57 protein-coding genes, 1 tRNA gene and 1 pseudogene (2 of these 59 only partly in view) are annotated in these 55,343 nt (G+C 69.4%); 37 read left to right on the forward strand and 22 right to left on the reverse strand.

Going from position 1 to position 55,343, the window contains the following annotated elements:
- Nucleotides 1-1,266, reverse strand: the 5' portion of a protein-coding gene (locus tag ACFVDO_RS18550) for an acetyl/propionyl/methylcrotonyl-CoA carboxylase subunit alpha (protein WP_378857418.1). Its footprint begins 501 nt before the window's first position; only the first 1,266 of its 1,767 coding nucleotides appear in the window; it begins with the start codon at nt 1,264-1,266; the stop codon falls past the left edge of the window.
- Between the two features lie 80 nt (nt 1,267-1,346).
- Nucleotides 1,347-2,003, reverse strand: coding sequence for a Maf family protein (locus ACFVDO_RS18555; protein ID WP_378857420.1), 657 nt, complete (start codon nt 2,001-2,003; stop codon nt 1,347-1,349).
- Nucleotides 2,004-2,032: 29 nt separating this feature from the next.
- On the opposite strand from ACFVDO_RS18555, the gene ACFVDO_RS18560 reads away from it, so the two are divergent.
- The 4 genes from ACFVDO_RS18560 to ACFVDO_RS18575 are packed head-to-tail and all read left to right on the forward strand — an operon-like array spanning nt 2,033 to nt 6,202.
- The gene (locus tag ACFVDO_RS18560) at nt 2,033-3,280 is read left to right on the forward strand and encodes a class I SAM-dependent RNA methyltransferase (protein WP_378857422.1); all 1,248 of its coding nucleotides are present in this window, start codon (nt 2,033-2,035) and stop codon (nt 3,278-3,280) included.
- A 30-nt stretch (nt 3,281-3,310) separates the two neighbouring features.
- Nucleotides 3,311-3,973, forward strand: coding sequence for a response regulator (locus ACFVDO_RS18565; protein WP_378857424.1), 663 nt, complete (start codon nt 3,311-3,313; stop codon nt 3,971-3,973).
- Nucleotides 3,963-5,195, forward strand: coding sequence for a sensor histidine kinase (locus ACFVDO_RS18570; protein ID WP_378857426.1), 1,233 nt, complete (start codon nt 3,963-3,965; stop codon nt 5,193-5,195). The genes ACFVDO_RS18565 and ACFVDO_RS18570 overlap by 11 nt, the downstream gene beginning before the upstream one ends.
- Complete coding sequence (locus ACFVDO_RS18575; RefSeq protein WP_378857428.1) at nt 5,192-6,202, forward strand: hypothetical protein; 1,011 nt, start codon at nt 5,192-5,194, stop codon at nt 6,200-6,202. The genes ACFVDO_RS18570 and ACFVDO_RS18575 overlap by 4 nt, the downstream gene beginning before the upstream one ends.
- Before the next feature lie 320 nt (nt 6,203-6,522).
- Here the strand turns inward: ACFVDO_RS18575 and ACFVDO_RS18580 are convergent, their stop codons facing one another.
- From ACFVDO_RS18580 to ACFVDO_RS18605, 6 genes are all read right to left on the reverse strand, one after another.
- A complete protein-coding gene (locus ACFVDO_RS18580) occupies nt 6,523-6,750 on the reverse strand; it encodes an acyl-CoA carboxylase subunit epsilon (protein WP_378857430.1) in 228 nt (75 codons plus the stop codon).
- The gene (locus tag ACFVDO_RS18585) at nt 6,747-8,336 is read right to left on the reverse strand and encodes an acyl-CoA carboxylase subunit beta (protein WP_378857432.1); all 1,590 of its coding nucleotides are present in this window, start codon (nt 8,334-8,336) and stop codon (nt 6,747-6,749) included. The genes ACFVDO_RS18580 and ACFVDO_RS18585 overlap by 4 nt, the downstream gene beginning before the upstream one ends.
- Before the next feature lie 91 nt (nt 8,337-8,427).
- On the reverse strand, nt 8,428-9,816 hold the full coding sequence (locus ACFVDO_RS18590) for a sugar porter family MFS transporter (protein WP_378857434.1): 1,389 nt from the start codon (nt 9,814-9,816) through the stop codon (nt 8,428-8,430).
- 95 nt (nt 9,817-9,911) lie between these two features.
- Complete coding sequence (locus tag ACFVDO_RS18595; RefSeq protein ID WP_378857436.1) at nt 9,912-10,214, reverse strand: hypothetical protein; 303 nt, start codon at nt 10,212-10,214, stop codon at nt 9,912-9,914.
- 78 nt (nt 10,215-10,292) lie between these two features.
- On the reverse strand, nt 10,293-11,225 hold the full coding sequence (locus tag ACFVDO_RS18600) for a hypothetical protein (RefSeq protein ID WP_378857438.1): 933 nt from the start codon (nt 11,223-11,225) through the stop codon (nt 10,293-10,295).
- Between the two features lie 97 nt (nt 11,226-11,322).
- Complete coding sequence (locus ACFVDO_RS18605) at nt 11,323-12,015, reverse strand: NTP transferase domain-containing protein (RefSeq protein WP_378857440.1); 693 nt, start codon at nt 12,013-12,015, stop codon at nt 11,323-11,325.
- Between the two features lie 223 nt (nt 12,016-12,238).
- Here ACFVDO_RS18605 and ACFVDO_RS18610 point away from each other — a divergent pair, with 223 nt between their 5' ends.
- Genes ACFVDO_RS18610 through ACFVDO_RS18620 form a run of 3 tightly spaced genes read left to right on the forward strand, consistent with a single transcriptional unit; the run spans nt 12,239 to nt 15,898 of the window.
- A complete protein-coding gene (locus ACFVDO_RS18610) occupies nt 12,239-14,041 on the forward strand; it encodes an ABC transporter ATP-binding protein (protein WP_378857442.1) in 1,803 nt (600 codons plus the stop codon).
- Nucleotides 14,017-15,582: a hypothetical protein gene (locus ACFVDO_RS18615; RefSeq protein WP_378857444.1), complete on the forward strand. Its 1,566-nt coding sequence runs from the start codon at nt 14,017-14,019 to the stop codon at nt 15,580-15,582. The genes ACFVDO_RS18610 and ACFVDO_RS18615 overlap by 25 nt, the downstream gene beginning before the upstream one ends.
- Before the next feature lie 49 nt (nt 15,583-15,631).
- Nucleotides 15,632-15,898, forward strand: coding sequence for a DUF3039 domain-containing protein (locus ACFVDO_RS18620; protein WP_157310764.1), 267 nt, complete (start codon nt 15,632-15,634; stop codon nt 15,896-15,898).
- A 59-nt stretch (nt 15,899-15,957) separates the two neighbouring features.
- On the opposite strand, the gene ACFVDO_RS18625 is transcribed toward ACFVDO_RS18620, so the two are convergent.
- On the reverse strand, nt 15,958-17,283 hold the full coding sequence (locus ACFVDO_RS18625) for a nicotinate phosphoribosyltransferase (protein ID WP_378857446.1): 1,326 nt from the start codon (nt 17,281-17,283) through the stop codon (nt 15,958-15,960).
- Between the two features lie 137 nt (nt 17,284-17,420).
- On the opposite strand from ACFVDO_RS18625, the gene ACFVDO_RS18630 reads away from it, so the two are divergent.
- The 6 genes from ACFVDO_RS18630 to ACFVDO_RS18655 all read left to right on the forward strand — a co-directional run bounded on the left by ACFVDO_RS18630 (nt 17,421) and on the right by ACFVDO_RS18655 (nt 22,992).
- The gene (locus tag ACFVDO_RS18630; RefSeq protein ID WP_378857448.1) at nt 17,421-18,887 is read left to right on the forward strand and encodes a glycoside hydrolase family 3 protein; all 1,467 of its coding nucleotides are present in this window, start codon (nt 17,421-17,423) and stop codon (nt 18,885-18,887) included.
- A gap of 14 nt (nt 18,888-18,901) precedes the next feature.
- Nucleotides 18,902-19,831 carry an N-acetylmuramic acid 6-phosphate etherase gene (gene murQ / locus ACFVDO_RS18635; protein WP_378857450.1) on the forward strand — a complete coding sequence of 310 codons (930 nt, stop codon included), beginning with the start codon at nt 18,902-18,904 and terminating at the stop codon, nt 19,829-19,831.
- 11 nt (nt 19,832-19,842) lie between these two features.
- A complete protein-coding gene (murI, locus tag ACFVDO_RS18640) occupies nt 19,843-20,685 on the forward strand; it encodes a glutamate racemase (RefSeq protein WP_378857452.1) in 843 nt (280 codons plus the stop codon).
- Entirely contained in the window at nt 20,678-21,409 is a 732-nt protein-coding gene (gene rph, locus ACFVDO_RS18645) for a ribonuclease PH (RefSeq protein ID WP_378857454.1), read from the forward strand. The genes murI and rph overlap by 8 nt, the downstream gene beginning before the upstream one ends.
- Nucleotides 21,406-21,999, forward strand: a complete 594-nt coding sequence (rdgB, locus tag ACFVDO_RS18650; RefSeq protein WP_378857456.1) for an RdgB/HAM1 family non-canonical purine NTP pyrophosphatase — start codon at nt 21,406-21,408, stop codon at nt 21,997-21,999. The genes rph and rdgB overlap by 4 nt, the downstream gene beginning before the upstream one ends.
- 78 nt (nt 22,000-22,077) lie before the next feature.
- On the forward strand, nt 22,078-22,992 hold the full coding sequence (locus ACFVDO_RS18655) for a cation diffusion facilitator family transporter (RefSeq protein WP_378857458.1): 915 nt from the start codon (nt 22,078-22,080) through the stop codon (nt 22,990-22,992).
- Here ACFVDO_RS18655 and ACFVDO_RS18660 read toward each other — a convergent pair.
- On the reverse strand, nt 22,989-24,020 hold the full coding sequence (locus tag ACFVDO_RS18660; protein ID WP_378857460.1) for an NADPH:quinone oxidoreductase family protein: 1,032 nt from the start codon (nt 24,018-24,020) through the stop codon (nt 22,989-22,991). The genes ACFVDO_RS18655 and ACFVDO_RS18660 overlap by 4 nt on opposite strands.
- Before the next feature lie 111 nt (nt 24,021-24,131).
- Here ACFVDO_RS18660 and ACFVDO_RS18665 point away from each other — a divergent pair, with 111 nt between their 5' ends.
- On the forward strand, nt 24,132-24,773 hold the full coding sequence (locus tag ACFVDO_RS18665; protein WP_378857462.1) for a TetR/AcrR family transcriptional regulator: 642 nt from the start codon (nt 24,132-24,134) through the stop codon (nt 24,771-24,773).
- Here the strand turns inward: ACFVDO_RS18665 and ACFVDO_RS18670 are convergent.
- A complete protein-coding gene (locus tag ACFVDO_RS18670; RefSeq protein WP_378857464.1) occupies nt 24,770-27,202 on the reverse strand; it encodes an ATP-dependent DNA ligase in 2,433 nt (810 codons plus the stop codon). The two genes, ACFVDO_RS18665 and ACFVDO_RS18670, sit on opposite strands and share 4 nt — an antisense overlap.
- A 46-nt stretch (nt 27,203-27,248) precedes the next feature.
- Here ACFVDO_RS18670 and ACFVDO_RS18675 point away from each other — a divergent pair, with 46 nt between their 5' ends.
- Nucleotides 27,249-28,058, forward strand: a complete 810-nt coding sequence (locus ACFVDO_RS18675; protein WP_378857466.1) for a Ku protein — start codon at nt 27,249-27,251, stop codon at nt 28,056-28,058.
- A gap of 27 nt (nt 28,059-28,085) precedes the next feature.
- Here the strand turns inward: ACFVDO_RS18675 and ACFVDO_RS18680 are convergent, their stop codons facing one another.
- Nucleotides 28,086-28,844: a DedA family protein gene (locus ACFVDO_RS18680; protein ID WP_378857468.1), complete on the reverse strand. Its 759-nt coding sequence runs from the start codon at nt 28,842-28,844 to the stop codon at nt 28,086-28,088.
- A gap of 292 nt (nt 28,845-29,136) precedes the next feature.
- Nucleotides 29,137-29,218, reverse strand: a tRNA-Leu gene (locus ACFVDO_RS18685).
- Nucleotides 29,219-29,297: 79 nt separating this feature from the next.
- Between ACFVDO_RS18685 and ACFVDO_RS18690 the strand changes: the two genes are divergently transcribed.
- From ACFVDO_RS18690 to ACFVDO_RS18720, 7 genes are read left to right on the forward strand one after another with little or no spacing between them, the layout of a single operon-like run.
- Nucleotides 29,298-30,440 carry a CpaF family protein gene (locus ACFVDO_RS18690; RefSeq protein ID WP_378857470.1) on the forward strand — a complete coding sequence of 381 codons (1,143 nt, stop codon included), beginning with the start codon at nt 29,298-29,300 and terminating at the stop codon, nt 30,438-30,440.
- Nucleotides 30,437-31,294 carry a type II secretion system F family protein gene (locus tag ACFVDO_RS18695; protein ID WP_378857472.1) on the forward strand — a complete coding sequence of 286 codons (858 nt, stop codon included), beginning with the start codon at nt 30,437-30,439 and terminating at the stop codon, nt 31,292-31,294. The genes ACFVDO_RS18690 and ACFVDO_RS18695 overlap by 4 nt, the downstream gene beginning before the upstream one ends.
- Complete coding sequence (locus ACFVDO_RS18700; RefSeq protein WP_378857474.1) at nt 31,291-32,229, forward strand: type II secretion system F family protein; 939 nt, start codon at nt 31,291-31,293, stop codon at nt 32,227-32,229. Before ACFVDO_RS18695 ends, ACFVDO_RS18700 begins: the two co-directional genes overlap by 4 nt.
- Nucleotides 32,230-32,249: 20 nt before the next feature.
- Complete coding sequence (locus ACFVDO_RS18705) at nt 32,250-32,438, forward strand: hypothetical protein (protein ID WP_157310751.1); 189 nt, start codon at nt 32,250-32,252, stop codon at nt 32,436-32,438.
- Between the two features lie 6 nt (nt 32,439-32,444).
- Complete coding sequence (locus ACFVDO_RS18710) at nt 32,445-32,849, forward strand: TadE/TadG family type IV pilus assembly protein (protein WP_378857476.1); 405 nt, start codon at nt 32,445-32,447, stop codon at nt 32,847-32,849.
- Entirely contained in the window at nt 32,818-33,267 is a 450-nt protein-coding gene (locus tag ACFVDO_RS18715; RefSeq protein ID WP_378857478.1) for a TadE family protein, read from the forward strand. Before ACFVDO_RS18710 ends, ACFVDO_RS18715 begins: the two co-directional genes overlap by 32 nt.
- On the forward strand, nt 33,264-33,701 hold the full coding sequence (locus ACFVDO_RS18720) for a hypothetical protein (protein WP_378857480.1): 438 nt from the start codon (nt 33,264-33,266) through the stop codon (nt 33,699-33,701). The genes ACFVDO_RS18715 and ACFVDO_RS18720 overlap by 4 nt, the downstream gene beginning before the upstream one ends.
- 67 nt (nt 33,702-33,768) lie before the next feature.
- On the opposite strand, the gene ACFVDO_RS18725 is transcribed toward ACFVDO_RS18720, so the two are convergent.
- Both ACFVDO_RS18725 and ACFVDO_RS18730 read right to left on the reverse strand, forming a co-directional pair.
- The gene (locus ACFVDO_RS18725; protein WP_378857564.1) at nt 33,769-34,959 is read right to left on the reverse strand and encodes an MFS transporter; all 1,191 of its coding nucleotides are present in this window, start codon (nt 34,957-34,959) and stop codon (nt 33,769-33,771) included.
- 82 nt (nt 34,960-35,041) lie between these two features.
- The gene (locus ACFVDO_RS18730; protein ID WP_378857482.1) at nt 35,042-35,845 is read right to left on the reverse strand and encodes an endo alpha-1,4 polygalactosaminidase; all 804 of its coding nucleotides are present in this window, start codon (nt 35,843-35,845) and stop codon (nt 35,042-35,044) included.
- 59 nt (nt 35,846-35,904) lie between these two features.
- Between ACFVDO_RS18730 and prfB the strand changes: the two genes are divergently transcribed.
- A complete protein-coding gene (gene prfB, locus ACFVDO_RS18735; protein ID WP_378857484.1) occupies nt 35,905-37,017 on the forward strand; it encodes a peptide chain release factor 2 in 1,113 nt (370 codons plus the stop codon).
- Nucleotides 37,018-37,023: 6 nt separating this feature from the next.
- On the opposite strand, the gene ACFVDO_RS18740 is transcribed toward prfB, so the two are convergent.
- Nucleotides 37,024-37,971, reverse strand: a complete 948-nt coding sequence (locus ACFVDO_RS18740; protein ID WP_378857486.1) for a DUF2510 domain-containing protein — start codon at nt 37,969-37,971, stop codon at nt 37,024-37,026.
- A gap of 92 nt (nt 37,972-38,063) precedes the next feature.
- On the reverse strand, nt 38,064-38,936 hold the full coding sequence (locus tag ACFVDO_RS18745; RefSeq protein ID WP_378857488.1) for a DUF2510 domain-containing protein: 873 nt from the start codon (nt 38,934-38,936) through the stop codon (nt 38,064-38,066).
- A 188-nt stretch (nt 38,937-39,124) separates the two neighbouring features.
- Between ACFVDO_RS18745 and ftsE the strand changes: the two genes are divergently transcribed.
- The 3 genes from ftsE to smpB are packed head-to-tail and all read left to right on the forward strand — an operon-like array spanning nt 39,125 to nt 41,584.
- The gene (gene ftsE, locus ACFVDO_RS18750; protein ID WP_378857490.1) at nt 39,125-40,156 is read left to right on the forward strand and encodes a cell division ATP-binding protein FtsE; all 1,032 of its coding nucleotides are present in this window, start codon (nt 39,125-39,127) and stop codon (nt 40,154-40,156) included.
- Complete coding sequence (gene ftsX, locus ACFVDO_RS18755) at nt 40,153-41,067, forward strand: permease-like cell division protein FtsX (protein ID WP_378857492.1); 915 nt, start codon at nt 40,153-40,155, stop codon at nt 41,065-41,067. The genes ftsE and ftsX overlap by 4 nt, the downstream gene beginning before the upstream one ends.
- A 40-nt stretch (nt 41,068-41,107) precedes the next feature.
- Complete coding sequence (gene smpB / locus ACFVDO_RS18760; RefSeq protein ID WP_378857494.1) at nt 41,108-41,584, forward strand: SsrA-binding protein SmpB; 477 nt, start codon at nt 41,108-41,110, stop codon at nt 41,582-41,584.
- Nucleotides 41,585-41,592: 8 nt separating this feature from the next.
- On the opposite strand, the gene ACFVDO_RS18765 is transcribed toward smpB, so the two are convergent.
- From ACFVDO_RS18765 to lexA, 3 genes are all read right to left on the reverse strand, one after another.
- Nucleotides 41,593-43,125, reverse strand: coding sequence for a fatty acyl-CoA synthetase (locus ACFVDO_RS18765; RefSeq protein WP_378857496.1), 1,533 nt, complete (start codon nt 43,123-43,125; stop codon nt 41,593-41,595).
- A 26-nt stretch (nt 43,126-43,151) separates the two neighbouring features.
- On the reverse strand, nt 43,152-45,008 hold the full coding sequence (locus ACFVDO_RS18770) for a prolyl oligopeptidase family serine peptidase (RefSeq protein ID WP_378857498.1): 1,857 nt from the start codon (nt 45,006-45,008) through the stop codon (nt 43,152-43,154).
- 104 nt (nt 45,009-45,112) lie between these two features.
- Nucleotides 45,113-45,799: a transcriptional repressor LexA gene (lexA, locus tag ACFVDO_RS18775; protein ID WP_378857500.1), complete on the reverse strand. Its 687-nt coding sequence runs from the start codon at nt 45,797-45,799 to the stop codon at nt 45,113-45,115.
- A gap of 274 nt (nt 45,800-46,073) precedes the next feature.
- On the opposite strand from lexA, the gene ACFVDO_RS18780 reads away from it, so the two are divergent.
- The 4 genes from ACFVDO_RS18780 to hisH are packed head-to-tail and all read left to right on the forward strand — an operon-like array spanning nt 46,074 to nt 48,769.
- The gene (locus tag ACFVDO_RS18780; RefSeq protein WP_378857502.1) at nt 46,074-46,424 is read left to right on the forward strand and encodes a LysM peptidoglycan-binding domain-containing protein; all 351 of its coding nucleotides are present in this window, start codon (nt 46,074-46,076) and stop codon (nt 46,422-46,424) included.
- Between the two features lie 31 nt (nt 46,425-46,455).
- Nucleotides 46,456-47,538, forward strand: coding sequence for a histidinol-phosphate transaminase (locus ACFVDO_RS18785; RefSeq protein ID WP_378857504.1), 1,083 nt, complete (start codon nt 46,456-46,458; stop codon nt 47,536-47,538).
- Complete coding sequence (gene hisB / locus ACFVDO_RS18790) at nt 47,535-48,137, forward strand: imidazoleglycerol-phosphate dehydratase HisB (RefSeq protein WP_378857506.1); 603 nt, start codon at nt 47,535-47,537, stop codon at nt 48,135-48,137. The genes ACFVDO_RS18785 and hisB overlap by 4 nt, the downstream gene beginning before the upstream one ends.
- Nucleotides 48,134-48,769 carry an imidazole glycerol phosphate synthase subunit HisH gene (hisH, locus tag ACFVDO_RS18795; protein ID WP_378857508.1) on the forward strand — a complete coding sequence of 212 codons (636 nt, stop codon included), beginning with the start codon at nt 48,134-48,136 and terminating at the stop codon, nt 48,767-48,769. The genes hisB and hisH overlap by 4 nt, the downstream gene beginning before the upstream one ends.
- Nucleotides 48,770-48,788: 19 nt before the next feature.
- Here hisH and ACFVDO_RS18800 read toward each other — a convergent pair whose 3' ends face one another.
- Complete coding sequence (locus ACFVDO_RS18800; protein WP_378857510.1) at nt 48,789-49,898, reverse strand: AAA family ATPase; 1,110 nt, start codon at nt 49,896-49,898, stop codon at nt 48,789-48,791.
- Between the two features lie 187 nt (nt 49,899-50,085).
- Between ACFVDO_RS18800 and priA the strand changes: the two genes are divergently transcribed.
- The 3 genes and pseudogenes from priA (at nt 50,086) to ACFVDO_RS18815 (ending at nt 52,397) form a co-directional block, all read left to right on the forward strand.
- The gene (gene priA / locus ACFVDO_RS18805; protein WP_378857566.1) at nt 50,086-50,832 is read left to right on the forward strand and encodes a bifunctional 1-(5-phosphoribosyl)-5-((5-phosphoribosylamino)methylideneamino)imidazole-4-carboxamide isomerase/phosphoribosylanthranilate isomerase PriA; all 747 of its coding nucleotides are present in this window, start codon (nt 50,086-50,088) and stop codon (nt 50,830-50,832) included.
- Nucleotides 50,816-51,610 (forward strand): SseB family protein, encoded by a 795-nt coding sequence (locus ACFVDO_RS18810; RefSeq protein ID WP_378857512.1) that lies wholly within the window; start codon nt 50,816-50,818, stop codon nt 51,608-51,610. Before priA ends, ACFVDO_RS18810 begins: the two co-directional genes overlap by 17 nt.
- Nucleotides 51,611-51,721: 111 nt before the next feature.
- Nucleotides 51,722-52,397: pseudogene (locus ACFVDO_RS18815) on the forward strand (DUF3626 domain-containing protein).
- A gap of 175 nt (nt 52,398-52,572) precedes the next feature.
- On the opposite strand, the gene ACFVDO_RS18820 reads toward ACFVDO_RS18815, so the two are convergent.
- Nucleotides 52,573-52,977, reverse strand: a complete 405-nt coding sequence (locus tag ACFVDO_RS18820; protein WP_378857514.1) for a DUF1844 domain-containing protein — start codon at nt 52,975-52,977, stop codon at nt 52,573-52,575.
- 277 nt (nt 52,978-53,254) lie between these two features.
- On the opposite strand from ACFVDO_RS18820, the gene infC reads away from it, so the two are divergent.
- The 4 genes from infC to ACFVDO_RS18840 all read left to right on the forward strand — a co-directional run.
- Nucleotides 53,255-53,842: a translation initiation factor IF-3 gene (infC, locus tag ACFVDO_RS18825; RefSeq protein ID WP_378857516.1), complete on the forward strand. Its 588-nt coding sequence runs from the start codon at nt 53,255-53,257 to the stop codon at nt 53,840-53,842.
- A gap of 79 nt (nt 53,843-53,921) precedes the next feature.
- Nucleotides 53,922-54,116, forward strand: a complete 195-nt coding sequence (rpmI, locus tag ACFVDO_RS18830) for a 50S ribosomal protein L35 (RefSeq protein WP_116243323.1) — start codon at nt 53,922-53,924, stop codon at nt 54,114-54,116.
- Nucleotides 54,117-54,146: 30 nt separating this feature from the next.
- Nucleotides 54,147-54,533: a 50S ribosomal protein L20 gene (gene rplT / locus ACFVDO_RS18835; protein WP_378857518.1), complete on the forward strand. Its 387-nt coding sequence runs from the start codon at nt 54,147-54,149 to the stop codon at nt 54,531-54,533.
- A gap of 81 nt (nt 54,534-54,614) precedes the next feature.
- On the forward strand, nt 54,615-55,343 hold the 5' portion of the coding sequence (locus ACFVDO_RS18840; RefSeq protein WP_378857520.1) for a TrmH family RNA methyltransferase. Its footprint extends 72 nt past the window's final position; 729 of the gene's 801 nt are visible here — the first part of the coding sequence; it begins with the start codon at nt 54,615-54,617; the stop codon falls past the right edge of the window.

A 55,343-nucleotide genomic window follows, 5' to 3' on the forward strand; every position in this document is an offset into this window, starting at 1 on the left:
GTGGAACGGCAGCACGGTGGGCATGCCGGACACCTCGAACTCGTCCAGGGCGCGACGGGCGCGCTCCAGGGCCTCGGCGCGGTCGCGGCCGGTGACGATGATCTTCGCCAGCAGCGAGTCGAAAGCGCCGGAGACCTGGTCGCCGGCGGTCACGCCGGAGTCGAGACGGATGCCGGGGCCGCCGAACGTCTTGAAGACGTGAATCGGGCCGGGCTGGGGGAGGAAGCCGCGACCGGGGTCCTCGCCGTTGATGCGGAACTCGAAGGAATGGCCCTGCGGCTCGGGGTCGGCGTAGTCGATGGTGCCGCCGGCGGCGATGCGGAACTGCTCGCGCACCAGGTCGATGCCGGTGACCTCTTCGGAGACAGGGTGCTCGACCTGCAGGCGGGTGTTCACCTCGAGGAACGAGACGGTGCCGTCCGCGCCGATCAGGAACTCGCAGGTGCCTGCGCCCACGTAGCCGACCTCCTTGAGGATGGCCTTGGAAGCGGAGTACAGAAGCTCGTTCTGCTCGTCGGTGAGGAACGGCGCGGGGGCCTCCTCGACGAGCTTCTGGTGCCGGCGCTGCAGCGAACAGTCGCGGGTGGAGATGACGACCACGTTGCCTGCGGCATCCGCCAGGCACTGCGTCTCGACGTGTCGCGGCTTGTCGAGGTACTTCTCGACGAAGCACTCGCCGCGGCCGAATGCGGCGACCGCCTCACGGGTGGCCGACTCGAACAGCTCGGCGACCTCATCCAGCTCGCGGGCGACCTTCAGGCCGCGACCGCCACCGCCGTAGGCGGCCTTGATGGCGATGGGCAGGCCGAACTCCTGCGCGAAGGCGATGACCTCGTCGGCGCCGTCGACCGGGCCGGGCGTGCCCGGCGCGAGCGGTGCGCCGACCTTCTCGGCGACGTGACGGGCGGTGACCTTATCGCCGAGCGCCTCGATCGCCTCAGGCGACGGGCCGATCCAGGTCATGCCTGCACCGATCACGGCGCGGGCGAAGTCTGCGTTCTCGGCGAGGAAGCCGTAGCCGGGGTGCACGGCGTCGGCACCGGCGCGGCGCGCGACCGAGAGGATCTTGTCGATCTGCAGGTAGGTGTCCGCGCTCGTGGCTCCGTCGAGGGCGTAGGCCTCGTCCGCGAGTCGCACGTGCATGGCGTCACGGTCCTGGTCTGCGTACACGGCGACAGAGGAGATCCCGGAGTCCCGGGCGGCGCGGATGATGCGTACGGCGATCTCGCCGCGGTTCGCGATGAGCACCTTGGCGATATCAGGCATGGGTTTCAGCCTAGCGAGTGTCAGGCCGATCTATTTGACGACTCTCCACAAGAAAATCACGGTTTCGTGTCGGGATGCCTTCAAAGCGCGGATTTCGCGTTCCACAGGTCGGTCCACACCACTCCGAGTTCGCCGGTCAGCCGGCGCAGCGTCGAAAGCGACATCCCGACCACGGTCGACGGGTCGCCCTCCACGCGGGTGATGAACGGCCCGCCCAGGCTGTCCACGGTGAACGCGCCTGCGACGTGCAGCGGTTCACCGGAGGCGATGTATGCGTCGATCTCGGCGTCCGTGACATCGGAGGCGAACGTGACTGCGGCCTCGGCGACGGCGTGCACCTCGACAGGCTCGGCGTCAGGGCGCACCCGGAAAACCGAGTGCCCGGAGTGCAGGATGCCGGTCTCGCCACGCATCCCGTGCCAGCGCCGTCGCGCCTCCTCGGGCGTGTAGGGCTTGCCGAGCACCTCGCCGCCGATCTCGAACATGGAGTCGCCGCCGATCACCAGGCCGTCGAAGTCCGGGGCATCCGTCTGCAGAGCCCGCACGACGTCGGCGGCCTTCGCGCGACCCAACAGCAGCACGAGCTCCGCAGGAGCGAGCGCGGTGCCGCGCTCGGCCTGGGCCGCCGCAGCCACGGCGTCCTCGTCGACGCCGGGCGAGCGGGTCTCGGGCTCGATCCCCGCCTGCCGCAGCAGCATGAGGCGGGCAGGGGAGGTGGAAGCCAGGCAGACGCGCATGCCTCCACGGTATCTGGGAAGATCGAGGGATGACCTCTTCCGCGGGCGAGCTGCTCGATCTCGACATCACCGGTTTCGCGCACGGCGGCACCGCCATCGCCCGTCATGAGGGCCGTGTCGTGTTCGTCGCCGACGCCATCCCGGGCGAGCGCGTACGCGCCCGCCTCGCCGATCCTTCGTCGGGCACAGGAACCGACAAGAAGCGATTCTGGCGCGCCGACGCAGTCGAGGTTCTCGAGGCCTCGCCGCACCGCGTGCCGCACATCTGGTCCGAGGCCGACATCTCGCGCGCCCCCGCCGACCGCGTCGGCGGCGCCGACCTCGGCCACATCGCCCTGGGCCACCAGAGGGCGCTCAAGCGGCAGGTGCTGCAGGAGGCGCTGGACAAGTTCGCCGGCGCCGGTCTGACCGCCCCCGAGGTCGTAGGCCTCGACGAGGGCGACGGCGAAGGCTGGCGCACCCGCATGACCCTGCACGTCGACGATGCCGGCCGTGTGGGGCCGTACGCCGCCCGCAGCCACCGCGTGATCGAGGTCGCCTCGCTCCCGCTGGCGCGCCCCGAGTTGGCCGAGGCCGCCGGCGCGCTGGTCGGCACGCCCTCCGCGGGCCGCATCCTCTTCGTCGAGCCGGCCGACGGACGCGCCCGCGTGCTGCCGCGTCCGGATCGCCCGACCCGATCCCGGCGAGGCGCACGCGCACACCGTCCCGAGCCCGAGGTCATCATCGAGAAGGTCGGGTCGCGCGAGTTCCGCCTCGACGTGGACGGCTTCTGGCAGGTGCATCCGCTGGCGGCGTCCACTCTCGACGGCGAGGTGCGCGCAGCTCTCGAGGGTCTCGTCGACCCGGATGCCACGCACTTCGACCTCTACGGCGGCGTCGGGCTGTTCGCCGCCGCGCTCGCCGACCTCGGCGCGACCGACGTCGTCACGGTGGAGTCGGATGCCCGAGCCACTGCGCATGCGGAGCAGAACCTCGCGCCGCTGGACGTGCAGGCGGTCACGGCCCGCGTCGACCGGTTCCTGTCATCCGTCCCCGCGGGAGGCCAGGCCGGCACGGTCGTGCTCGACCCGCCCCGTTCCGGGGCGGGGAAGGCCGTCGTCGAGGCCGTCCACGATCTCGCACCGGAGGCCGTGGTCTACGTCGCCTGCGACCCGGTCGCACTCGCCCGCGACCTCGGCACCTTCCGCGCTCTCGGATGGGAACCGGATCGCCTCCGCGCCTTCGACCTGTTCCCGCACTCGCACCACTTCGAGACCGTGGTTCGGCTGACGCGCTGATTCGCGCGATCGTCTGAGTATTCTGATTCCATGAGCACCGTCGCCCTCATCGACGATCACGAGTCGGTACGTCTGGGCCTCGAGGCCGCCTGTCAGCGCGACGGGGAGCAGCAGGTGGTGTTCTCCGGGGGCACGGTGAAGGCCTACCTGCTGTGGCGGGCATCGGCCGGCGTGCCGCCCGTCGATGTCGTCGTGCTCGATCTCACGCTCGGCGACGGCACCACCGTCACCGAGAACGTCGCCACGCTCGTCGCCGATGGCGCGAGCGTCGTGATCCACAGCGTCGCGGACCGGCCCGCCGCGGTGCGCGAGGCACTCGTCGCCGGAGCGGCGGGCGTGGTCAGCAAATCCTCGGCGCTGGACGACGTGCTCGACGCGATCCGCACCGTCGCCCGCGGCGATGCCCTGAACAACGTCGAGTGGGCCAGCGCGGTCGATGGTGACCGAGAGTTCGCCGACGCGCAGCTTTCCACCCGCGAGCGCGAGGTGCTGCGTCTCTACGCCGCCGGCCTTCCTCTCAAGGTCGTGGCGGAGCGCCTCGGAGTGGCCTACTCCACGGCCAAGGAGAACATCAGCCGCATCCGCGTGAAGTACGTCGAGGTCGGTCGGCCCGCGCCGACCAAGGTCGCGCTGCTGCGCCGCGCGATGGAGGACGGCATCGTCGCCCCGGACGGGGCCCCGCGTGGCGGTTGACGCCCGTGGCATCCGGGAGGCGTGGAACGAGATCCCGTCGCCGGGTGCGGCGGGGGCCGGTCTGGAGCGGTTCACCGGCAACCGCATGGAGCGCATCCTCCAGATCGTGATCGCTCTGGGCTCCGCGGCCCTGGGCGTGCAGGCCCTCCTCTCGGCGATCGGCACCATGTCGAAGGCCGATGCCGCGCACCTGGCGATCCTGAATCTGGTGTTCCTGCCCCTCGTGTGCATGATCGGCGCGTGCCTGACAGGACGGTTCGTCCGCGCGGCCTGTGGCGGGTTCGCGGTCGCCTACATGCTCGCGCTGGTGCTCTGGCCGGTCGTGGTGATCTCCTCGGGGCGGGGTGCCGCCGAGCAGCCCTGGATCTTCTTCCTGGTGAACATCGGCGTGCTCGCCGCCGTCGCCGCCTTCCCGTTCGCCCTGCAGTTCGTGTGGGCGGCGGCGCTGCCGCTCGCCTACGGCTGGGTGCGACTGCTGCAGGGCGGGTTCTCGCAGGAGTACTGGATCACCACCGCCTTCGATGTGACGTTCACCCTCATCCTCGGCATGGTCCTCGTGTCGCTGGCCTGGATGTTCCGCTCCGTCGCCGCAGGCGTCGACGAGGCGCGCGCCAAAGCCGTGGACACCTACGCCTCTGCAGCCGCGGCGACCGCCGCCGAGGAGGAGCGGGTCGCGCTCGCCGCGCTCATGCACGACAGTGTCCTTGCGGCCCTGATCGCCGCCGCACGGGCCGAGAGCGAGCGGGAGCAGGATCTGGCCGTCGGCATGGCTCGTGAGGCGCTCACGAGGCTCGCGAACACCGAGGCGTCGGTGGCGCAGGAGGGCAGCGACGAGCCGGTGAGCATCACCGGGATCGTGGCCGAGCTGCGGCGAACTCTGTCCGAGCAGGGCGCGGACGCCGTCGTGGAGGAGCGCGGCGAGCCGGGCGATGTTCCAGGCAAGGTCGCCCGCGCGCTGGTCCTCGCCGCCCGGCAGGCGATCGGCAATGCCCTCGCGCATGCCGCGGGGCGTGGACTGCACGTGATCGTGGAGGCCGCGGGAACGGGCATCAGGGTGATCGTCAGCGACACCGGGCCCGGGTTCGACCCGGAGCGCATCGGCGAGGATCGGCTCGGCATCCGTGCGTCGATCCTGGCGCGGATGGCCGCAGTGGCAGGCACGGCGCACATCGCATCCGGCGACCAGGGCACCGTCGTCACGCTCGGGTGGGAGGCCGCATGAGACTCACCGTGCGCAGCATGGCGACCGGGCTGGCACTGGGCTTCGCGGTCTACTTCGCGGCCCGCGGCGTCTGGTGGACGCCGGTGCAGCCCGAGGTGCCGCTGTTCATGGTGGCCGCCATCGGGCTTTACATCGCCACCATCCTCACAGCGGTCCTGGCCGGCACCGATCGGCAGGTGCGGATGCCGCTGTGGTGCGGGATCCTCGCGGTGGTCACCGCAGCAGCGGTGCCGCACCTGGTGTCGGTCTCGCTGACAGAAGCCGATCGGGTCGCGTCGTTCGCGACCTGGTACATCGGCGCGACCGGGCTGCTGGGCGTCGTGTGCATCGTCCGGCGCCGGTTCCTGATCGGCTGGCTGATCCTGCTGATCCTCGCGATCTCGTCCTGCGTGCACATGGGATTCGTGAACGCGTTCACGCTCGGTCTCGTCGGCTCGATCACCTGGGTGGCCGTGGCGCAGCTGCTGGTGCTGTTCTGGGATCGTGCGGTGCGCGACACCGAGCGCCTCGCGGACATCCAGCAGGCCGTCTCGGCCTGGCACGCCACGCAGCAGGTGCGCCAGCGCGAACGGCGGATGCGGGTGCAGCTGGCCCTCGCCGTCGCAGGACCGCTGCTGGCCAGGACGGTCGCCGCCCACGGTGCGCTGGACGCCGACGAGAAGACGCGCGCCCGTATCGCGGAGGGGCGCCTGCGTGACGAGCTGCGCGGGGCGAGCCTGCTCAACGACGCGGTACGCGAGGCCATCGCCGACGCGCGCGGCCGCGGCATCGCCGTGACGGTCTTCGACGAGGGCGGCCTGGACAACGTCGGCGAGCAGCGACGGAACGAGATCCGCGACGAGCTCGCCGGCGTGCTGGCGCAGGTCAACACCGATCGAGTGATCATCCGCGCGGGCAATGACGAGGTCATCGCGGTGACTGTCGTCGGCCGCGGCGGCGCCGGCGGATCGCGCGACGACGATGAGGTGGATCTCTGGCACGAGATCCCGCGGAGCCCGCAGGCGTAGACGTCGCTCTTGACAGGACTGTTCTCAGAGGAGGAGAGTCCTCAGAATGAGAAAGGGCGAGGGGCGGCGAAGCCGCCCGCCCCTCGCCAACGCGGACGAGTTACCCGAAAACTGTCCGCATGTGGACGGTTTCTCGCTTGCCTACCCTGGGACAAGGAGACCGTCTAACGCGAAGCGTTGCATCTAGTCTCGCGGGCGGAAAGATCATTGTCTGTAGGTATTTCGGGGGACAAATGCGGCTTTTTTCGGCTTTTTGCCTCCGAAACGGTCCCTGAGCCCGCCGCTTGTACTGAGCGAGCGCAGCGAGACGAAGCGAAGGGTCAGCCGGAGAATCGGCCCCAGGGGATGTCTCGCCGCAACGGCGTGCGCATCGGTCGCCGCGTGCTCATCCATGCGGAGACGCTCGCCTCATCGGCGACGGCCCCGGCGACCTCGGTCGTGTAGGCCTCGCTGACGATCGCGACGAGCGCCGCGAGCTCCTCGTCGGTCGGGTTGCCCCGCACGACCTCGACGACAGGGACGTCGGGCTGTTCGGACTGCTCGGTCACAGCGGGATGTTCCCGTGCTTCTTGGGCGGCAGCTCGGCCCGCTTGCTCTTGAGGGCGCGCAGGGACTTCGCGATGGCCACGCGGGTGTTCGCCGGCTCGATGATGCCGTCGATCTCGCCGCGCTCGGCGGCCAGGAACGGGCTGGTCACGCTGTAGGTGTACTCGTTCGCGAGACGGGTGCGCACGGCCGCGACGTCCTCGCCCGCCTCCTCGGCGCGCTTGATCTCGCCGCGGTAGAGGATGTTGACCGCGCCCTGACCGCCCATCACGGCGATCTCGGCGGTCGGCCAGGCGAGGTTGACGTCGGCGCCGAGCTGCTTGGAGCCCATCACGATGTATGCGCCGCCATAGGCCTTGCGCAGGATGACGGTGACCAGCGGCACAGTGGCCTCGGCATAGGCGTAGATGAGCTTCGCGCCGCGGCGGATGACCCCGGTCCACTCCTGGTCGGTGCCGGGCAGGTAGCCGGGCACGTCGACCAGGGTGACGATCGGGATCGAGAACGCGTCGCAGAAGCGCACGAATCGGCTGGCCTTCTCGCCGGCCTCGATGTTGAGCGTGCCGGCCATCTGGGAGGGCTGATTGGCGATGATGCCCACCGAGCGCCCCTCGACACGGCCGAAGCCGATCAGGATGTTCGGGGCGAACAGCGGCTGCACCTCGAGGAAGTCGCCGTCATCGACGATGTGCTCGATGACGGTGCGCATGTCGTAGGGCTGGTTGGGGGAGTCCGGGATGATCGTGTTCAGTGCGCGATCGGCATCTGTCGTCTCGAACTCGAAGGGGGTGTCGTAACCGGGGATCTCGGCCATGTTGTTGTCGGGCAGGAAACCGAGCAACGTGCGGGCGTAGTCGATCGCGTCGTCCTCGTCCTCGGCGAGGTAGTGCGCGACGCCGGAGCGGGTGTTGTGCGTGTAGGCACCGCCGAGCTCCTCCATGCCGACGTCCTCGCCGGTCACGGTCTTGATCACGTCGGGGCCGGTGACGAACATCTGGCTGGTCTTGTCGACCATGATCACGAAGTCGGTCAGAGCCGGGCCGTACACGGCGCCGCCGGCGGCAGGGCCCATGATGATCGAGATCTGCGGGATGACACCCGAGGACCGGGTGTTCATCTTGAAGATCTCGCCGTACTTCGACAGCGCGAGCACGCCCTCCTGGATGCGAGCACCGCCCGAGTCGAGGATGCCGATGACCGGCATCCCGCTGGTGAGGGCGAACTCCATGACCTTGATGATCTTGTCGCCGGAGACCTCGCCGAGCGAGCCGCCGAAGGTGGTGAAGTCCTGCGAGTAGACGGCGACGGTGCGGCCGTGGATGGTGCCGATGCCGGTGACGACCGAGTCGCCGTACGGACGGTTGCGGTCCATGCCGAACGCGGTCGAGCGGTGCCGGACGTACTCGTCGAACTCGACGAAGCTGCCGGGATCGACGAGAAGCTCGATGCGCTCGCGGGCGGTCATCTTGCCCTTGGCGTGTTGCTTCTCCTGGGCTTTCTTCTCAGGATCGACGACGGCCTCGGCGTAGCGGGCGCGGAGGTCCGCGATCTTGGATGCGGTCGTCGAGAGGTCAGGCGTGTCCGTCACCTTTCCAGACTAGTGCCGGGTGCACGAGCGCCGTTGGATGCTCGCCACAACGGATTCGCCGATCCTTTGGGTGTTCGGTTCTTCTCGCCGCTCAGTTCTTCGGCGTCCAGCTGCCGCCGTTCTGCCAGAACTGTCCGATGTCCTCCAGCGGACGGCCCTTGGTCTCGGGAGCCATCCAGGAGACGAAGCCGAAGGCGAGGACGGCCATGACGCCGAAGATCGCGAAGGTCCAGGCGCCGCCGGTGGCCTTGAGAAGACTCGGGAAGATCGCGCCCACGATGACGTTCGCGACCAGGTCGGAGGTGAGCATCACGGTGGCGCCGAGGGCGCGGAGGTGCGCGGGCATCGCCTCGCCTGCGTACACCCACACCAGGGAGCCGAAGCCGAAGGTGAAGCCGGCGGTGAACAGCATCAGGCCGATGAAGCCGAACACGGTGAGCGCCCCGGTGAACTCTCCGCCGCCGATCGCGAACACGGCGACCAGCAGTGCGTTGGCGACGATCATCACGCCGATGCCGATCAGCAGCACCGGTCGGCGCCCCATCCGGTCGATCACGGCGAGGGCGATGAACACGGCGACGAGGCCGGCGACCTGCACGAGGGCGGAGAGGCCGAGCTGCACGATGTGATCACTCGATCCCATCGCGTCGAAGATGCTGGGGCTGTAATAGACGATCGCGTTGATGCCGGTGATCTGCACGAAGAATCCGAGGCCGACCACGAACAGCGTCGCGCGCAGGAAAGGCTTCCGCAGCAGATCGGTCCAGCGGGAGGTGTGCGCGGTCGCGAAGCCCGCGGTGATCGTCTCGATCTCGGCCTCGATGTCGACTGCACCGCCCTCGATCAGCGAGAGCGTTCTGCGGGCCTCAGCCGTTCGGCCCTTCATGATGTACCAGCGCGCGGTGTCTGGCAGACGCAGCAGCAGGACGGTGATGATGACGCCGGGGACGGCGGCGAGGCCCAGCATCCATCGCCAGCTCTCGGTGGAGGCGAGGGCCATCGCGACGAGGTAGCCGAGGATGATGCCGGTGACGGTGGCGACCTGGTACAGCACCAGGAACGCGCCGCGGGAGCGGGTCGGCGCGGACTCCGCGACGAAGACGGGGACGACCACCACCGATACGCCGATCGTGAGGCCGAGCAGGAAGCGAGCGACGATGAGGAACTCGAGGCTCGGCGCGACGCCGCTGAGCAGCGAGAAGATCGTGAACGTCGCGGCGACGGCGACCATGGTGGGCTTGCGGCCGACGCGATTCGAGAGCGCGCCTCCGCAGAGGGCTCCGAGGATCTCGCCGACCACCACCGTCGTGGTGACCAGGCCTTGGCCGGCGGCATCGAGGTGGAAGTCCTGGGTCAGATAGATCAGGGCGCCGCCGATGTTCGACGAGTCGTAGCCGTAGATGATGCCCACGGTGGCCGCGGCCACACCGACCATGACGGCGAGTCTCGTGAGTCTCGGGTTCTCGGTCAGAGCGTGCATCTCGTCGCCTCCCGTCTACGGCCGCGACGTGTGCGCGGAGCGTATCCAGAAGGTACACCCCACAGCGGGCGTCGCGACGGCGATGAAGCCATCGCTCACACCACGAACCGCCACACGTACTCCAGCCCGTCGCTGGGACGGAACCAGGCCAGAGTCACCACCACGTCGTCGAGGTCGGCCGAGCACAGACACAGTTCGAGCCGCTCGGTGGGCAGCACCTGCCCCCAGAGGTCGGTGACGATGCCGGTGCCCGGAACATCGTGGAACACGCGCACGAAGTCGATCGGCTCCTCGCCTCCGTTGACGACGACCGGGTGCGCGCGCTCGGCCCGCTGGATGCGCCAGGGCACGCGGTAGGCCGGGACGGATGAGGGCAGCTGGGGGAGTCCGAGGGTCATGCCGCAAACGTAGGAACAGGCCCGGACAGCGCGACGCTCCTGTCGGCTTCCGCCGCCGGTCCTGTGCAGGACCGCGCGCTACTCCTCGGTTGGGGAGAGCATCTCGTGCGCCGGCTTCCGGCGCACGACACCCGTGACCTTCCGCCCCGCCCACCCGACACCCTTCACCGCGGTGCCCGCCGCGCTCGCGGCAGCGGCGCCCACGAGGCGCGCGCCGTTCAGCATCCGCAGCTCCACCTTCTGCGCACCCGGCACCGGCTCGAGCTCGGCGGGGAGATTCAGCGGCGCCTGTCCGAACGCCCTCCGAGACGAGGTCAGCACGCGGCGGCCGAGCACATGGTTGCCGGCACCGCCGATCGCGGCACCGATGCCGAACGGCAGCGCCTTGCCCAGGAACGACGCTCCACCGTTCACCGCGAACTGCCTGATGAACATGCTCTTCAGCCGATCGACCAGCGGCCCCACGGCCGCCCGCGGCAGCGACTTCGTCACCAGCTCTCCCCAGTACGCCGAACGTGTGTCGCCCTTGCCGACCGCCTGCTTGGCGAGCTGGCCGACCAGGTCGACGCCCTCCTTGCCGAGCATGAGCGTCATCACCAGCGCGCGTGCGCGGTCGGGGTTCTCGATCGGGATTCCGTGCACCTCGGCGACGGACTGAGCGAACAGCGCCGTCGACTCCACGAACCCCAGGGTCTCGATGCCCGACAGCGTCAGAGTCACGCCCGTGCCGATCCCGGGAACGACGGCAGTCGCGCCGACGGCCGCGCCGCCGGCGGCCACAGCGGCGAGGTAGCGCAGCTCGAGGATGCGCACGATCTCGGCCGGCGTCGCGTTCGGGCTGCGCAGGCGGATGCTCCGGATGTGCGCGACCACCAGCGGGCGCTGCACCGCGAGCACCCGGTCGACGCCGCGGATCACGAACGGATGCTCGTCGGAGCCGGCCGGCGGCAGCCCGGTGTCCCAGGCGGAGTCCGCGGGGAGCGAATGGATCTTGTGCACCTTCTCGCGCATGGGCCGATCCTATGCATCCGCACCTGCGAAACGCCCCCGCTGCGAGAAAGCCGAAAGCCCGGCCCCACGAGGGAGCCGGGCTTTCGCGAAGTCGGAGTCAGACGAACAGGTTCGCCCGCTCGAGATCCTCGGCGAAGTCGATCTCGACCGCGTACAGGTCGGACACGTCCATCGGCTCGATGAGCACGCCGTCCTCGGCGATCGCCAGCTCGAGGCCGCGCTCGAAGTAGTCCTGATCCTCGACCCGCTGCAGCTGACGCATGAACGCCTTCTTGTGCGCGGAGGAGATGTAGTTGATGCCGACCGCCTCGCCGAGCCCGCCCTTGACGGTCTTCGACAGCTCCTTGATGAAGCCCTCCGAGGTGACGGTGTACTTGACCTCTTCGTCGCTCACCTTCGAGGTGTTGACGGTGACGAACGACTGGTCGCGCTCGATGAGCTCGATCGCGCGGCCCAGGATGCGCGGGTCGAAGACGACGTCGCCGTTCATCCAGAGCACGCCGCCGCGGCCGGTGACGCTGAGCGCGCGCAGCAGACTCTTCGAGGTGTTGGTCACGTCGTAGCGCTCGTTGTGCACGTAGTTCACGTTCGGGAACGACTCGATGATCGTCTCGGCGCGGTAGCCGACGACGGTGGTGATCCGGGCGTCGCCACCGAAAGCGGCACGGATGTTCTCGTGCTGCTGCTGCATGATGGTGCGGCCGTCGTGCAGCTCGGTGAGCGGCTTGGGCAGGGCGCGCCCGAGGCGCGAGCCCATTCCGGCGGCCAGGATGACGGTCTGAAGAGTCACGAATGCTCCTAAAAAGTATCTGTGTTCACTGTCGATTCATCGACGGGACACCTCTTCGTGCCGGGTTCATGGTACCGAAACGCCCTGGGAGAGCCCCAGGCGGAGGAGGCGGCGTTGCCGTTTCGTGATCGAGTACACACCGGACACTCAGGAACGCTCGCCACGCGAAATACGCGTCTCGCAGACCCAGGGAAGCCCGAACTCGGTTGATAGCGTAATAGATGTGACTGCTTCTTCCCCCACTCCCGGAGACGACCCCGTGAAGGCCCCTGCTGCCGCAAAGGACAGCGCTGCGACGGCGAGGAAGGCGACCACGACGAAGAGGACGACGGCCAAGACCACCGCACCCGCGGAGAAGGCTGCGACGAAGGCGGAAGCCGCCAAACGGGATGCGGCGAAGACGGCGGCTGTCAAGAGCGCGGCGCGCACCACCGCTGCCGCGAAGACCGCCGCCGCGAAGAAGGCGGCCGGCTCGACCGCCGCGAAGGCTGCTGCAGTGAAGACGGCGACCGCCCGCACCGCAGCGTCCAAGACTGCGGCGAAGACGACCGCGGCGCGGACCACGGCGAAGAAGACCGCTGCGGCGAAGACAGCCACTGCGGCGCGCGACGAAGAGAAGGCGGCGACGAAGGCGGCCACCAAGACTTCCGGCACGAAATCGGCGACGGATGCGACGACGGCGGTGAAGAAGCCCGCGGCCAAGCGACCCGCCGCCAAGACCTCGACGACCGCGGCCGCAGCCAAGACGGCTGCGACCAAGACGACGGCTGCGACCAAGGCGAAGGCTGCGACCAAGACGACCACGGCAAAGCCTGCGACCGCGAAGAGCACGGCCACGAAGAGCACTGCGGCGAAGACCGCAGCCAAGACGACGGCTGCCGCGAAGGCCGCAGAGCCCGCGGCGAAGAAGCCTGCGACCACGACACGCCCTGTTGCGAAGACCGCAGCAGTGGCCGCGGCGGCCGGGGTGGTGGAGACTGTGGCTGCAGACGCCGTGACGACGGGTGCTGGGGAACCCGCTGTGAAGGAGATCATCGTGGCCGAAGAGACTCCGCAGACCGAGGCGCCACCGCAGGACGACACGGTCGTCGCTCCCGCGGAGGCAGTCGCGGTCGCTGTCGCGCCGGAACCTGAGCTGGAGCCCGAGACCGTGCCCGCGCCTCAGCCGGAGCCTGAGCCTGAGCCTGAGCCGGTAGAGCCGGCACCTGCGCCGGAACCCGCCGCAGAGACCGCGACTGCGCCGTCTGAGGCCCCTGACGACACCGCCGTTCCGGCCGTGATGATCCGCGGTCTGATCAAGCGGTTCGGTGACACCCGCGCCGTCGACGGGGTCGACCTGACCGTCCCGGCCGGATCGTTCTACGGCATCGTCGGCCCGAACGGCGCAGGCAAGACGACCACCCTGTCGATGCTCGCCGGGCTCCTCCGGCCTGATGGCGGCAACATCATCATCGGCGGAGTGGATCAGAAGGCCGATCCGCTCGCCGCCAAGCGTGCTCTCGGCGTGCTGCCGGACCGGCTGCGCACCTTCGACCGGCTCACCGGCCGCCAGCTGCTGCACTACTACGGTCTGCTCCGCGGGCTCGACTCCGGTGTGATCGAGAAGCGCGTGGGCGACCTCGCACGCGCGTTCGATCTCACCGAGGCGCTCAGCCGCGTGGTGTCCGACTACTCCGCCGGCATGACCAAGAAGGTCATGCTCGCGGGGGCGATGATCCACTCGCCGCGCGTGCTGGTGCTCGACGAGCCGTTCGAGTCGGTCGATCCGGTCTCATCCGGCGTCATCCTCGACATCCTTCGAGCGTATGTCGACCACGGCGGCACCGTGATCCTGTCCAGCCACGGCATGGACCTCGTAGAGCGGGTCTGCTCGCGCGTCGCGATCATCGTCGGCGGACAGGTCCTCGCCGAGGGCACGATCGATCAGGTTCGCGCCGGCCAGTCGCTGGAAGCACGCTTCGTCGAACTGTCGGGCGGCGGCGCCGAGGTGGAGGGGCTCGAGTGGCTGCACACGTTCTCCGCCTGAGGCTCGCTCTTCTGGCAGGGTCGCTGCGCACCGGACGTCCCGTGCGCACGATCTTCGGACTCCTCGCCGTCGCGGTGCTGACGATCGCGACGTGCGTCGCCGTGCTCAGCCTCGGCGACGGCTCGATCGACACGGCGCGATCGGTGATCGTGCTCGGCGGCGCCGCCGTCTTCCTCGCCTTCCTCGTCGGCCCCGTGCTCGTCGGCACGGAGGATCAGCTCGACCCTCGCAAGTTCGCGGTGTTCGGCGTCGACGAGAAGCGGATGCCGTGGATGCTGGCACTCGCATCGGTGATCAGCATCCCGAGCGTCGCGCTGCTCGCGGTCGGCGTGTGCGTGATGATCGTGGGCATCGGCTTCGGGGTGCCCTGGCCTGTAGCTGTGCTCTCCACCCTTCTGGGCGTCGCGGTGACGATCGTGGCCGCACGCATCGGCATGGCAGTCAGCGCGCTGCTGCTGCCGGAGCGGCGCTCCCGCGAGCTGACCGCGCTGTTCGCGCTGGCGCTGATCGTGATCGCGTTCCCGGTGGCGGTGTTCTTCGCATCGATGGCCTGGGACGGCGCCGTGCCTGCGGCGGTCGCCACGGCGACCTCGATCATCGGAATGACCCCGCTCGGCGCGGCGCAGGGCTTCCTGTTCTCCGTCGCCGACGGAGACGCATCCGGCGCCTGGGTGAGCGCGATCGTCGGCACACTCACCGCGGGGGGAGCGGCGGCGCTGTGGGCCTGGCTCGTGCGCCGGCTGCTGACGACGGTGGAACGTCCTGTGGCGGCCCGCGAGCGGTCCGGCCTCGGCTGGTTCGCCGTGCTCCCCTCGAATGCGTTCGGCGCGGTCGCCGCACGCAGCCTGGTCTACTGGCTGCGCGACCGCCGCTACATCGTCAACGTCATCGTGGTGCCGATCGCAGGCATCCTCACCGTGCTGCCCCTGATCGTCGCCGGAGTGCCCGTCGCGATCGCCGCGCTCATCCCCGCGCCGCTGATCGCGCTGTTCCTGGGGTGGCTGCCCCACAACGACGTCGCCTACGACTCGACGGCGATCTGGGTGCACATCGCCAGCGGCATGAAGGGCGTGTCCGACCGGCTCGGCCGCCTCGTGCCGATGGTGCTTCTCGCGCTGCCGCTGCTCGCGGTCGCGGTGTCGATCACCCTGGCAGTGGTCGGCGATTGGACGCTGTTGATGCCGTTCACCGGCGTCGTGGCCTGTCTGTTCCTCAGCGCACTGGGAATGTCCAGCCTGTCCTCCGTGCTCGCGCCCTACGCGGTGTCCAGGCCGGGGGACAGCCCGTTCCAGCAGCCCCAGCGCTCTTCGTCATACGGGTCGTACGGTGCGGCGATCGCACTGTTCGCAGCGCTGGTGCTGACCATCCCGGCCGGCTGGCTGTTCGTTCTGACCCTCGTGGACGGCGAGCAGCACGGGCCGGCGACGTTCTGGACCGGCATCATCGTGGGGGCGCTCACGCTCACCGCGGGCGTGCTGGTCGGCGGTCGGATCTTCGAGCACAGCGGTGAGCGTCTGATGGAGTTCGCTGAGACCACCTGATGGGCGCGGAGGCGCCCTCGGCGTGCCTGCGGCGATTAGACTCACGGTCATGAGTACTCCGCTGGACAGCCCCGATCAGGGCGGCGTGGCAACGCTTGATCGCGAACTCGAGGAACTCCTCAAGGAAGAGCATTTCGAGCCTGGTGACCATGAGCGCTTCTCGCACTACGTGAAGAAGGAGAAGATCCTCGAGTCCGCCATCACCGGCAAGCCGGTGCGGGCGCTGTGCGGCAAGAAGTGGACGCCGGGTCGCGACCCCGAGAAGTTCCCGATCTGCCCCACGTGCAAGGAGATCTACGAGTCGATGGTGGGCTGAGCCCCGCGGCTCCTGAGCGAGCGCAGCGAGACGAAAGGCCTTCAGAAACCGGGATGCCCCTATCGGGCGTCGACGAACAGTGTGGGGATCGCGGGGTCCGACTTGCTGAGCGCGAGAGCGCGGATCGGCAGCTCCTCGCGGACACGCAGGTGGTGGGCGCGAGCGGACAAGGTTCCCTCAGCGCCCTCGTGGGACGGGTCGATCTCACCGTTCTCGACGAGCACCACCTGCAGAGCTCGCGCATCGGGATGCTCGGACGGCACGTCCAGCTCGTCGAAGCCGGCGGACACCGCGATGGTCTCGGCCGTCGCCGTGCCGTGCTCCAGGGAGCGGAACGCAGCCTTCCGGCCGCCCATCGAGGCCTTGTCGGTCGAGGCCTTCGCGACCGGCACCCACGACCCTGCGGCATCCTGCCGGGCGACGAGCTTGTAGACCATGCTCGCGGTGGGGTAGCCGGAGCCGGTGACCACCGACGTGCCGACGCCGTAGGCGTCGACAGGTGAGGCGGCCAGGGCGGCGATCGCGTACTCGTCCAGGTCGCTCGTGACGGTGATCCTGGTGTCGGTGGCGCCGAGCTCGTCGAGCTGCGTGCGCACCTCGGCGGCGACAATCGGCAGGTCGCCGGAATCGATGCGCACGCCCCCCAGGGACGTGCCCGCCACGCGGATGGCGAGCTCCACCCCGGCGCGGATGTCGTAGGTGTCCACGAGCAGCGTGGTGTCGGTGCCGAGTGCCTCGATCTGTGATCTGAAGGCTGACTCCTCGTCGTCGTGCAGCAGCGTCCAGGCGTGCGCGGCAGTGCCCATGGTCGGGATGCCCCAGCTGCGTCCGGCCTCGAGGTTGCTGGTCGCGCCGAAACCGGCGATGTAGGCCGCACGTGCCGCTGCGACCGCCGAGTGCTCGGCGGCGCGCCGTGAACCCATCTCGGCCAGTGGCCGCTCACCGGCGGCGATGCTCATGCGCGAAGCCGCGGTCGCGACGGCCGAGTCGTGGTTGAGCACGCTGAGTGCGAGGGTCTCGAGCACCACCGCGTCGGCGAAGGTGCCCTCGACGGTGAGGATGGGGGAGCCGGGGAAGTACAGCTCGCCCTCGCGGTAGCAGCGGATCGTGCCGGTGAAGCGGTAGTCCTCCAGATGCGCGAGCGTGGCGGCATCCACCACGTCGTTGTCGCGCAGGAACCGCAGCTCGTCCTCACCGAAGCGGAACTCGCGCAGCAGCGCGAGCAGCCGGCCGGTGCCGGCGACGACGCCGAATCGGCGTCCGCCGGAGAGGCGCCTCGAGAACAGCTCGAACACGCATGGACGTGCCCCTGTTCCGTCGCGCAGAGCCGCGGCCAGCATGGTCAGTTCGTAGCGATCGGTGTAGAGCGCCGTCGACGTCGTCATGGGGTCGAGTTTAGTGAAGGCGGATCTCCGGCCCGGGAGCAGTCGCAATCGGCGTCGGCGCGCGCCAGTACACTGAACCGGCCGGATCGAATACGCCGCAGCCCTGGCGACCGCATGCATCCGGCGGAGGAGTGCGCGTGGATGATCTGATCCGGCTCGCGAACGGAGTCGTCTGGCCCGGATTCCTGGGCGGCGATGTGCCTCGATGGCTTGAGACCGAGCTGCGTGGCGGGCTCGCCGGCGTTGTCTACTTCGCGCAGAACCTCGACGGCGACACAGCAGCGCTCAGCGCGCGGATCCATGAGATCGCACCGCGAGCGCTGATCGGCATCGACGAGGAAGGCGGCAGCGTAACCCGCCTCGAGACCGCCACCGGGTCCACTGTCCCCTCCGCCGCTCAGCTCGGCATGCTCGACGACCTGCGGTCCACGCGTGACACAGTAGCCGAGATCGCCCGGCGATGCGCCGCGGTCGGCGTCGACGTCGTGCTCGCGCCGGTGGCCGACGTGAACACCGACCCGCGCAATCCCGTGATCGGAACGCGCGCGTTCGGCAGCGACGCCGCACTCGTCTCGCGGCACGTCGCCGCCGCGGTCGAAGGCATCCAGGATGCCGGGATCGCCGCCTGCGCAAAGCACTTCCCTGGGCACGGTGACACCCACTCCGATTCCCATCACGAGCTTCCGCGGGTCGACGCCACCGCCGCAGAGATGGCGGAGATCCATCTGCCGCCGTTCACTGCAGCCATGGCTGCAGGCGTCCGAGCGATCATGACCGCGCACATCTGCGTGCCGGTGTGGGGCGAGGCACCCGCCACACTCAATGCGGAGGTGCTCGGTCTGCTCCGCGAGGCTGGGTTCGACGGGGTCATCGTCACCGATGCCCTCGACATGGCGGCGATTCGTGAGACCGTCGGCATCGGGGGCGGCGCCGTCCGCGCGCTCGCCGCAGGCGCCGACCTGCTCTGCGTCGGCAACCCGACCAACCCGGGGCCGGCCATGCTGCCCGACCAGGACGAGCTGGACTTCCGGGCCGCTCGCGATGCGATCGTCGCGGCCCTGCGCTCAGGCGAGCTGAGCCGCGAGCGGGTCGAGGAGGCCGCCATGCGCGTCGCCGCGCTGGCCGCTGAGATCGCCTCCTCGCGCGGCCGGCGTCAGGATGGTGCACTGGATGCCGAGGACATCGTGCGTCGCGCGATCACCGTGCGCGGTGAGCTCAGGCCCCGTCCCGATGCGCCGACGACCGTCATCGACCTCCGTCGCCCCTCCTCCCTCGCGGTGGACAGCGCGGCGGAGCACGTCTCCACGGCCCTGGCGGCCGGGGGGCGCGTCATCCGTATCGACGCCGAGAGTGCGGATCACGCCGCGGTCGTCGAAGCCGCCGCCGGTGCGGGCGCGCCGGGCGGCGTGATCCTCGTCGACCGACTTGACGACTCCGCGGCGCAGCGCGCCGCAGCATCCGCCGTCGTAGGCGCGATGCCAAGCGTCGTGATCGTCAACGTCGGCGTGCGCGGTGCCGAGATGCCGGGCGCGACCGTGATCGAGGTGGCCTCCGCGAGTCTCATCGCGGCGCAGGTCGTAAGGCGAATGCTGATCGGCAATTGAGGAAAGGCACGCAGATGACACGCGATGAAGAACTCCGCGACAAGCTGGGAACGCTCTCCACCGAAGCGGTCGATCCGGCGTACGCCGACCTCGATCTCCTCGGCACTGAGGGACAGGTCGCCTTGATGCTGCAGCAGGGCGTGCAGGCTGCAGAGGCGGTCGCCCGCCAGGGCGACAGCATCGCTCGAGCCGTGGACGGCATCGTGGGACGGCGCGCTGCGGGCGGTCGCGTGATCTACATCGGTGCCGGTACGGCCGGCCGGATGGGAGTGCTCGACGCGAGCGAGATCCCGCCCACCTACGGGACGGCGCCTGAGGAAGTGATCGGCCTGATCGCAGGCGGGGATGTCGCGGTCCGTGCCGCGGTCGAGAATGCTGAGGACGACGACGCCGCAGGCCGTGCGGCGGTCGACGGCGTCGGGCTGACCGCGGCCGACGCGATCGTCGGCATCTCGGCATCCGGTCGCACGCCCTTCGTAGCCGGCGCGCTGGAGCGGGCGCAGGAACTCGGCGCGTTCACGATCAGCCTCGCAGGCAACACCGGGTCGTTGATCTCTCGCGGAGTCGATGTCGCCATCGAGGTCGACGCCGGCCCCGAGATCGTCGCCGGATCTACCAGGCTCAAGGCCGGCACCGTGCAGAAGCTCGTGCTGAACGCGCTGTCCACGCTGGCGATGGTGCAGGAGGGCAAGGTCCTCGGCAACCTGATGGTCGACGTGCAGGCCACGAACGAGAAACTCCGTGTCCGTGCGCAGCGCATCGTGATGAACGCGACCGGCTGCGATGCCGCTGCCGCCGCCGCGGCTCTCGAGGCGGCCGACGGGTCGGCGAAGATCGCGATCGCGATCGCGGCGAGTGGGGCGGATGCGGCGACTGCGCGCGCCGCGCTGGAGGCATCCGCTGGGCGCCTGCGCCCAGCTCTGGTCGCCCTCGCCGCCGAGTAGGCTGGACCATCATGAACGACGCTCCGATCGGCATCTTCGATTCCGGGGTCGGCGGGCTCACCGTCGCACGGGCCATCCGTGCCCAGTTGCCGCAGGAGTCCCTGGTCTACATCGGCGACACCGCGCATTCGCCATACGGTCCCAAGCCGATCGCCGACGTCCGCCGCTACGGGCTCGAGGTGCTCGACACACTGGTCGAGCAGGGCGTCAAGATGCTCGTGATCGCCTGCAACACGGCATCCGCAGCCATGCTGCGCGACGCGAGGGAGCGCTACGACGTCCCCGTCGTCGAGGTGATCGGTCCCGCCGTGCGACGTGCGGTCTCGACCACCCGCAACGGGCGGATCGGCGTGATCGGCACAGTCGGCACGATCGGTTCGCGCGCCTACCAGGACATGCTCGAGGTGAACGAGCGGCTCGAGGTGTTCACCGCCGCCTGCCCGCGCTTCGTCGAGTTCGTCGAGGCCGGCATCACCGGCACCCCGGAAGTGCTCGCGACAGCGGAGGGGTACCTGGCGCCGCTGCGCGAGGCCGGCGTCGACACCCTCGTGCTGGGGTGCACGCACTACCCGTTCCTGCGCGGCGCGATCAGTTACGTCATGGGCGACGGCGTGAGCCTGGTCTCCAGCGACGATGAGACCGCCGCCGACGTCTACCGGCAGCTGGTGGCCGGCGACCTGCTCGCCTCGCCGGATGCCCGCCCGACCCACGTCTACGAGGCCACAGGCGACTCCGCCGACGACTTCACCGCGCTCGCGAACCGCCTGATGGGTCGCGAGGTGCGCGACGTGCAGCTCGTGCAGACCGGCGTCATCACCCTCCCCGACATGTCCTTGGAAGGAAACAATGTCTGACATCACCCGGGCCGACGGCCGTGCCACCGACCAGCTGCGCGAGATCACCATCGAGCGGGGGTGGAGCGCGCAGGCCGAGGGCTCGGCGCTGATCAGCTTCGGCGGCACGAAGGTGCTGTGCACGGCATCATTCACCAACGGCGTGCCGCGCTGGCTCACCGGCAAGGGCAAGGGGTGGGTGACCGCCGAGTACGCGATGCTCCCGCGGGCCACCAACAGCCGTAACGACCGGGAGAGCGTGAAGGGCCGCATCGGCGGTCGCACCCACGAGATCTCGCGTCTGATCGGCCGGGCGCTGCGCGCCGTCGTCGACACCAAGGCGCTCGGCGAGAACACGATCGTCATCGACTGCGATGTGCTGCAGGCAGACGGCGGCACCCGCACCGCCGCGATCACCGGCGCCTACGTCGCCCTCGCGGACGCGATCGAATGGGGCCGCGAGAAGAAGTTCATCGGCAAGAACTCCACGCCTCTGCTCGACTCGGTGGCGGCCGTGTCGGTCGGCATCATCGACGGTGAGCCCATGCTCGATCTGGCATATGTCGAGGACGTCCGCGCCGAGACCGACATGAACATCGTCGTCACCGGCCGCGGCCTCTTCGTCGAGGTGCAAGGCACGGCCGAGGGCGCGCCGTTCGACAAGCGGGAGCTCGACGCACTGCTCGACCTGGGTGTGGCCGGCTGCGCGGAGCTGAAGGACCTGCAGCTGAAGGCGCTCGCGTGAAGATCGTCCTCGCCACGCACAACCCGCACAAGATCGATGAGTTCCGCGCCCTGGTGGGGAGCGTCCGTCCCGACCTCGAGATCGTCGGGTACGACGGCCCCGAGCCGGTCGAGGACGGCGTGACGTTCGCCGAGAACGCCCTGATCAAGGCGCGTGCCGCCGCCGAGCACACCGGGCTGCCTGCCGTGGCCGATGACTCCGGCATCTGCGTGGACGTACTGGGCGGCTCGCCCGGAGTGTTCTCCGCATACTGGGCGGGACAGAAGAAGGATGCGGTCGCCAATCTCGAGCTGCTGCTGGACCAGCTGCGCGACATCGCCGACCCGCACCGCGCGGCGCAGTTCCATGCGACGATCGCGCTGGTCATCCCCGGCGGCGTCGAGCAGACGGCGCAGGGGATCTGGCCCGGGCGCCTCGCACACGCTCCGGCCGGGCCGGGCGGATTCGGGTACGACCCGATCTTCATCCCGGACGGGCAGGATGCCGGTTCCGAGCGCACAGTGGGGGAGTACTCCGCCGCCGAGAAGCAGGCCGACTCGCACCGCGCCCGCGCCTTCGCTGCGGTTCTCCCGCTGCTCGAGCAGCTCTAGTCGGTACTGAGAATCATCCCCATTCCCGACTAGGCGAAAAGGCCCTTCACCAGGGAGTTCCCGGCCTACCCTTGAGGCATGCACGATCACGCGCCCACCGACCTCCGGTCGTCGAGCAACCGCCGGCTGCTGACGATCTCGCTGTGCCTGACCGCCTCGGTGATGATCGTGCAGGTCGTCGGCGCGATCATGAGCGGATCGCTCGCGCTCCTCGCCGACGCCGCCCACATGTTCACCGACTCGTCCGCGCTGGTGATCGCGCTGATCGCCAGCACGGTCGCCGCGCGCCCGGCTGACGATCGGCGCACGTTCGGCTACCAGCGTGCCGAGGTCTTCGGCGCCCTGATCAACTCGATCATCCTGATCGTGCTCGCGACCGTGGTCGCGGTCCGCGGCATCAGTCGGCTGCTGAACCCCGCCGATGTCGAGGTTCAGGGCGGCGTCATGCTGGTCGTCGCGATCGTCGGCATGCTCGCCAACGCGATCTCGATGTGGCTGCTCAGCCGCGCGCAGAAGCACAGCATCAACGTGCGGGGCGCCTACCTCGAGGTGATGGGCGACCTGATCGGCTCGGTCGGCGTCATCATCGCGGCGATCGTGATCGTGACGACCGGCTGGATGCAGGCGGATGCGGTGGCGTCGCTGTTCATCGCGGCGATGATCGTGCCGCGGGCGATCTCGCTGCTGCGCGAGGTGTTCTCGGTGCTCGCCGAGTCGGCGCCCAAGGGCACGCAGGTCAGCGAGATCCGCGAGCACCTGCGCGGCTACGACGGCGTCGTCGACGTGCACGACGTCCATGTGTGGCAGCTCACGCGCAGTGCGCCGGTGTTCACCGCGCACGTGCAGGTCGAGCCCGATGTCCTCACCAGCGGCCGCTCGGCGGCCCTGCTCGACCAATTCCACAGTTGCCTGTCGGATCACTTCGACGTCGAGCACTCCACCTTCCAACTCGAGCCGGCGGACCGGTCCGAGTGCGAGGCGGCGCACGACTAGCCGCGTGAGAGTGTGGCGGAGTCGCGGTGCTGAGGTACGAGCGCGAGCCTGCCCACGGTGGCGCGCGCTTCGAGCTGCTGAAGGGTTTGGGGGCCTTCGGCCAGTTCACGGATGACCGGGGCGCTGGGTCCGAGTACTCCGGCCGCGATGAGGTCGAACATCTCGCCCATGACCTGGCCGAAGAGCTGCGGAGCGGATTGGATCAGGATGCCGATGTTCAGCCCGATGACGTGGACCTGGTGCCTGTAGACGAGATCCCAGTTGGTGATCGCGGCTCTGTCGTCCGCCAAGCCGAGAACTACGACACGGCCGGTGACTCGCTTGGTCACTGCAAGACTCGCCTCGAGCGCGGCGCCGCCGACCGACTCCAGGACGACATCCACGCCTGAGCCATCGGTGAGCCGCATGACCTCAGGTGCGAGGTCGGGGCGTCGCGAGTCGATGAGGTGATCAGCCCCCAGCGCGCTGACCGCCTCGTGCTTCTCCGGCGATGCTGCCGCGATCACGATCGCGCCGTAGTGCTTCGCGAGTGTGACGGCGGTTTGGCCGGTCCCGCCTGCGGCTGCGTGGATCAGTACCGTCTCACCGGAGGTGAGCCGCCCCAGGTACCTGAGGGCAGCCAGCGCAGTCGGCCAGGAGACGACCATCCCGAGTGCCTGCTCGTCCGACCAGCCAGAAGGGATCGGGACGCAGCCGGCCGCGAAGAGGACCGCGTATTCTGCGAACGCCCCGCCCATGATCGTGACCCCGATGACATGCGCGCCGAGCTGCACACCCGAGACGCCCTCTCCGATGGCGACCACCTTGCCGGCGGCTTCGATTCCCGCGACGTAGGGCGGCTGCGGGCCTTCGGCGAAGACGCCGCGGGACTGCGAGACGTCGACGAAGTTCACACCGGCAGCGCCCACCCGGATCAGCACCTCGCCGGGGCCGGGGAGCGGAACCTGTGCATCGGTGACCAGATGGAGGTCTCCGGGCCCTTGCAGGGAGGACTGGGTGAGGGCGCGCATTGTGTCAGGAATGCTCATGACAATCCGATCCAGGTTTGTTTGTCGATCAATAAACAAACAGTGCCACCAGGGGGACGGCGCGTCAAGCTAATATTGGTCGAGCGACAAACAAGTAGAGAGGTGCACCTGATGGCGACCCGCGGCCGACCCCTCACCTTCGATCCCGACGTTGCTCTGCAGCGGGCGCTCGAGGTGTTCTGGGAGCGTGGCTACGAGGGCACCTCCCTCAGCGAGCTGACTCGGGCGATGGGAATCGCCTCAGCCAGCATCTACTCGTACTTCGGCAGCAAGGAGAGCCTGTTTCGTCAGGTGATGGAACGCTATGGCGCGACCTCCGGCGCTCCGCCGCGCGCGGCGCTGGACCAGCATCCGCTCGCCCGTGACGCGATCCACGCCATGCTGCGTGCGACCGTTGACCAGATCACCCGCTCGGACGCGCCGCACTACTGCATGCTGATTCTCGCTGCGCCCACCGGTGCTATCGAGAACGAACCGATCCGGGAGTTCCTTGCCGAGAACCGCCGCTCGCAGTTCACCGCGATCAAGCGGAGACTCGAGCGTGGCCTCGACGAAGGTGAGTTCATCGCAGGAGCGATCGACCCCGAGGCAGTTGCCCGCTACTACGCGACGATCGTGCAGGGGCTGTCGATCCAAGCTCGCGATGGCGCAACCAGGGAAGAACTGGAAGACGTCGTCACCGGTGCGATGGCAGGCTGGGCCACCCTCACAAGCGCTCCCGGAGCAGCCCCCATCCCGTCCGGCGCGGACTAGCTCTCCCGGCGCAGCTCCGGCACGCTCTTGTCCGGCCGCAGGCCGCGCCAGCGCGCGTGTCGCAGGATGCCGCCGGGCGTCCAGTTCGCGAACTCGACCTCGCCGACCAGCTCCGGACGCACCCAGAGAGCGTCTGAGGCCTCCGGCTGTGGCACTTCGACCGGCGGCATGTCGACGCGCAGTGGCTGCAGCCGGGCGAGGATGTCGCGCAGCATCCGATCGGTGAACCCGGTGCCCACCCGGCCCGCGTAGCGCAGGGCGCCGTCGTCGTCCGGCACAGCCAGAAGGAGCGATCCGAACGTGTCCGCGCGGTCGCCGTTGCCGGGGCGGATGCCGACGATCGCGGCCTCCTGGGCGCGGGTCAGCTTGAGCTTGAGCCAGGCGGGTGAGCGCGCGCCCTCGCGGTAGGGCGACTCCGGGTCCTTGGCGACGACGCCCTCCAATCCGAACTCCCGACTCGCGGCGAGGGCGGCGTCGACGTCGTCGAACACCGGCGCGACGCGCACGGGGGCGTCCAGCCCGTCAGCGACCTGCTCGAGCAGCTCCCTGCGCTGCCGCAGCGGCATGCCGGTCAGGTCGTGGCCGTTCAGCCGCAGCAGGTCGAACAGCAGGTAGACCACCGGCGTGCGCACCACCTCGCGCTCGATCTCGCGCGCCCTGGTCAGATGCATGCGGTCCTGCAGCCTGGTGAAGCTCGGGCGCCCCTCGCTGTCGAAGGCGACGATCTCGCCGTCGACGACCGCGTTCTCTGCGGGCAGATGCGGGGCACCGTCGGCGGTCAGCTCCGGGTAGCGGGCTGTGACGTCGGCGCCGCTGCGCGCATGCAGCAGCATCCGCCCGTCCGCCCCCTCCTGCGTCGACCACGTGCCCAGCGCGCGGATGCCATCCCACTTGATCTCCGCCCAGCCGCGCGCTCGCGCGAGACCGATGGTGCCGGTCTCGGCGAGCATCGGCTGCGGGGCATCCGCGCTCTTCGGGGTGATCGTGGACGCAGGATGTCGGTGCGACCGGCCCTCCTTCATCCGGTGCAGCAGCCACTGCGACTTCTCGCCGTTGCCGGATGTTCGGATCAGCGCGAGCCGGGCCGTGCCGAGCCGCCCGCCGGGGCGGCCGGTGAAGGTGCCGATCACCTCGTCGTCGCGCCACTTCTCCAGGTCGACGGTGCCGGTGTCCCAGATCGTCATGCCGCCGGCGCCGTACTCGCCATGCGGGATGGTGCCCTCGAACTCGAGGTACTCGAGCGGGTGCGGCTCGGTCATGACCGCGAGATGGTTGCGGGCGGGGGACTCCGGCACGCCCTTGGGCACGGCCCAGCTGATCAGCACCCCGTGGCGCTCGATGCGCAGGTCGTGATGCAGACTGCTGGCGTGGTGCTCCTGGATCACGAACCGCGTCGAATGGGAGCCTTCCGCGGCCGTTCGAGGCATCGGCTCAGGAGTCTTCGCGGCGTCGCGCTTGGCGAGGTACGGGCCGAGCGCGGGAGGGGCTGGGTTCCCCTTCGTCTCGTCGCTGCGCTCCTCGCTCATGAAGCGAGCCTCAGCGAACGGATCGATGCCGGCGGCGACCCGTTCGAGCACCTCGCCGAACTCGAGCTGGGCGAGGTTCGTGTCGTCGAGCTCCGCCCAGGTGCGCGGCGCCGCCACCCACGGCCGCGCCCTGCCGCGCAGTGAGTAGGGCGCGATCGTCGTCTTCGAAGCGCTGTTCTGGCTCCAGTCGATGAACACCTTGCCGGGGCGCAGCGCCTTCGACATCACGCTGGTCGCGAGGTCGGGATGATCGGCCTCGATCATCCGCGCCAGCTCCTTCGCGACCGCGGAGGTCTGCTCGCTGGTCTGCGAACCCGTCCCGTCATCTTCGACAGGCAGCGCGGCGTAGAGGTGGATTCCCTTGCTGCCGCTTGTCACCGGCACCGGATTGAGCCCCATGCCGGTGAGGATGCCGCGCGCGACGCGCGCGACCTCCGCGCACTCGGCGAGCCCGGCGCCGGGACCGGGGTCGAGGTCGAGCACGAGCCGGTCGGGGCGGCCGCGGCCACCGGAGGGAGTGAACCGCCACTGCGGCACGTGCAGCTCGAGCGCGGCCACCTGCGCCAGCCAGACCAGCGTCGGCACATCTTCCGCCAGCGGGTACTCCTTCGTCCCGTCGGAGTGCTCGATCGGCTTCCGTCTGATCCACTCCGGCGCGCCGGGCTCGAGCTGCTTCGTGAAGAAGGACGACGCCGGTGCGTCCGCAGTGCCGACACCCTCGACCCAGCGCTTGCGGGTCACCGGCCGTCCGCGCAGCAGTGGCAGCATCACCGGCGCGATGCGGGTGACGTAGTCGATGATCTCGCCTTTGGTCGTGCCGGTCTCGGGGTAGACCACCTTGTCGAGGTTCGTGACGCGCATGCGGCGGCCGTCGATCTGCACGACCTGCCCGCCGGATGCCATGACGAAAGGGTAGCCCGGGCGTGTACCGCTGGTGTGTACTGGTGCCATGAGGACGATCTGGAAGGGCGCCCTGACCTTCGGGCTGGTGAATGTGCCGGTGAAGGTGTACTCGGCCACTGAGGACCACGACGTGCCGCTGCATCAGGTGCACGACGCCGACGGCGGCCGCATCCGCTACCAGCGCACGTGCGAGGTGTGCGGGCAGACGGTGCCCTACGCCGACATCGACCGGGCGTTCGTCGACGAGGACGGGCAGACGGTGGTGCTGACCAAGGACGACCTCGCCGCGCTGCCGGCCGAGAAGAGCAGAGAGATCGATGTGGTGGAGTTCGTGCCCACCGAACAGGTCGACCTGCTGACCCTCGACAAGGCCTACTACCTGGAGCCGGATTCGAAGTCGCCGAAGGCATACGTTCTGCTGCGGCGCACGCTGGAGGAGACCGACCGCACGGCGATCGTGCGATTCACGCTGAGGCAGAAGACCCGGCTGGCGGCGCTGCGCGTGCGCGGCGACGTGCTGGTGCTGCAGACCCTGCTGTGGGCCGATGAGGTGCGCGAGGCTGCCTTCGAGTCGCTCGCCGAGGACGTGGAGATCAGCAAGAAGGAACTCGAGCTGTCGGCTTCGCTCGTGGAGAGCTACTCCGGGGACTTCGACCCCGAGGCGTTCGTGGACGAGTACCAGAAGGAGCTGCGCACCCTCATCGACGCGAAGATCGAGGCCGGCGAGGGCTTCGACGTCGCGGAGACGTTCGCCGAGGAGGGCGCGGCGGAGGGCGGCGAGGTCATCGACCTGATGGAGGCGCTTCGCGCCAGCGTCGAGCGGTCGAAGGCCGAGCGCGCGAAGGATGCCGGATAGCAGGCATCCTCCTGCACGGCCCGCGCGCTAGTGCTTGCCGTCGCCGTCGAAGTCGGGCGCGCGGTCGAAGACCTCAGGGTCCAGGACGAGCGCCGACGTCTCGGGAGCCGTCACGCCCGCAGCCTTGTCCTGCGCGGCCTCGCGGCGCACCTTGCGGCGCTCGGACAGGTAGTGCCAGACGGTGACGAGCGCGGTGCCGAGAACGGCGGCGATCAGGATCAGGTCGATGTACGACTGCACGAACTCGCTGAGCCACGGGATGTAGGCGATGACGTAGCCGAACATCGTCAGGCCGAAGCCCCACAGCACGGCGCCGATCAGGTTGTACAGCGAGTAGCGCTTCCACGGCATGTGCCCGACGCCCGCGGCCACCGGGGCGAAGGTGCGCACCATCGGCACGAAGCGGGCCAGCACGATCGTCAGTCCGCCGAAGCGCTCGAAGAACGCGTTCGTGCGTTCGACGTTCTTCATGCTGAACAGGCCGGACTCCTTGCGCTCGAAGACCGCGGGGCCACCCTTGTGGCCGATGTAGTATCCGACCTCGCCGCCGATGAACGCCGCCAGCGCGATGAGCAGCGACACCACCCAGATGTTGATGCCGAACACGTCGTTGGTGTGCGTGAGCAGACCGGAGATGACGAGGAGCGTGTCACCGGGCAGCAGGAAGCCGATCAGCAGGCCGGTCTCGGCGAAGATGATGAAGCACACGACTGCGAGTGCCCATGGGCCCGCGCCGCCGATGATCGTGGCGGGGTCGAGCCAGGGGATGAGTCCGGCGTGGTGCAAGAGAGGCTCCCGTCGAATGCTGTGAGAAGCGGGCATGCGGGAACACCGAAGAACGGCACCCCTGCCCGGGATCAAGCATAGAGGCGTGCGGTGCTGCGCAGGCTGTGACTCTGCCTGGGATGCGGGTGATGACCCGAAGTGCGGAAGGTGGGACTTGAGTCCCTCCGGCGCCCTCCACGCGCCGCTGCGCGTCGCGCGGAGCCTCCGCGCCGGTGGGGCCCCGTTGCCCAAGGCGCCTGACTTCAGACTTCGGTCTCCCGACCGAACCTCCGGCCCGGTCGGGAGACTGAAGTGCGGAAGGTGGGACTTGAACCCACACGCCCGAGGGCACAGGAACCTAAATCCTGCGTGTCTACCGATTTCACCACTCCCGCGCGGCGTGAGTCAGTCTACTGTCGGGATCCCTGTGGATAACTTTCGAGGCCGTTTCGCGTTTTCTGACACGATGCCCTCGTGAGTCATCCGTCCGTCGTGGTCGCCGAGCGCGTGCGGCGCCGCCTGCGCCTGGAGAACACCGATCCGTCCACGGCACCCGACGAGGCCCGGCGCATCGCGCAGGCCGAGGTGCGGCGGCACAACGACATGGCGCTCGCCCGCGGCGAACTGTTCATCGACGACGAGCCGGCGCTGGTGCGCGATGTCCTGGCATCCGTGTCGGGCTTCGGCGCGCTGCAGCCGCTGCTCGACGACCCCACGATCGAGGAGATCGTGATCAACTCGCCGGAGCGGATCTTCGTGATCCGCGACGGTGAGAAGATCAGGCTGGACCTGCACCTCACCGACGCGATCGTGCGCGATCTCGTGGAGCGGATGCTGCATTCCACGGGTCGTCGGGTCGACATCAGCATGCCCTTCGTCGACGCCTCGCTGCCTGACGGCTCTCGCCTGCACGTCGCGATCGCGGACGTGGTGCGCGGCTCGTGGGCCGTGAACATCCGCAAGTTCCTGCCGCAGCACCGCACCCTCGATTCGCTGGTTGCGGTCGGGACCATGCCGCCGGAGGTCGGGCGGATGCTGCGTGTCGCGGTCGCCGAGGGACGCAGCGTGATCGTGTCCGGCGCGACCCATGCGGGAAAGACCACACTGCTGGGCGCGCTGCTGGCCTCCTGTGCGGACGAGCAGCGCATCATCACCGTCGAGGAGACCTTCGAGCTCGCCGTGGAGGGCCCCGACGTCGTCGCCCTCCAGGGTCGCCAGGCGAGCCTGGAGGGCAGCGGCGAGATCACGCTCCGCCGCCTGGTGAAGGAAGCGCTTCGCATGCGCCCGGAGCGGCTCGTCGTCGGGGAGGTGCGCGACGCGGAGGCACTCGACCTGGTGCTTGCGCTGAACACCGGAGTGCCTGCAGCCGGGACGATCCACGCGAACTCCGCGTCCGAGGCGCTCGACAAGCTGTGTCTGCTGCCACTGCTGGCCGGCCGCAACATCGATCGGTCGTTCATCGCGCCGGCGCTCGCCGCGTCCGTGTCACTCGTCGTGCACGTCGTGCGTGAAAGCGACGGACGCCGCAGGGTGGCCGAGATCCTGGCGCCGACCGGTGAGGTCTCCGGCGGCCGCATCCTCACGCGTGCGGTCTACCGGGCCGGTGACGTCGCATGACGCTGCTCCTCGGTGCGATGCTCGCCGCCGGACTGGTGCTCCTGGTCTCGCCGTGGCTGTGGCCTGCGGGCGCGCGCGAGCCGCGTCCGGCGCGAGCCGGTGCGCTCACGCGGCTGCTCGGCGAATCCGGCTACGGGCGCACCTCGGCGCGCACACTGATCGCGGTCATGGTCGCCGCCGCTCTCGGCGCGGCGGCCATCGCCTGGCTGCTCACCTCGCTGCCGGTGCTCGGCGTCCTCGCCGGACTCGTGGGAGCCGCCGCGCCGGTGCTGTTCCTGCGCGGGCGCCGGCTGCGGCTGCGCAAAGCACGCCGACAGCTGTGGCCCGACGTCTGCGACCTGCTCGTCGCGGCGATCCGCGTCGGCCTGTCCCTGCCAGATGCCGTCGCCTCCCTTGCCGAGAGCGCGCCGCAGGCGGTGCGCCCGGCGTTCGCCGTGTTCGCCCGTGACCTGCGAGCGACCGGGCGCTTCGAGAGCAGCCTCGACCGGCTGAAGGCGACGCTGGCCGACCCGATCGCCGATCGGATCATCGAGACGCTGCGGATGGCGCGCCAGGTGGGCGGCACGGAGTTGACCGGCGTGCTGCGTGCGCTGTCATCGTCGGTCCGTGCGGATGCCGCGCTGCGCGGCGAGGTCGAGGCGCGGCAGTCCTGGATCCGCGGTGCGGCAGTGCTCGGCACCATCGCCCCCTGGGTGATCCTCGCGCTGCTGGCGATGCGGCCGGAGGGCGCTCGGGCCTATTCGACTCCCGAAGGCGTGCTCGTGATCGTCGTGGGCGCGATCGTGTCGGTCGTGGCGTACCGCATGATGCTGCGTATCGGCCGCCTTCCGGAGCCGGGACGGTGGTTCGGGTGAGCGGCGTGACCGATGCCGCCATCGCGGTACTGCTCGGCGGGGCGCTCGCCGCGGGGCTGATCGCGATCCTGTTCGCACTTCCGCGCTGGCGCGCGCTGCCGCTGGACCGCCGGATCGCCCCCTATGTGCGCGATGTCGTGCCCGATGAGCTGCTGCCCTCGGGCGTCCTTCCCAGCTCGGGCGTGCTGCCGGTGAACGGTCGGGGCGTGCGGGATCGAGTGCAGTCGGCATTCGAACGGATGCTGGGTGGTGGTGAGGTGCTGCGCCAGCGTCTGTCGCAGGCCGGCAGCGATCAGGACCCGGCACGCTTCCGCGCCCGTCAGCTGGGCTGGGGCCTGACGGGCCTCATGCTCGGTGCGATCGCGGTCGTCGCACTGGCGTTGTCGGGGCGGCTGAGCGTGCCTGCCGCGCTGCTGCCGATCATCTGCGCGGCTGTCGCCGCGGTGGGCTACGACGCCCAGCTGACCGCACGCGCGAAGGCCCGCCGCGCACGGTTGGCCGATGAGCTGCCGACCATGCTGGAGTTCCTCGCGCTGTGCCTGTCGGCGGGAGAGTCGCTGCCCGATGCGCTGAAGCGGGTGTCGTCGATCGGCACGGGCGAGCTCACAGAGGAGCTGCGGAGGGTGGTGCTGGCCGTGAACACCGGGTCGTCGCTCGCCGATGCCCTGATCGAGATGGCGGGCCGATTGCAGTTGCCGGCGCTGAGCCGAGCAGTCGATCAACTGGTCGCGGCGCTGGAACACGGTGCGCCGCTGGCCGGTGTGCTGCAGGCACAGGCCGGGGACGCCCGCGAAGAGGCCAAGCGCGTGCTCATCGAGCAGGCAGGGCGCAAGGAGATCCTGATGCTCCTTCCGCTCGTCTTCCTGATTCTGCCGTTGAGCGTTCTTTTCGCGATCTACCCGGGGATGTTCATACTGCGGCTCGGCCTCGGCTGAGCCCCGATCGGAGGAAACACATGAAGACCATCAGACGCTGGTTCCGCGACGCGCAGGAACTCGCCGCCGACGAGCGCGGCGACGTTCCGGGCTGGGTGCTGGTCACGTTGATGACGGCAGGTCTTGTCGTTCTGATCTGGGCTGTCGCCGGTCCGGCGCTGACGGATCTGTTCAAGCAGGCGATGTCCAGCGTCTCGGGCATCGGCTGACCGCACGTGTCCAGACGGGAGCGCGTGCTGAGCGACGACAGCGGGTCCAGCCCCGTCGAGTTCGTCCTCGTGGGTGCGCTGCTCACCGCGCTCACGCTCGCGGTCCTGCAGCTGGGGTTCGCCGTGTACGTGCGCAACGTCGTGCATGATGCGGCGGTCGAAGGAGCACACTACGCGGCCCTCGCCGACACGACCCTCGCCGAGGGAGCCGAGCGCACCGAGCAGGTGATCACGCGAGCCGTTGGTACCGACTTCGCCGAGGACGTCGCCGTCGGGGAGAGCGCCCGTCTCGGTCATCCGACCGTCGTGGTGCGGGTGCGCGCGACCCTGCCCGTGATCGGCATGATCGGCGTCCCTTACGCGATGGAGGTGGAAGCGCATGCGCCGGTGGAGACTCTGGGCGACGGATGAGGAGGGCTCTGCTGCGCTGGAGTTCATCACGGCCGGCGTGCTGCTGCTCGTACCGCTGGTGTACCTCGTGATCGCGCTGGGGTCCGTGCAGGAGCAGACCCTGGGCGCCGAGGCCGCCGCGCGGCACACCGCGCGGGCCATCAGCCAGGCATCCGATTCCGGGGCGGCGACGGCACGCGCTGACGCCGTGCTCGCCAGCGTGCGCGAGGAGTACGGCATGGGCGACGTCGACGTCGCTCTGAGCTGCGTTCCCGCCGGCGGTGCCTGCCCCCGAGCCGGAGCGACGGTGATCGTGACGGTGTCCACCCGCGCGGTGCTGCCGTTCATGCCGCCGATCGCCGGGCTCGACGAGATCACGGCGATCCCGATCGAGGCCTCCGCCGCGCAGAAGGCCTCCCGGCTGTGGGGTGAGGAATGACCGGCGTCGCCCGCATCCGCCACACCGTTGCCGACGACGAGGACGGCAGCATCCTGCCGCTCATCCTCGGCTACGTGGTGCTCGCCATCGCCGTCATCTTCGTATGCGTATGCGCCACCGACTTGTACATCGCGCAGAAACGGCTCGACGCGCTCGCCGATGCGGTGGCGCTCGCCGGGGCGGACGGCTTCAGCCTGACCGCCGATGACGGCGAGGTGCGCGCCGAACTCACCGACGACCTGATCCACGAGCAGGCGGAGGCGATCGTCTCGACGACCGCCCCGGATGCGGCACTCGTGTCGGCTTCGAGCCCGGACGGCGTCTCGGCCCGCGTGACCGTCGCCGCGGCGTGGCATCCGCCGCTGTTCTCACCGTTCGTGCCCGATGGCGTGCCGCTGCGCGCCACCGCGACCAGCCGCACGGCGCTGCAGTGACCGGATCGATCCATCCACAGGGGATGCACTTCGCCCACGGAAGTGGGTAGACGACCGCCCGGTTGACCTATGTCGGCATCCGCGGCACGAACCGTGGGATCCAGCGCAGGAATCCGGCGGCGCCGAGCAGCCCGACCGCACCCATCACTCCGACGGCGATCGGGAGAGCTGTCGCCGCGGTGATCGCGGAGACCACCAGCGGCGCGGTCGCCGCGCCGGCATTCGTCAGCGTGCGCCACGACCCGAGGTACGCAGCGGGTTCGGACTGCGGAGCGGTGTCGGCCCCGAGCGTCATCAGGATGCCGCTGGAGAGCCCGTTGCCCAGTCCCAGCACGCCACCGAGCGCGACGAACCAGACCGTCGCCGAGTCGAGCTCGTGCGTGAAGGCGAGCGCCAGGAACCCGAGGCCCATCAGGACCGTCGCCGGCAGCGCAGCCCAGAGGCGGCCGAAGCGATCCATAACCTGGCCGCTGGCGTAGAACAGGGCGAAGTCGATCGCACCCGAGATGCCGACCACGATCGCGATCGTCTGCGCGTCGAGCCCGAGCGAGACGCCCCACAGCGGCAGCACCACCTGCCGTGTCGAGCGCACGGCGGAGAGTGCGGCGGCCGCCACTCCGAGACGTGCGAGCACCTGACGGTTGTTCCACATCGTGCGGATGACGCCGGTGCCGGGCGCACTGCGCGGCGCCGGCGCCGAGGCAGCCATTGACGCCGGGACGTACTCCTTCTCCGGGTCCGGACCGAATGCCACCAGTACCACCGTCGCGCCGACGCACACCAGGAAGAACCAGATCGCAGCATCCGGGGCGCCGAACAGTCCGAGCAGCACGGCGGCCACGAACGGGCCGATGAACACGCCGAGCCTGTTGCTGCCGCCCAGCAGCGACAGGGCTCTGGCACGGAACGCGATCGGCACCCTGGTCGTCATGAAAGCGTGCCGCGCCAGGCCGAACGCCGCCGCGCAGAACCCCATCAGGAACACGGAAGCCGTGAACGCCCACAGCTGCGAGGAGAGCAGCATCAGCACGGCGGAACACATCGACACGAGGCCCGCGACGAGCATCGTCCAGCGCTCGCCGAGCCTGGCGACAGCCCACCCGGCCGGCAGATTGCCGACCAGCTCGCCGACGACGATGGCGGAAGCCACCAGTGCGGCCAGCGCGACGTCGGCACCCAGCCGCGAGGCGATGATCGGGATGAGCGGGATGATCGCCCCATCGCCGATGGAGAACAGCAGGGTCGGTGCGTACACCATCGGCCCGAACTGTCTCAGGACCGTGGATGCACTGCTCACAGCACCACGCTACTGCCGCTGCAGTCCACCGATGGCGCGGGCCTCAGCAGCGCTGGAGCAGGTAGCCCTTCTGGCCGGATGCGACGAGCAGGCGATCACGCAGCACCGTCCGGTCGGGCAGACTGCCCGACTCGCAGGCAGCGGCGAAGTCGTCGAGCGTGTCGGGATACTCGATGTCGATCACGTCCGCTCCGTACACGTTCGTGTACGCCGAGCACTCGTCGAATGCCGCGCATTCCTCGGCGACCGCGAAGTCGAAGCCGGCTTCGTGCCGCATGCGCTCCGTGTGCTCCGCCGCGTTCTTCTGCCCGACAGGCAGGCCCGCTTCGTGCGCCGCAGCCACCAGTCGCGCGGCGGTCTGCACGGCGTCGTCCGCGTCGAACGCCCCACCTGAGCGGGTGAAGCTGTCCAGGTTGTCCAGCTCCACGGCGTCGAAACCGGCATCCGCGCAGTCCTCGATCCACCCGCCGACGCGCTCCACGACGACGTCCCGCACTTCGGCGTCGCCGATGTCGAGCAGCACCTCGTCGGGCCAGTCCGAATCATGAACGATCTCGCCGCCCGAGCGCAGCAGCGCGTCATCCGGCCAGTCCGCGAGTTCGCCCGGCTGCGTCTGGAACGCGTTGACGTAGCAGATCGAGAACACGCCGGATGCCGGCTGCGAACTCCGGTCCCTGGCGACGATCGACGTGCCCTCCGCCGGCTCGTACGGCGTGCCCAGCTGATAGTCGACCCCGCCGACAGGCAGCAGGTCGGATGAGGCGGGGGAGGCGCACCCGGTCAGGGCGACGGCGGCCGCCAGCAGTGCTCCGCAGCAGAAGCGGGCGCGGAGCGTGAGGGAGGGCACAGTCCACACTAACCACGCAGATCGGTGTCCGACCCGCGCGGCGGTAGGCTGGTGGGACCATGCTCGAACTCGATCTCTCCGCCGACATCCAGGCCCTGCGACTCACCTTCGGCGACATCCGTGAGGTCGTCGACGTCTCCCGACTGCGCGACGAGATCGCGCGACTCAGCGAGGAGGCCGGCGCTCCCGACCTCTGGGACGACACCGAGCGCGCCCAGAAGGTCACCAGCGCCCTTAGCCACCGTCAGTCCGAACTCGCGCGCATCGAGGGCATCGCCCGGCGCCTGGACGACCTCGAGGTGCTCGTCGACCTCGCCAACGAGATGGGCGACGAGGACTCCGCACAGGAGGCCCGTGCCGAGCTCGCGACCCTCACCGAGACCATCAACCAGCTCGAGGTGCAGACGCTGCTCGACGGCGAGTACGACGAGCGCGCCGCGATCGTTACCATCCGCTCCGGTGCCGGCGGCGACGACGCCACCGACTTCGCCGAGATGCTCATGCGCATGTACCTGCGCTGGGCCGAGCGCCACAAGTACCCCGTCAAGGTGATGGACACCTCCTACGCGGAGGGCGCGGGCATCAAGTCCGCCACCTTCGAGATCGACGCACCCTACGCGTTCGGCACCATCTCGGTCGAGGCCGGCACGCATCGCCTCGCCAGGATCAGCCCGTTCGGCTCCGCAGACAAGCGCCAGACCTCCTTCGCCGCGGTCGAGGTCATCCCGCTCATGGAGGAGGCCACCGAGGTCGACATCCCCGAGGCCGACATCCGCGTCGACGTGTTCCGCTCGTCCGGCCCCGGCGGCCAGTCGGTCAACACCACCGACTCGGCCGTGCGCCTCACGCACCTCCCCACCGGCATCGTCGTCTCGATGCAGAACGAGAAGTCGCAGATCCAGAACCGCGCCGCCGCCATGCGCGTGCTGCAGACCCGCCTGCTGCTGCTGCAGAAGGAGCAGGAGGCCGCGAAGAAGAAGGAGCTCGCGGGCACTATCACCGCGAGTTGGGGCGACCAGATGCGCTCCTACTTCCTCTACGGCCAGCAGCTGGTGAAGGACCTGCGTACCGGATACGAGTCCGGCAACCCGGCGAACGTCTTCGACGGCGACCTGGACGGCTTCATCTCGGCCGGCATCCGCTGGCGCAAGCGCCGCGACGAGGACGACTGATCCGCGTCAGCGCGCCGCGCCCTCCAGCGTGCCGGTGACGACGTCGCCGTTCTCGTCGTAGATGACGCACTGCACGGCGCGATCGTCGTCGTAGTTCCAGGTGTCCTCGTTGGGCCAGATCCCGTAGTACTCCAACTCGGACTGCTCGTAGGTCAGCCCCACGAAGTCGGTGAACGCCTCACTGCATTTCTCCGTGGCTTCGAGCTCGGTCGCCTTGTCGCCGGGGTAGGCGTCCTGCGACATCTCGTACTCGTGGAACACCTCATCCGAGTGCGGCGACGAGCATGGCACGATGACGAGCTCGCCGCTGTCATCGGTGTACGGCTGATCGCTCGGCATGCAGTCGCCGACCTCGAGCTCCCACCACTCGATGATCTCCGATCCTGGTGGCGTCGTCGCATCGGGTGATGAGGTGGAGGCCGGCCACGGCTCGGTGTCGCCCTGCAGCTCCCTGAAACCGCTGACCATCGCCGCAGTCACGAGTGTCGTCAGCACAGCGAGCGCTCCGACCGCCGACAGGATGATTCCGGTGACGCCCGGCCAGCGTGCGCCAGGACGCACCAGCGCGATGATCGAGAGCACGATCCCGGCCAGGAGCACGAGCAGCCCGACGCCGAAAATCGGCGGTATGCATGCGAGCACTGCCCCTGCGACCGACACCGCGAGCGCGACCCAGCCGAGCGCGGACGGCCGGCGTGCAGCAGGTGCCGTTACCGGCGCCGTGGCGAAAGAGGCGGATGCGGCATAGGGCTGCCCACCCGGATATCCGGGCGCGACCAGCGGATTTCCCGCCTGGTACGACTGCTGAAGCTGCGGTGCGGGCGCCACGTAGGGCGGCTCGAAGACGGGGACCGGGGCAGCCTCGACCGGCGCGAAATGCTCGGTCCACTGCGTTCCGTCCCACCAGCGCTGGCGACCGGAACCGTCGTCGTACCAGCCTGCGGGGATGCTCATGGCTCATCTTCCCACGCCCGGCCGCCACCGAGATACGAGGAAGGGCCCGGCGGTGCCGGGCCCTTCCTGATGTTGGCGTTTCGTTCGGCGACTCAGCGCAGGGCGCAGGTCGGTGCAGCGTCCATGAGCTCCTGGCTGAAGGCCGAAAGAGCCGTCGCGTCTGTGAGTGCCGGCTCGCCGGAGGCGATCACCTGCAGCACGTCGTCGGGGATGTCAGAGGCGACGAACTCCTCGCCGAAGCACTGCACCTGCGAGTCGGTGAAGCTCTCCGTGGTGCCGGTTCCGGCGATGATGGTCTCGATGCCGCTGGCGACCTCGTCGGCCGTCGGACGGCCCTCGCCCGTCGACGACGAGCCGCCGTCGTCCGTGTCCTCGGTCTGGGTGTCCGAAGTGCTGAGGGGGGAGCTCTCGTAGTCGCTGACGTTGTTGGCCCAGTAGACGATGCCCACGATGATCAGGATCGACACGATCAGGCCGATGACGGATACCACCAGGCCGACGATGCCCGGCCACTTGGCGCCCTTCAGGAACAGGGCGATGATCGACAGCACGAGTCCGACGAACGGCAGGAAGGCGCCCACGAACGGGATCCAGCAGATGAGCAGACCCAGGATCGCGATGCCGAAGGCGATCCAGGCGAGCACCGAGACCTTCTTCTTCTCGGGGCCTCCGGGGACACCGCCGACGGGGTAGGCGCTCGGTGCGTACGCGCCGGCATAGGGGAGATCCGGCGTCTGGCCGGTGAGCGGGTAGCCCTGGGCGGTCACGCCGGGGCCCTGCGGGCCGGAAGCCTCGGGAAGGCCGGCCGCGGCGAGTTCCGCGGAGAGCCCCTCGGTCAGGTTGTCAGCCGATCGCGGCGCGCCGCCCTCGAACTGCTCGGTCGCGAACTGGTCGGTCCACTGTGCTCCGTCCCACCAGCGCTGCCGGCCGGAGCCGTCGTCGTACCAACCTGCGGGAATGCTCATGATGCTCCTCGTCGCGCCGATGATGCCGGCGCCGATCCTCCGTGATGGGCGTGATCGCCCCCGTGTACGTGTATATCAGCCATGCGCACGGCGGGCCATGGGCAGTGCTGCCCATCGGCGTGGCGGTCGGCGCGCGGGGGAGTGTCGCTCAGGGTCTGCGCCCCGGGCCCGCTTAGGCTCGAAAGGCCATGATCCGATTCGAGAACGTCACCAAACGGTACCGCGGCACCAAGCGTCCCGCCCTGGACGAGGTCGACTTCGAGGTGGAGCGGGGCGAGTTCGTCTTCCTCGTGGGAGCCTCGGGGTCGGGCAAATCCACCTGCCTCCGCCTCATCCTGCGCGAGGATGTGCCCACCACCGGCCGTGTGGCCGTGCTGGGCCGTGACCTGCGCTCACTCGCCAACCGCAAGGTGCCTTACTTCCGGCGGAACATCGGTTCGGTGTTCCAGGACTTCCGCCTGCTGCCCTCGAAGACCGTGTACCAGAACGTCGCCTTCTCGCTGCAGGTGATCGGCTCCTCCCGCGGGTTCATCCAGCAGGCCGTGCCCGAGGCGCTGGCGCTCGTCGGCCTCGAAGGCAAGGAGAAGCGGATGCCGCATGAGCTCTCAGGAGGCGAGCAGCAGCGCGTCGCGATCGCCCGCGCCCTGGTGAACCGGCCGCAGATCCTGCTCGCCGACGAGCCGACCGGAAACCTCGACCCGGCGACCTCGGTGGGCATCATGCAGCTGCTCGCGCGGGTCAACGCCGGCGGCACCACGGTGCTCATGGCCACGCACGAGGCAGGCTTCGTCGACCAGATGCAGCGCCGCGTCATCGAGCTGCAGGACGGCGTGATGGTGCGTGACGAGAGCAGCGGCGGCTACGGAGACACCTCGAACATCCCGATGCTCACGCCGGAGGCGCTGCGCGGGGTCGCGGCGACCGCCGCGCTCACCAAGGTGCAGGAGGTGCAGCGGCAGACCGAGGCCGTCCCGGTGATCGTGCCGGATGTGAAGGATGCCGAGCCCGTTCCGCTCCCGCCGCAGGTGGCTGTGTCAGATGCCGCAGCGGCAGCGCAGCCTGCGGTCCCCGAACCGACAGCCCCGGCCCTTCCACCGGACGGGGCGCACCCCCGCACGCATCCGATCGTCATGCCCGACGTGGACGTCGCCGAGCTCGGCGTCGCCGGTCGCCTGGGGCTGAGCGATGACGACGACGAGGAAGTGGGACCCACCTCGTGAACTTCGGACTCATTCTGAAGGAGGCCCTCGGCGGCCTCCGCCGCAACCTCTCGATGGTGATCTCGGTCATTCTGGTCACCTTCGTGTCGCTGACGTTCGTCGGCGCCGCCATCCTGATGCAGACCCAGATCAGCACGATGAAGGCCTTCTGGGGCGAGCGCGCCGAGGTCACCGTGTACCTGTGCTCGCCGCTGTCGACCACACCGGGATGCGCCGACGGCGTCGCCACGCAGGACCAGGTCGACGCTGTCAAGGCGCAACTCGAGGGAGAGGCGCTCAAGCCGCTGATCAGCGAGCTGCGCTTCGAGACGAAGGAGGAGGCGTTCAAGGACTTCGTCGCCCAGTTCGGCAAGGAGCAGGCCGACGTCTACGGCGTCGACGCGATGTCCGAGTCGTTCCGGGTGACTCTCAAGGACCCATCGAAGTCGGATGTGATCACCGAGGCTGTCGGCGGCATGGCCGGAGTCGACGAGGTCAACGATCAGCGCAAGCTGCTCGATCCGCTCTTCTCCGCCCTCACCGTGGCCACGTACATCGCGGTCGGCATCGCCGTGCTGATGCTGATCGCCGCGGTGCTGCTGATCGCGACCACCATCCGGCTCTCGGCCTATGCGCGGCGCAAGGAGATCGGCATCATGCGTCTGGTCGGCGCGTCGAACAGGGCGATCCAGACGCCGTTCGTGCTGGAGGGCGTGTTCTCGGCGTTCATCGGCTCGGTGCTGGCCGGCATCGCCGTGCTCGCCGGGGTGAAGTTCGGTGTGGAGGGATACCTCGCGGAGCGGGTTCCGTTCATGCGCCCGCTGGTGGGCATGCAGGACGCCGTGTTCGTGGTGCCCGTGCTGATCGTCATCGGCGTCCTCCTGGCGGCGCTGTCTGCAGGATTCGCCATCCGGCGCTGGCTGCGCACCTGACCCTGTAGGCTTGAGGGCTGTCTGTCGTCAGGAGAAGAACATGCCCAGGGAACGCGGTGAGAAGGTCATCGCGACCAACCGTCGCGCGCGCCACGACTACAACATCGAGAAGTCGTATGAGGCGGGCCTCGTGCTCACCGGCACCGAGGTGAAGTCGCTGCGCCAGGGGCGCGCCAACCTCAGTGACGGTTACGCGTTCATCAAGGGCGGCGAGGCCTATCTCGACGCCGTGCACATCCCGGAGTACTCGCAGGGGCACTGGACCAACCACGCGTCCAAGCGCATCCGCAAGCTGCTGCTGCACCGCGAGGAGATCGCCAAGCTCGAGCACGCGGTGTCGGCGGGCGGCTACACGCTGATTCCGCTGCGGCTGTACTTCTCGGACGGTCGGGCCAAGGTCGAGATCGCACTGGCCAAGGGCAAGCGCGAATTCGACAAGCGCCAGACCCTGCGTGAGCGTCAGGACACCCGTGAGGCCGAGCGCGCGATGCGCATGCGCAACCGGATGGGCGAGTAGGAGCCGGATCAGGCGTCGCGAAGTTCGCGCTTGAGGATCTTCCCGCTCTGGTTCCGCGGCAGCTCGTCGATGAACCGTACGGCTTTGGGCACCTTGAACGAGGACAGCCGGTCCTTCACGTGGGCGATGAGCTCGACTTCGGTGACCGAGGTCTCCGGTCTGCGGACCACGTACGCCACGATCGCCTCGATCCAGCGCTCGTCAGGCACGCCGATGACCGCGACCTCGGCGACATCCGGATGCGTGTACACCGCGTCCTCCACCTCGCGGGATGCCACCATGATCCCGCCCGTGTTGATCGCATCCTTGATGCGGTCGACGACGGTCAGGTACCCGGCCTCGTCGCGCGTGACCAGGTCGCCGGAGTGGAACCAGCCGTCGCGGAAGGCCTCGGCCGTCTCCTCCGGCTTGTCCCAATAGCCCTGCGCCAGCTGCGGGGAGCGGTACAGCACCTCGCCGGGCTCGCCGACGGCTGCCTCCGCGCCGTTCTCGTCGACCACCCGGGTCTCCACGAACAGGATGGGTCGCCCCGCGGAAGCGGGCCGCTCCGCGTGCTCCTCGGGGCGCAGCACGGTCGCCAGCGGACCGATCTCGGACTGCCCGAAGCAGTTGTAGAAGCCCAGCGTGGGATACCGCTCGCGCAGCCGGTTCAGCACGGTGACGGGCATGATCGACGCGCCGTACTGGGCCTTGGTGAGTGATGAGAGGTCCGCGTCCTCCAGATCGGGGTGGCCGGCCAGCGGCACCCACACCGTCGGGGCCAGGAACAGCGAGCCGATGCGCTCCTCCGCGATGGTGCGCAGGATCCGCGGGATGTCGGGGGCGGGCAGCAGCCGCACGGTGGCGCCGATGGCGAGATAGGGGAGCATGAACACGTGCATCGCCGCCGAGTGGTAAAGCGGCATGCAGATCAGCGGGGCATCATCCGGCTTGAGATCCAGCGCGACGATCACCGAGGAGTACTCGGCCACGAGAGCCGCGTGAGTGAGCATCGCTCCCTTGGGCTGGGAGGTGGTGCCCGAGGTGTACAGCAGCTGCACGAGGCTCTCGCCGTCCGCATCCGCCGGCAGCTCCGGCACAGCGCCCGAGCGGGCGTGCGTCAGCAGCGAGTCGTCATCGTCGCGCAGTGAGGCGACGAGCTCCACCGCCGTGTCCGGGCGCACCGCGTCGAAGTGCGCTCGCAGCTGCGGGTCGACCAGTGCGGCACGTGCGCCCGACTGCGCGATCACGTAGGCGAGTTCCGCGCCGTGCAGCGCATAGTTGACCGGCACGTGGACGAGTCCGGCTCTGGCGATCGCGAGGAAAGCGATGACGTAGACGTCGGAGTTCGTGCCGTAGGTGACCACGCGCTCGCCGGCGGCCAGGCCCCATCCGCGCAGCTCGGCGGCGGCTCTGGTCACCGCGTCGTCGAGCTCGCGATAGCTCCAGTCCCGATCCTCGAAGCGGAGGGCGAGCGCGAGCGGGTCGCGGGAGCTGCTGCGCCGCAGAACCGCGTCGACGGTGTTGCTGCACCAGGACTGGGATGCGGACGTCGTCGTCATGACGCTCACGCTATCCCAGCCCGCGCTCATGCCGGCGTGAAGCCGAAGCTCCTGCCCAGGAACGCGAGCTCCGCCTCGAAGGCGGCGATGATGTTCTCGGCGCGTCGGAAGCCGTGGCCCTCGCCGGGGAACAGCACGTACTCGTGCGGGATGCCTCGGGCGGCGAGGGCGTCCCTGATCGCCTCGGACTGGTTCGGCGGCACGACCCTGTCATCCGCGCCCTGCAGCAGCAGCACCGGCACGTCGATGCGGTCGGGGTGGGTGAGCGGCGACCGTTCGATGTACGTCTGCTCCGCCTCGGGCAGCGGGCCGACCAATCCGATGAGGTAGTTCTTCTCGAAGTCGTGGGTGTCCGACGCCAGCATCCGCAGGTCGGCGACGCCGTACCTGCTGATCCCGGCGGCGAAGGCGCCGCCGCGCACGAGCGCGCAGAGCACCGTCCAGCCGCCCGCCGAGCCGCCGCGGATGGCGATGCGATCCGGGTCTGCGGCACCGGACGCAGCCAGGCCCCGTGCCGCCGCGATCACGTCGTCCACATCGGCCACGCCCCACTGACCGTCCAGGCGCTCGCGATAGGCGCGGCCGTACCCGGTGGAGCCGCCGTAGTTCACGTCGAGGATGCCGATGCCGCGGCTCGTCCAGTACGTGTAGGCGGTGGATGCCGCCCCGCCGACGTGCGCGGTGGGCCCGCCGTGCACCATGACGATGTAGGGCGGCAGCTCGCCTTCGGCTGCTTCGGCGTTCGGGTGGGTCGGCGGGTAGTCGAATGCGTGCACGGGTCCGTGCGGCCCGTCGAAGGTCACCGGTCGCGGCGCAGCCGCCCAGTCCCGATCGACGTGGGCACCGCCGCGCACCGCGAAGGCCTCACCGGTCTCGGTGTCCAGCACCCACAGGCCACGATCGACGGTCGCGCCGGCGCCGGAGACGAGGATGCGTCCGCCGGCGGCATCGTCGATGCTGGCCTCGGCCGTCACCGGCAGCGACAGATGTGTGCTCGTTCCATCGCGCTCGACCAGCACGAGCTCGTCCGCGCCGTTCGTGCGCACGGCTGCGATGCGACCGTCGTCCAGCGGGCGGTACCAGCGGTTGCCGAGCACCCACAGTCCGCCGCCGGTGTCGGCGTCGATCGGGTACGCGGTCCGCGAGACGACGTGGAGGCCGTCCAGCTCGACGCGTTCGAGGTTCCAGCGCCCTTTCGGGTCGTCCAGGAACAGCAGCTCGGTGTCAGTCACCCACTCCGGCTGCAGCGCTGCACTGGTGCCGATGGTGGCGAGTTCGTCGGCGCCGATGGCGGCGAGGTGCAGGAGGCATTGCTCCCACGGCATCCGCTCCGTGCTCCACTGCACCCAGGCGATGCGAGTGCCGTCGGGGGAGAGCGCGGGATGCGCGACGAAGCCGCTCGTCGAGGCGAAGACGCGCACGGCGTCGTCGCTGTCGGCGGCGGAGCCGTCGGTGGGGATCTCCACGATCGCCCGGACGTGCTTCTCGGGGCGCAGGTCCTCACGCACCGCGAGCAGGCGCCCGCGCTGCACAGACAGACCGCCGTACTGGGGACCAGCCTCGGTGATCGGCTCGGGCGAGCCGCCCCGCGGCATCCGATACACCCGCTGGTCGCCGCCTTCGACGAAGTACAGGGTGCCGGCGGCGTCCGCCGTCCAGGCTCCGCCGCCGTACTCGTGCACGCGAGAGCGCGCGTTCCAGGGTGACGGCAGGATCTCGGCGCCGGTCGAGCTGCGCACCGCGATGCGGCCGCCCTCGGCGGGCACCGACTCGCCCCACCAGATCTCGTCGCCGACGAATCGTGCGCCGTCGATCCGCGGCGATGCAGCCGCCATGCTCGCGGCGTCGAAGGGGGAGGGCCAGGTGCCGTACGCGGGTGCCATGTCTCGAGCGTAGAGCCCCGTCACACAACATGCGGGGCGCGTGCGCGCAACAACGACGAAGGCACTCCCCGGATCGGGGAGTGCCTTCGTCGTGTGTGCGGTGTTCAGACCGCGCGGAGCACCGCGACGATCTTGCCGAGGACGACGGCGTCATCGCCGAGGATCGGCTCGAAGGACGAGTTGCGCGGCAGCAGCCAGGTGTGGCCGTCGCGCTGCCGGAACGTCTTCACCGTGGCCTCGCCGTCGAGCATCGCCGCGACGATCTCACCGTTCTCGGCGGTGCTCTGCGAGCGGACCACGACCCAGTCCCCGTCGCAGATGGCGGCGTCGATCATCGACTCGCCCTGCACCTTCAGCATGAACAGCTCGCCCTTGCCGACCAGCTGCCGGGGGAGGGGGAAGATCTCCTCCACCTGCTGCTCGGCCGTGATGGGGACGCCGGCGGCGATCTGGCCGACCAGGGGCACCAGGGCGGCGTCGCCTACCGGGGGAACGGCGTCGGCGGGGTTCTCGGTGCTCGTTCCCGGCAGGTCGATCAGCACCTCCATGGCGCGCGTCTTGCCCGGATCGCGGCGAAGATAGCCGCTGAGCTCGAGCTGGCCGAGCTGGTGGGTGACACTGGACAACGATTTCAGCCCCACAGCGTCGCCGATCTCGCGCATGCTCGGCGGATACCCGTAGGTCGCGATGGAGGTCTGGATGACCTCCAGGATCGCCATCTGCTTCGCGCTCAGGCTCTTGCGGCGGCGGGTGCGCGGCACCTCGGATGCGTTGCCTGCGATGTCGCTCATCGGTGCTCCTTCGTGCGCCGGCCCACCGTGCTCCGAGAGCAGCCGATTCGAATGTCGGTGGTCCGTGATGGGGTGTCGTTATCGAAACCGTATCCGAGAAGTCGCCGGAATCGGAAGATCTGTTCGAGCGTGTCGGCGTATCGGGGTCCTGGATTTCGAAGAACGCTTGACAAGTATTCGATATCGAAGATAAGTTCGGAACACAGCTTCGCATCCGCCGTTCCCGGCCGAGCGGCGGATGCGAAAGCTGATTCCATCTGACGAGGAGCACGACATGAGCACCATCGGCATCGCCCCCACTGCAGTCATCGGCACTCGCCTGCGCATGACGCGGCGCGGACGCCGCGTGCTGAGCGCCCTCGTCGCCGCTCCGATCGCCTTCGGAATCGCTTACGCGGGCATCGCCGGTGGCTCCGCTCTCGCCTCCGGCGAGCATGCCGCTCCGGTCGACTTCGAGACCGTCCTGGTCATGCCCGGAGACACGCTCTGGTCGATCGCAGGCGAGGTCGCCCCCGGCACTGACCCGCGCGACGTCATCGACGAGATCAGCAGTCTGAACAACCTGCACGGCGGTGCCCTGCAGGTGGGTCAGGTGCTCGCGATCCCCACGCGTTACACGGAGTGAAGCGGAGCAGCGGCCGCCATACGATTGACGGGTGACCTCACTAGACGAGCTGCCCCTCCGCGATGATCTGCGCGGACTCACACCGTACGGCGCGCCCCAGGCGCCGCTGCCGGTTGCGCTGAACGTCAATGAGAACACCCATCCGGTTCCGGACGATGTCGCGGCTCAGATCCTCGATGGTGTCGCGGCGGCGCTGCGCGAGGTGAACCGCTACCCCGACCGCGAGTTCTCACGGCTGCGCGAGGGCTTCGCGAACTACCTCGGCCACGGTCTGCGACCGGAACAGATCTGGGCGGGCAACGGGTCGAACGAGGTGCTCCAGCACATCCTGCAGGCCTTCGCCGGTCCTGGCCGCACGGCCTTCGGGTTCGCCCCCACGTATTCGATGTACCCCCTGCTCGCGCAGGGCACCGGTGCGCGGTGGATCGCCGGCACGCGCGGTGACGACTACCGGATCACCCCGAAGGATGCCGCGGCGCAGGTCGCCGCGGCCGACCCCGACGTCGTCTTCCTGTGCGCGCCCAACAACCCCACAGGCACCCCGTTGGGGCTCGACGTCGTGGAAGCGGTCTATGAGGCCGCCCGGGGCGTGGTGATCGTCGACGAGGCGTACCACGAGTTCGCCCCGAAGGATGCGACCTCGGCGCTCACGCTGCTCGAGGGGAGGCCGCGCATGTGCGTCTCGCGCACGATGAGCAAGGCGTTCGCCTTCGCAGGCGCGCGCGTCGGCTATCTCGCCGCCGACCCGGCCTTCGTGGATGCACTCCGTCTGGTCCGCCTGCCCTACCACCTCAGTGCTCTCACGCAGGCGGCCGCGACTGCCGCACTGCGCAATTCTGACATCATGCTGCGCATGGTCGACGACATCGTGGTGCAGCGCGATCGCATCACCGAGGGGCTGACCGTCCTTGGCTACGCGCCGCACGAGTCCTGGTCCAACTTCGTGCTGTTCGGCGGCGTCGACGACCCGCACGCGACCTGGCGCGCCCTGTACGACCGCGGCGTGCTGATCCGCGACATCGGCATCCCTGGGCACCTCCGCGTCAGCGCGGGCACCGAGGCCGAGACCACCGCGTTCCTCGATGCCATGGCCTCGCTAGGATCGGCAGTATGAGCGACCGCACCGCCAGCCGCACCCGCAGCACGTCCGAGTCCACCGTCGAGCTCGAGCTGAATCTCGACGGCACCGGCCGCAGCAGCATCGACACCTCGGTGCCGTTCTTCGACCACCTGCTCACCGCATTCGCGAAGCACTCGCTCACCGACCTCACCGTGCGCGCCTCGGGCGACACCCACATCGACGCGCACCACACCGTGGAGGATGTGTCGATCGTGCTGGGCGACGCGATCCGGGAGGCGCTGGGCGACAAGGCGGGCATCTCACGCTACGGCGATGCGCTGGTGCCGCTCGACGAGGCACTCGCGCAGGCGGTCGTCGACATCTCCGGCCGTCCCTACCTCGTGCACTCCGGTGAGCCGGAGGGCTTCGAGTTCCACCTCATCGGCGGACACTTCACCGGGTCGCTGGTGCGTCACGCGTTCGAGGCGATCACGTATCACGCCGGTCTGACTGTGCACGTGCGCGTGCTTGGCGGCCGCGACCCGCACCACATCGCCGAGGCCGAGTTCAAGGCCTTCGCACGCGCGTTCCGGCAGGCCAAGGCGCTCGACCCGCTTGTCCAGGGGATTCCGTCGACCAAGGGCGCACTGTGAGCGCGGAGTCTCGCGTCGTCGTCTACGACTACGGCTCCGGCAACGTGCACTCCGCAGTCAAGGCGCTTGCCGCCGCCGGTGCGGAGGTCGAGCTGACCGGTGACCGCACCAGGGCTCTCGAGGCCGACGGGCTGTTCGTCCCAGGAGTCGGCGCGTTCGCGGCCGTCGCGACCGCGCTGCGCGCGCACGGCGGCGACGAGATCATCGAGCGGCGTCTGGCCGGCGGTCGCGCAGTTCTCGGTGTCTGCGTGGGCATGCAGGTCATGTTCGAGCGCGGGGTCGAGCGAGGGCAGGATGCCGAGGGGCTCGGCGAGTGGCCGGGCACGGTCACCGAACTCGACTCCCCGGTGCTCCCGCACATGGGCTGGAACACGGTGGAGCCGGGGGAGGGATCGGTCCTGTTCCGCGGCATCGAGCAGGAGCGGTTCTACTTCGTGCACTCCTTCGCCGCCAAGGAGTGGGAGCTCGACGTGCAGGCGCCGTTCCCGCAGCCCGCGGTGACCTACGCGACGTACGGCGAGCGGTTCCTCGCAGCCGTCGAGAACGGACCGCTGGCCGCGACGCAGTTCCATCCTGAAAAGTCCGGCGACGCCGGCATCCGGATGCTGCGCAACTGGGTGGCCTCGCTCTGAACCCTCGCGGACGCGCGGATCAGAGGCCGCGGGCGACCGCGGATGCCGCGGTCAGCCATGCGCGCTGCGTGGCGGGAGCAAGCCCGCCGAGCAGGAGGGTTCCGTCGACCATCTCGTGGTCGAAGGGGACGCTGACCACCTCGCGGGCGAGGTCCCTGTAGCCGGACACGACCTGCTGCACGTCGGCGCCGGTCGCCTTCGGATCGGCCTGCGATACGACGACGACGGAGTTCCTGGCGAGTCGTGCGGAGCGCTCGTCGCGCTCTGCGAGAGCCTCCAGCAGCAGCGCCCCGGCCTCGGCGTGGTCGTCGCGCGTGGTCGTGGCGACGACCACCTGGTCGGCGTGATCGATCATGCGCAGCCACATCGGGTCGGACTCGTCGTTGCCGGAGTCGATCAGGATGACGCGGTAGAACTTCGCGGCGACGGCGTGGATCGCATCGACGTCCGCAGGGTGCAGACGGTTCTCGTGCGCGAGCCGGATCGGCTTCGAGCGCAGCACGTCGTACTTCTCGCGGGGCTGGTGATGCACGAACTGCGCGAGGTCGGCGGACTGGGCGGCGGTGCCGAGCAGTCGCTCGGTCTCGGGCAGCAGCTCGAGCAGCGTGCGCTCGTGACTGCCGCTCTCGGTGCGCCAGCCCAGGGTTCCGCGGGTCTGGTTGTTGTCCCAGGCGAGCACGCCCGCACCGCCGTATCGGGCGAATACGGCCGACAGCAGCGCGGTGGTAGGGGTCTTGCCCGCTCCGCCCTTGCCGTTCACGATCGCGATGGTGCGGGGCCCGGGCCAGTGCCGGCCGACCTGCAGCTCGTCGTCGCGCACTGCCTGCTCGGTCGCACCGGGCGCGAGCTTGAAGCCGATCCGGTTCAGCGCGCCGCGGGTGCCCTTGCGAGCAGGCTCGTCTCGACGATCCTGGTGCAGGAACGAGGGGCGCTCGCGTCGTTCGCGGCGCAGCGGAGCGGATGCCGCGGCATCCCCGCGCTCGGCGTCGGCGGTGGCGGAGCGGCGCAGGTAGCGCGGTCCGCCGGTCGTGGAAGAGACATCGGGGGCGGACGGCATCGGCGTCAGGGTCGACGCCGAGCGCCCGCGTACGGGTGCGTCCGCACCGCCTTCGAACTGCGGGTCGGACATGCGGACGCTCCTCGTGATCTCGGGCGTGCACGCCGGATCTCGGGCACACGCGCCCCCGATGCTAGTCGCGTGCGCCTGGATGAACGCCGACCACGGGCGTCATGCCATTTGAGACGCCGCGGAGCCCGGGCTACGCTTTTCTCTCGTGCCCGGGTTCGGGCATCCGATCTTCCCGAACAAGGACGACATGAACGACTTCGCACAGGCTCCCTCTCTCATCCTGCTCCCCGCGGTCGACGTCGCCGGCGGCAAGGCCGTGCGCCTCACCCAGGGCGAGGCCGGCACCGAGACCAGTTACGGCGACCCCGTGGACGCGGCAGGGGAGTGGGTCGACCAGGGTGCGCAGTGGATCCACCTCGTCGACCTGGACGCGGCCTTCGGGCGCGGCAGCAACGCCGGTATTCTGCGGAAGGTCATCAAGCAGTACCGCGGCGTGAGCGTCGAGCTCTCCGGCGGCATCCGTGACGACGCGAGTCTCGAGGCCGCACTCGAGTCCGGAGCCTCCCGCATCAACCTCGGCACCGCCGCGCTGGAGAACCCGGAGTGGGCCGCCGACGTCATCGCCCGCTACGGCGAGGCCGTCGCTGTCGGTCTCGATGTGCGCGGCACCACGCTCGCGGCACGCGGCTGGACGAAGGAGGGCGGCGACCTCTGGGAGGTGCTTGACCGCCTCGAGGACGCCGGGTGCAGCCGCTACGTCGTCACCGACGTCACCAAGGACGGCACGCTGCGCGGCCCGAACCTCGACCTGCTGCGCGAGATGACCCAGCGCACACCGAAGCCCGTCGTGGCCTCGGGCGGCATCGCCAGCCTGGACGACATCGCCGCGCTGCGCGAGCTCGTGCCGCTCGGCGTCGAGGGCGCGATCGTCGGCAAGGCGCTGTACGCCGGCGCGTTCACCCTGGCCGAGGCGCTGGATGTCGCCGGCGACTGAGGACGCCTGCGATCACGGCGAGGGCAACAGCGCGGACTCCGCGGGCGTCCCGTGGGCCGGTCGCAGCTTCGAATCGAACCCTCACACTGCGGACGACGGCTCCGCCGATCCCGCACTGCTGGATGCGCTGCTGCGGTTCCGAGCGGGTTCCGGCTCCCAGGTAGAGGTCGTCGACGCGTTCCGCTCGGCGCGAGTGCTGGTGCCGCTGGTCGCCGAGAAGGGCGATGAGGGCGTCGGGCCCACGGGCCTGAAGGTCGACAAGACCCAGGAGCTCTCGATCGTCACGGTCGCAGCACCCGACGGGCGCCGCGTGCAGCCGGTGTTCTCCTCCGTGCAGACCATGTCGCGGTGGGATGCCACGGCGCGGCCGATCCCTGTCGAGGCGGTGCGCGTGGCGCTGTCGGCCTCGAGCGAGGAGACCGACCTGATCGTCCTCGACCCGGCATCCGACACCGAGTTCGTGTTCCGCCGGCCGGCGGTCTGGGCGATCGCGCAGGATCAGCGCTGGGAGCCGAGTTTCCTCTCACCCGAGGTGTTCACCGCCCTGCAGACCAGCGTCGCGCACGAGCTGGCCGTGATCGACGTGCACGTCTCGTCCGGCGACCCGGATGCCAGGATGCGCGGCCCCGAGCTGATCGTGACACTCGAGCTCGCCGACGGCCTGGACCAGCAGACCCTGGACGCTGTTCTGGCGAGGCTCGCGCAGCGCTGGGCCGCCGATGATCGCATCGCGGTGCTCGTCGACTCCCTGAGTGTGAAGCTGACCCACGCCGCCTGAAACATGGCCGGGCGTGGGAAGCCGCTCACCTAGAGTCAGGGGATGCCACAGGCCGTCGCGCTCCACTTCCACCCGGACTGGCCCTTCCGGGGCTCGAGCGTGATCGAGGCGATGGCGGAGACCGGGAGGTACCGCTCGCAGTTCGAGACCGGAACCTCCAACGGCGGACTGACAGCCCACCCGGGCGGGGATCGATGGCGGTGGGAGAGCCGCCTGTTCTCCGGGCGCTACGACGAGCGGCCGGCGGAGGAGCGCCCGGCCTACGGCGCACTCCTCCTGGCCGACCCCCCATGGGCCGGCGACGCGGTTCGGGTCGGCTCACCTTCGGCTGCGCCCGGAGATCACCGGCCGGACCACGTTCTGCTATCCGGATTCCGTGTTCGAGCCCGACGGTGTCGTCGAGGTGGAGGGCGTGGACCTTCTCGTCACTCGGATGCGCGCGGATGATCTCGATCCGCTCGACCGGTACGTCGAGGCGCATGTGCACGGCGGCATCCGCTTCTCAGACGACGTCGAGGCGATCGTCATCGATCCATGCTTCCGGGGAACCGCCGTGCAGGATGCCGCGGAGCGACTGGGCTGCGCCGTCGAATTCCATCCGGGGTTCCTGGTGCGCACCGCCGACCTCGACGAGACCTATCGCGGGCCGGAGCCTGTGCGGCTGGCCCGGGAGCTGGGGGCGGAGCTGACGCCTGACCTCATCGGAGCGGCGGCACGGTCCTGCCATCACGATCCGCAGACGCTCAAGCGCGTCTGGCATCTGCTCGCCCGCTACGGACGCGTCTGAATCGCCGCCCTGCCTTGCCGAGGTCAGACCGAGGCTTGAGGCGGCTGGGAGGTTCCCGGAGCGAGCATCGGGAGGGGCCCGCGAAGCGGGAAGGAATGAGCCGCGATTCCTAAGCGAGCGTCAGCGAGCCGAAGGGCTGCGAGCGCAGGGAGCCTCCCGGTCGGCGACCCCCGACTCAGCTGACCGGACCGGTCCACTTCTCGCCGGGCCCCTTGCCGATCGGGTCGGGGACCGGGGATGCCTCACGGAAGGCGAGCTGCAGCGAGCGGAGTCCGTCGCGCAGCGGGCGCGCGTGCGCGTCGCTGATCTCGGGGGCGCCCGCGGTGATCAGCCCGGCGAGGGCATTGATCAGCTTGCGTGCCTCGTCGAGGTCGAGCTGGCTCTCCGGGTCGTCGGCGAGCCCGAGCTTCACGGCGGCGGCGCTCATCAGGTGCACGGAAGTGGTGGTGATGACCTCGACTGCCGGGACATCCGCGATGTCGCGGGTGGCGGCTGTCGCCGCCTCTTCCTGCTCCGCCCAGCGCTCGTGGCGCGCGTCGTCGTGGTGGTGCTGGGGCTGGTCCTGGGCAGGAATCGTCACTTCGGGGTGCCTTCTGGTAGACTTCTGCGGGCTCCGGAGCGTCATGCTCCGGCACGAAAGAGGATTCATTCCCACCCGCGCTTGCCGTTCAAGGCTACCGGGTTCTGCACCCCGCCGGCTCCGCCGGTGGAAAGGGTGTGTAAGCCGGTGCGTCTGATGCATCGGTGGGTGGGGAGACTCCGATTTCGCCCGGAATGTCGCACGACGGACCGGTGGCCGAAACCCCACGTCTAAGGAGTTCCGCATCAGCGATCCCCGCACCAATGACCGCATCCGAGTGCCCGAGGTCCGCCTCGTCGGCCCCGGAGGCGAGCAGATCGGCGTCGTCGCCATCCAGGTGGCGCTGCGTCTCGCGCAGGAGGCCGACCTCGACCTCGTCGAGGTGGCTCCCAACTCGAAGCCCCCCGTGGTCAAGATCATGGACTACGGCAAGTTCAAGTACGAGGCTGCGCAGAAGGCGAAGGAAGCGCGCCGCAACCAGGCGAACACCATCCTCAAAGAGGTGCGGTTCCGCCTGAAGATCGAGGCTCACGACTACACGACCAAGCTCAAGCGTGCCGAGGGCTTCCTCAAGGCCGGCGACAAGGTCAAGGCCATGATCCTGTTCCGCGGTCGCGAGCAGTCGCGCCCCGAGCAGGGCGTCCGTCTGCTCCGCAAGTTCGCCGAGGACGTCGCCGAGTTCGGCACGGTCGAGTCGAACCCGACGATCGACGGTCGCAACATGGTCATGGTCGTGGCACCCCTGAAGAACAAGTCCGAGGCGAAGGCCGAGCAGAACGCGGTTCGCGACGCGAAGAAGCAGGCTGCTCGTGACGCGCGCACCGGTGCTCCGATCGACGCCGCCGAGGACGCCACCGCGGAGTGATCCGCCCCTGAACTCCCGCCGCGTATGCAGGCGGGTACCCCACCAGCATCCGCACGGGTGCCACACGAAGGAAGAGAAGATGCCGAAGCAGAAGACCCACTCGGGTGCTAAGAAGCGCTTCAAGATCACCGGCAGCGGCAAGCTGAAGAAGCAGCAGGCCGGCATGCGCCACAACCTCGAGCACAAGTCGAGCCGTCGCACCCGCCGTCTGAACCAGGACCAGGTGCTGTCGAAGGCAGACACCAAGGTCGCGAACAAGCTCCTCGGCCGCTGACGCGCCCGAACGCACGATAGGAACACGAAAATGGCAAGAGTCAAGCGCGCAGTCAACGCGCACAAGAAGCGTCGCGTCATCCTCGAGCGCGCCTCGGGTTACCGTGGCCAGCGTTCGCGCCTCTACCGCAAGGCGAAGGAGCAGGTCACCCACTCGCTCGTCTACGCGTACCGCGACCGTCGCAAGCGCAAGGGCGACTTCCGCCGCCTGTGGATCCAGCGCATCAACGCCGCTGCCCGCCAGAACGGCATCACCTACAACCGCTTCATCCAGGGCCTCGGCCTCGCGGGTGTGCAGGTCGACCGTCGCATGCTCGCCGAGCTCGCCGTGACCGACGCCGCGACCTTCACGTCGCTGGTCGAGACCGCGAAGAAGGCGCTTCCCTCGGACGTCAACGCTCCGAAGGCCGCTGCCTGATCATCCGGCATCGATGAAGGGCGTCTCCCGAACGGGAGGCGCCCTTCTGCGTTCCCGTGCGCGGTTCCCTAGACTGGGCGTGTGCTGGAGAATCCTCGCTCGCCCCGCGTCCGTGCCGTCGCCAAGCTCACCAAGCGCAGTGCGCGCGCCGAGACCGGTCTGTTCCTTCTCGAAGGGCCTCAGGCCGTTCGTGAGGCGTTGACGTACGGTGCGGAGGCGATCGTCGACCTGTTCGTCACTCCCACCAGCTGGGAGAGGCACGCCGACCTGCGCGACATGGCGGAGGATGCCGGAGTCGAGGCCGAGTTCGTCACCGAGAGCGTGCTCTCCGCGATGGCCGACACCGTCACCCCTCAGGGCCTGGTCGCCGTCGCCCGGCAGACGCCGACCTCGGTGAAGGACATCTTCGCGGCTTCCCCGCGCCTGATCGCGATCTGCGAGGAGGTGCGCGACCCCGGCAACCTCGGCACGATCATCCGCGCCGCGGATGCGGCGGGGGCGGATGCTGTGGTGCTGACCGGCCGCACCGTCGACCCGTACAACCCGAAGGTGGTGCGCTCCACCACCGGTTCGCTGTTCCACCTGCCGGTCTCGGTCGGGGGCGACCTCGCCGACGTCGTGCAGCGCGCGCATGCGGCAGGACTTCAGATTCTCGCCGCGGATGTGAAGGGCGATGACCTGCTGGCCGCCCGCGCAGAGGGCGTGCTCTCGCAGCCCAGCGGCTGGCTCTTCGGAAACGAGGCGCGGGGCCTCGACGACGAGTCCCTGGAACTGGCTGATCGCACGCTGAAACTGCCGATCTTCGGGCGC

The sequence above is a fragment of the Microbacterium sp. NPDC057741 genome (assembly GCF_042798735.1).
GTDB lineage: Bacteria > Actinomycetota > Actinomycetes > Actinomycetales > Microbacteriaceae > Microbacterium.

Bases quoted from the DNA above. Each gene is read 5' to 3' on its own strand.
- ACFVDO_RS18555 (WP_378857420.1), bottom strand. From the start codon at position 2,003: ATGCGCGTCTGCCTGGCTTCCACCTCCCCTGCCCGCCTCATGCTGCTG.
- ACFVDO_RS18560 (WP_378857422.1), top strand. From the start codon at position 2,033: ATGACCTCTTCCGCGGGCGAGCTGCTCGATCTCGACATCACCGGTTTC.
- ACFVDO_RS18565 (WP_378857424.1), top strand. From the start codon at position 3,311: ATGAGCACCGTCGCCCTCATCGACGATCACGAGTCGGTACGTCTGGGC.
- ACFVDO_RS18575 (WP_378857428.1), top strand. From the start codon at position 5,192: ATGAGACTCACCGTGCGCAGCATGGCGACCGGGCTGGCACTGGGCTTC.
- ACFVDO_RS18590 (WP_378857434.1), bottom strand. From the start codon at position 9,816: ATGCACGCTCTGACCGAGAACCCGAGACTCACGAGACTCGCCGTCATG.
- ACFVDO_RS18595 (WP_378857436.1), bottom strand. From the start codon at position 10,214: ATGACCCTCGGACTCCCCCAGCTGCCCTCATCCGTCCCGGCCTACCGC.
- ACFVDO_RS18600 (WP_378857438.1), bottom strand. From the start codon at position 11,225: ATGCGCGAGAAGGTGCACAAGATCCATTCGCTCCCCGCGGACTCCGCC.
- ACFVDO_RS18620 (WP_157310764.1), top strand. From the start codon at position 15,632: ATGAGTACTCCGCTGGACAGCCCCGATCAGGGCGGCGTGGCAACGCTT.
- ACFVDO_RS18625 (WP_378857446.1), bottom strand. From the start codon at position 17,283: ATGACGACGTCGACGGCGCTCTACACCGATCGCTACGAACTGACCATG.
- murQ (WP_378857450.1), top strand. From the start codon at position 18,902: ATGACACGCGATGAAGAACTCCGCGACAAGCTGGGAACGCTCTCCACC.
- murI (WP_378857452.1), top strand. From the start codon at position 19,843: ATGAACGACGCTCCGATCGGCATCTTCGATTCCGGGGTCGGCGGGCTC.
- rph (WP_378857454.1), top strand. From the start codon at position 20,678: ATGTCTGACATCACCCGGGCCGACGGCCGTGCCACCGACCAGCTGCGC.
- ACFVDO_RS18655 (WP_378857458.1), top strand. From the start codon at position 22,078: ATGCACGATCACGCGCCCACCGACCTCCGGTCGTCGAGCAACCGCCGG.
- ACFVDO_RS18660 (WP_378857460.1), bottom strand. From the start codon at position 24,020: ATGAGCATTCCTGACACAATGCGCGCCCTCACCCAGTCCTCCCTGCAA.
- ACFVDO_RS18665 (WP_378857462.1), top strand. From the start codon at position 24,132: ATGGCGACCCGCGGCCGACCCCTCACCTTCGATCCCGACGTTGCTCTG.
- ACFVDO_RS18670 (WP_378857464.1), bottom strand. From the start codon at position 27,202: ATGGCATCCGGCGGGCAGGTCGTGCAGATCGACGGCCGCCGCATGCGC.
- ACFVDO_RS18675 (WP_378857466.1), top strand. From the start codon at position 27,249: ATGAGGACGATCTGGAAGGGCGCCCTGACCTTCGGGCTGGTGAATGTG.
- ACFVDO_RS18695 (WP_378857472.1), top strand. From the start codon at position 30,437: ATGACGCTGCTCCTCGGTGCGATGCTCGCCGCCGGACTGGTGCTCCTG.
- ACFVDO_RS18705 (WP_157310751.1), top strand. From the start codon at position 32,250: ATGAAGACCATCAGACGCTGGTTCCGCGACGCGCAGGAACTCGCCGCC.
- ACFVDO_RS18715 (WP_378857478.1), top strand. From the start codon at position 32,818: ATGCGCCGGTGGAGACTCTGGGCGACGGATGAGGAGGGCTCTGCTGCG.
- ACFVDO_RS18720 (WP_378857480.1), top strand. From the start codon at position 33,264: ATGACCGGCGTCGCCCGCATCCGCCACACCGTTGCCGACGACGAGGAC.
- ACFVDO_RS18725 (WP_378857564.1), bottom strand. From the start codon at position 34,959: ATGGTGTACGCACCGACCCTGCTGTTCTCCATCGGCGATGGGGCGATC.
- prfB (WP_378857484.1), top strand. From the start codon at position 35,905: ATGCTCGAACTCGATCTCTCCGCCGACATCCAGGCCCTGCGACTCACC.
- ACFVDO_RS18740 (WP_378857486.1), bottom strand. From the start codon at position 37,971: ATGAGCATCCCCGCAGGCTGGTACGACGACGGTTCCGGTCGCCAGCGC.
- ACFVDO_RS18745 (WP_378857488.1), bottom strand. From the start codon at position 38,936: ATGAGCATTCCCGCAGGTTGGTACGACGACGGCTCCGGCCGGCAGCGC.
- ftsE (WP_378857490.1), top strand. From the start codon at position 39,125: ATGATCCGATTCGAGAACGTCACCAAACGGTACCGCGGCACCAAGCGT.
- smpB (WP_378857494.1), top strand. From the start codon at position 41,108: ATGCCCAGGGAACGCGGTGAGAAGGTCATCGCGACCAACCGTCGCGCG.
- ACFVDO_RS18765 (WP_378857496.1), bottom strand. From the start codon at position 43,125: ATGACGACGACGTCCGCATCCCAGTCCTGGTGCAGCAACACCGTCGAC.
- ACFVDO_RS18770 (WP_378857498.1), bottom strand. From the start codon at position 45,008: ATGGCACCCGCGTACGGCACCTGGCCCTCCCCCTTCGACGCCGCGAGC.
- lexA (WP_378857500.1), bottom strand. From the start codon at position 45,799: ATGAGCGACATCGCAGGCAACGCATCCGAGGTGCCGCGCACCCGCCGC.
- ACFVDO_RS18780 (WP_378857502.1), top strand. From the start codon at position 46,074: ATGAGCACCATCGGCATCGCCCCCACTGCAGTCATCGGCACTCGCCTG.
- hisB (WP_378857506.1), top strand. From the start codon at position 47,535: ATGAGCGACCGCACCGCCAGCCGCACCCGCAGCACGTCCGAGTCCACC.
- ACFVDO_RS18800 (WP_378857510.1), bottom strand. From the start codon at position 49,898: ATGTCCGACCCGCAGTTCGAAGGCGGTGCGGACGCACCCGTACGCGGG.
- priA (WP_378857566.1), top strand. From the start codon at position 50,086: ATGAACGACTTCGCACAGGCTCCCTCTCTCATCCTGCTCCCCGCGGTC.
- ACFVDO_RS18810 (WP_378857512.1), top strand. From the start codon at position 50,816: ATGTCGCCGGCGACTGAGGACGCCTGCGATCACGGCGAGGGCAACAGC.
- rpmI (WP_116243323.1), top strand. From the start codon at position 53,922: ATGCCGAAGCAGAAGACCCACTCGGGTGCTAAGAAGCGCTTCAAGATC.
- rplT (WP_378857518.1), top strand. From the start codon at position 54,147: ATGGCAAGAGTCAAGCGCGCAGTCAACGCGCACAAGAAGCGTCGCGTC.